This is a genomic window from Streptomyces sp. NPDC040405, from assembly GCF_055595765.1.
In genome coordinates, this window is record NZ_JBVIVI010000005.1 from 222,005 (window position 1) to 277,863 (window position 55,859).

The 55,859-nt window shown below is 72.2% G+C and carries 53 protein-coding genes and 1 riboswitch (1 of these 54 cut by a window edge); of the genes, 23 read left to right on the forward strand and 30 right to left on the reverse strand.

The window, feature by feature from the left end:
* Positions 1-544, forward strand: the 3' portion of a protein-coding gene (locus ACZ59A_RS22270) for an NAD(P)-dependent oxidoreductase (protein WP_470960935.1). The gene continues 359 nt to the left of window position 1, outside the view; only the last 544 of its 903 coding nucleotides appear in the window; the start codon falls outside the window, past its left edge; the stop codon is at positions 542-544.
* 17 nt (positions 545-561) lie between these two features.
* On the opposite strand, the gene ACZ59A_RS22275 is transcribed toward ACZ59A_RS22270, so the two are convergent.
* Positions 562-1,809 carry an acyltransferase family protein gene (locus ACZ59A_RS22275; RefSeq protein ID WP_470960937.1) on the reverse strand — a complete coding sequence of 416 codons (1,248 nt, stop codon included), beginning with the start codon at positions 1,807-1,809 and terminating at the stop codon, positions 562-564.
* A gap of 229 nt (positions 1,810-2,038) precedes the next feature.
* Here ACZ59A_RS22275 and ACZ59A_RS22280 point away from each other — a divergent pair, with 229 nt between their 5' ends.
* From ACZ59A_RS22280 to ACZ59A_RS22290, 3 genes are all read left to right on the forward strand, one after another.
* Positions 2,039-2,584 carry a GIY-YIG nuclease family protein gene (locus ACZ59A_RS22280; protein ID WP_470960939.1) on the forward strand — a complete coding sequence of 182 codons (546 nt, stop codon included), beginning with the start codon at positions 2,039-2,041 and terminating at the stop codon, positions 2,582-2,584.
* A 349-nt stretch (positions 2,585-2,933) separates the two neighbouring features.
* Entirely contained in the window at positions 2,934-3,296 is a 363-nt protein-coding gene (locus ACZ59A_RS22285) for a hypothetical protein (RefSeq protein WP_468049667.1), read from the forward strand.
* A gap of 255 nt (positions 3,297-3,551) precedes the next feature.
* Positions 3,552-4,193 (forward strand): DUF4142 domain-containing protein, encoded by a 642-nt coding sequence (locus ACZ59A_RS22290; protein WP_470960941.1) that lies wholly within the window; start codon positions 3,552-3,554, stop codon positions 4,191-4,193.
* Position 4,194: 1 nt separating this feature from the next.
* Here ACZ59A_RS22290 and ACZ59A_RS22295 read toward each other — a convergent pair whose 3' ends face one another.
* The 6 genes from ACZ59A_RS22295 to ACZ59A_RS22320 form a co-directional block, all read right to left on the reverse strand.
* Complete coding sequence (locus ACZ59A_RS22295) at positions 4,195-5,202, reverse strand: zinc-binding dehydrogenase (RefSeq protein WP_470960943.1); 1,008 nt, start codon at positions 5,200-5,202, stop codon at positions 4,195-4,197.
* A gap of 102 nt (positions 5,203-5,304) precedes the next feature.
* Positions 5,305-5,802, reverse strand: coding sequence for a hypothetical protein (locus tag ACZ59A_RS22300; protein ID WP_470960945.1), 498 nt, complete (start codon positions 5,800-5,802; stop codon positions 5,305-5,307).
* Positions 5,803-5,900: 98 nt separating this feature from the next.
* On the reverse strand, positions 5,901-6,539 hold the full coding sequence (locus tag ACZ59A_RS22305; RefSeq protein WP_470960947.1) for an MBL fold metallo-hydrolase: 639 nt from the start codon (positions 6,537-6,539) through the stop codon (positions 5,901-5,903).
* Between the two features lie 23 nt (positions 6,540-6,562).
* Positions 6,563-7,648: an S-(hydroxymethyl)mycothiol dehydrogenase gene (locus tag ACZ59A_RS22310; protein ID WP_470960949.1), complete on the reverse strand. Its 1,086-nt coding sequence runs from the start codon at positions 7,646-7,648 to the stop codon at positions 6,563-6,565.
* 115 nt (positions 7,649-7,763) lie between these two features.
* Positions 7,764-9,383 (reverse strand): M4 family metallopeptidase, encoded by a 1,620-nt coding sequence (locus ACZ59A_RS22315; protein ID WP_470960951.1) that lies wholly within the window; start codon positions 9,381-9,383, stop codon positions 7,764-7,766.
* A 479-nt stretch (positions 9,384-9,862) separates the two neighbouring features.
* Complete coding sequence (locus ACZ59A_RS22320) at positions 9,863-10,438, reverse strand: TerD family protein (protein ID WP_470960953.1); 576 nt, start codon at positions 10,436-10,438, stop codon at positions 9,863-9,865.
* A 218-nt stretch (positions 10,439-10,656) separates the two neighbouring features.
* On the opposite strand from ACZ59A_RS22320, the gene arfB reads away from it, so the two are divergent.
* The gene (arfB, locus tag ACZ59A_RS22325; RefSeq protein WP_470960955.1) at positions 10,657-11,085 is read left to right on the forward strand and encodes an alternative ribosome rescue aminoacyl-tRNA hydrolase ArfB; all 429 of its coding nucleotides are present in this window, start codon (positions 10,657-10,659) and stop codon (positions 11,083-11,085) included.
* Between the two features lie 25 nt (positions 11,086-11,110).
* Here the strand turns inward: arfB and ACZ59A_RS22330 are convergent, their stop codons facing one another.
* Entirely contained in the window at positions 11,111-11,611 is a 501-nt protein-coding gene (locus ACZ59A_RS22330) for a flavin reductase family protein (RefSeq protein ID WP_470960957.1), read from the reverse strand.
* Between the two features lie 368 nt (positions 11,612-11,979).
* Between ACZ59A_RS22330 and cdgB the strand changes: the two genes are divergently transcribed.
* Both cdgB and ACZ59A_RS22340 read left to right on the forward strand, forming a co-directional pair.
* Positions 11,980-13,671 carry a diguanylate cyclase CdgB gene (cdgB, locus tag ACZ59A_RS22335; RefSeq protein ID WP_470960959.1) on the forward strand — a complete coding sequence of 564 codons (1,692 nt, stop codon included), beginning with the start codon at positions 11,980-11,982 and terminating at the stop codon, positions 13,669-13,671.
* A 221-nt stretch (positions 13,672-13,892) separates the two neighbouring features.
* Positions 13,893-14,888 (forward strand): carbohydrate-binding protein, encoded by a 996-nt coding sequence (locus ACZ59A_RS22340; RefSeq protein WP_470960961.1) that lies wholly within the window; start codon positions 13,893-13,895, stop codon positions 14,886-14,888.
* A gap of 30 nt (positions 14,889-14,918) precedes the next feature.
* On the opposite strand, the gene ACZ59A_RS22345 is transcribed toward ACZ59A_RS22340, so the two are convergent.
* From ACZ59A_RS22345 to ACZ59A_RS22355, 3 genes are all read right to left on the reverse strand, one after another.
* Positions 14,919-15,890, reverse strand: a complete 972-nt coding sequence (locus ACZ59A_RS22345; protein ID WP_470960963.1) for a 1-phosphofructokinase family hexose kinase — start codon at positions 15,888-15,890, stop codon at positions 14,919-14,921.
* A gap of 225 nt (positions 15,891-16,115) precedes the next feature.
* Positions 16,116-17,300: an N-acetylglucosamine-6-phosphate deacetylase gene (gene nagA / locus ACZ59A_RS22350; protein WP_470960965.1), complete on the reverse strand. Its 1,185-nt coding sequence runs from the start codon at positions 17,298-17,300 to the stop codon at positions 16,116-16,118.
* Positions 17,300-18,334: an ROK family protein gene (locus ACZ59A_RS22355; RefSeq protein ID WP_470960967.1), complete on the reverse strand. Its 1,035-nt coding sequence runs from the start codon at positions 18,332-18,334 to the stop codon at positions 17,300-17,302. The genes nagA and ACZ59A_RS22355 overlap by 1 nt, the downstream gene beginning before the upstream one ends.
* Before the next feature lie 258 nt (positions 18,335-18,592).
* Between ACZ59A_RS22355 and ACZ59A_RS22360 the strand changes: the two genes are divergently transcribed.
* The 3 genes from ACZ59A_RS22360 (at position 18,593) to otsB (ending at position 21,012) form a co-directional block, all read left to right on the forward strand.
* Positions 18,593-19,873: an extracellular solute-binding protein gene (locus ACZ59A_RS22360; RefSeq protein WP_470961778.1), complete on the forward strand. Its 1,281-nt coding sequence runs from the start codon at positions 18,593-18,595 to the stop codon at positions 19,871-19,873.
* Positions 19,870-20,103, forward strand: a complete 234-nt coding sequence (locus tag ACZ59A_RS22365) for a DUF3263 domain-containing protein (protein ID WP_470960969.1) — start codon at positions 19,870-19,872, stop codon at positions 20,101-20,103. Before ACZ59A_RS22360 ends, ACZ59A_RS22365 begins: the two co-directional genes overlap by 4 nt.
* A gap of 69 nt (positions 20,104-20,172) precedes the next feature.
* On the forward strand, positions 20,173-21,012 hold the full coding sequence (gene otsB, locus ACZ59A_RS22370) for a trehalose-phosphatase (protein ID WP_470960971.1): 840 nt from the start codon (positions 20,173-20,175) through the stop codon (positions 21,010-21,012).
* Between the two features lie 275 nt (positions 21,013-21,287).
* On the opposite strand, the gene ACZ59A_RS22375 is transcribed toward otsB, so the two are convergent.
* On the reverse strand, positions 21,288-22,754 hold the full coding sequence (locus ACZ59A_RS22375) for an alpha,alpha-trehalose-phosphate synthase (UDP-forming) (protein WP_470960973.1): 1,467 nt from the start codon (positions 22,752-22,754) through the stop codon (positions 21,288-21,290).
* 136 nt (positions 22,755-22,890) lie between these two features.
* Positions 22,891-23,838, reverse strand: coding sequence for a glucosyl-3-phosphoglycerate synthase (locus tag ACZ59A_RS22380; protein WP_470960975.1), 948 nt, complete (start codon positions 23,836-23,838; stop codon positions 22,891-22,893).
* A 175-nt stretch (positions 23,839-24,013) separates the two neighbouring features.
* Positions 24,014-24,155, forward strand: a riboswitch (SAM riboswitch).
* Between the two features lie 17 nt (positions 24,156-24,172).
* Between ACZ59A_RS22380 and thrC the strand changes: the two genes are divergently transcribed.
* The 4 genes from thrC to groL all read left to right on the forward strand — a co-directional run bounded on the left by thrC (position 24,173) and on the right by groL (position 28,337).
* Complete coding sequence (gene thrC, locus ACZ59A_RS22385) at positions 24,173-25,459, forward strand: threonine synthase (RefSeq protein ID WP_470960977.1); 1,287 nt, start codon at positions 24,173-24,175, stop codon at positions 25,457-25,459.
* Complete coding sequence (locus ACZ59A_RS22390; RefSeq protein WP_468049631.1) at positions 25,456-25,731, forward strand: MoaD/ThiS family protein; 276 nt, start codon at positions 25,456-25,458, stop codon at positions 25,729-25,731. Before thrC ends, ACZ59A_RS22390 begins: the two co-directional genes overlap by 4 nt.
* Before the next feature lie 432 nt (positions 25,732-26,163).
* On the forward strand, positions 26,164-26,370 hold the full coding sequence (locus ACZ59A_RS22395) for a cold-shock protein (protein WP_009716982.1): 207 nt from the start codon (positions 26,164-26,166) through the stop codon (positions 26,368-26,370).
* A 341-nt stretch (positions 26,371-26,711) separates the two neighbouring features.
* Positions 26,712-28,337: a chaperonin GroEL gene (gene groL / locus ACZ59A_RS22400; protein ID WP_470960980.1), complete on the forward strand. Its 1,626-nt coding sequence runs from the start codon at positions 26,712-26,714 to the stop codon at positions 28,335-28,337.
* 131 nt (positions 28,338-28,468) lie between these two features.
* Here groL and murQ read toward each other — a convergent pair whose 3' ends face one another.
* Both murQ and ACZ59A_RS22410 read right to left on the reverse strand, forming a co-directional pair.
* Positions 28,469-29,425, reverse strand: coding sequence for an N-acetylmuramic acid 6-phosphate etherase (gene murQ / locus ACZ59A_RS22405; RefSeq protein WP_470960982.1), 957 nt, complete (start codon positions 29,423-29,425; stop codon positions 28,469-28,471).
* A gap of 76 nt (positions 29,426-29,501) precedes the next feature.
* Positions 29,502-30,434 carry a MurR/RpiR family transcriptional regulator gene (locus ACZ59A_RS22410; protein WP_468049627.1) on the reverse strand — a complete coding sequence of 311 codons (933 nt, stop codon included), beginning with the start codon at positions 30,432-30,434 and terminating at the stop codon, positions 29,502-29,504.
* A gap of 113 nt (positions 30,435-30,547) precedes the next feature.
* On the opposite strand from ACZ59A_RS22410, the gene ACZ59A_RS22415 reads away from it, so the two are divergent.
* Both ACZ59A_RS22415 and ACZ59A_RS22420 read left to right on the forward strand, forming a co-directional pair.
* A complete protein-coding gene (locus ACZ59A_RS22415) occupies positions 30,548-30,904 on the forward strand; it encodes a hypothetical protein (protein ID WP_468049625.1) in 357 nt (118 codons plus the stop codon).
* A complete protein-coding gene (locus ACZ59A_RS22420) occupies positions 30,904-31,176 on the forward strand; it encodes a DUF4031 domain-containing protein (RefSeq protein WP_468049624.1) in 273 nt (90 codons plus the stop codon). Before ACZ59A_RS22415 ends, ACZ59A_RS22420 begins: the two co-directional genes overlap by 1 nt.
* 32 nt (positions 31,177-31,208) lie before the next feature.
* Here ACZ59A_RS22420 and ACZ59A_RS22425 read toward each other — a convergent pair whose 3' ends face one another.
* Both ACZ59A_RS22425 and ACZ59A_RS22430 read right to left on the reverse strand, forming a co-directional pair.
* Positions 31,209-32,441, reverse strand: coding sequence for a Cmx/CmrA family chloramphenicol efflux MFS transporter (locus ACZ59A_RS22425; protein ID WP_470960985.1), 1,233 nt, complete (start codon positions 32,439-32,441; stop codon positions 31,209-31,211).
* 7 nt (positions 32,442-32,448) lie between these two features.
* A complete protein-coding gene (locus tag ACZ59A_RS22430) occupies positions 32,449-32,709 on the reverse strand; it encodes a hypothetical protein (RefSeq protein WP_470960987.1) in 261 nt (86 codons plus the stop codon).
* A gap of 277 nt (positions 32,710-32,986) precedes the next feature.
* Between ACZ59A_RS22430 and ACZ59A_RS22435 the strand changes: the two genes are divergently transcribed.
* Positions 32,987-33,643, forward strand: a complete 657-nt coding sequence (locus ACZ59A_RS22435) for a DUF5753 domain-containing protein (RefSeq protein WP_470960989.1) — start codon at positions 32,987-32,989, stop codon at positions 33,641-33,643.
* The gene (locus tag ACZ59A_RS22440; protein WP_470960991.1) at positions 33,640-33,864 is read left to right on the forward strand and encodes a DUF397 domain-containing protein; all 225 of its coding nucleotides are present in this window, start codon (positions 33,640-33,642) and stop codon (positions 33,862-33,864) included. The genes ACZ59A_RS22435 and ACZ59A_RS22440 overlap by 4 nt, the downstream gene beginning before the upstream one ends.
* An 8-nt stretch (positions 33,865-33,872) precedes the next feature.
* Here the strand turns inward: ACZ59A_RS22440 and ACZ59A_RS22445 are convergent, their stop codons facing one another.
* Together ACZ59A_RS22445 and ACZ59A_RS22450 are read right to left on the reverse strand one after the other, a co-directional pair.
* Positions 33,873-36,158, reverse strand: coding sequence for a protein kinase domain-containing protein (locus ACZ59A_RS22445; RefSeq protein ID WP_470960993.1), 2,286 nt, complete (start codon positions 36,156-36,158; stop codon positions 33,873-33,875).
* 97 nt (positions 36,159-36,255) lie between these two features.
* Positions 36,256-36,906 carry an HD domain-containing protein gene (locus ACZ59A_RS22450; RefSeq protein WP_470960995.1) on the reverse strand — a complete coding sequence of 217 codons (651 nt, stop codon included), beginning with the start codon at positions 36,904-36,906 and terminating at the stop codon, positions 36,256-36,258.
* 59 nt (positions 36,907-36,965) lie between these two features.
* Here ACZ59A_RS22450 and ACZ59A_RS22455 point away from each other — a divergent pair, with 59 nt between their 5' ends.
* Complete coding sequence (locus tag ACZ59A_RS22455) at positions 36,966-37,694, forward strand: copper homeostasis protein CutC (RefSeq protein WP_470960997.1); 729 nt, start codon at positions 36,966-36,968, stop codon at positions 37,692-37,694.
* Between the two features lie 308 nt (positions 37,695-38,002).
* Here the strand turns inward: ACZ59A_RS22455 and ACZ59A_RS22460 are convergent, their stop codons facing one another.
* Positions 38,003-40,120: a HelD family protein gene (locus ACZ59A_RS22460; protein WP_470961782.1), complete on the reverse strand. Its 2,118-nt coding sequence runs from the start codon at positions 40,118-40,120 to the stop codon at positions 38,003-38,005.
* A gap of 199 nt (positions 40,121-40,319) precedes the next feature.
* The gene (locus tag ACZ59A_RS22465) at positions 40,320-41,969 is read right to left on the reverse strand and encodes a DNA repair helicase XPB (protein ID WP_470960999.1); all 1,650 of its coding nucleotides are present in this window, start codon (positions 41,967-41,969) and stop codon (positions 40,320-40,322) included.
* A 351-nt stretch (positions 41,970-42,320) separates the two neighbouring features.
* On the opposite strand from ACZ59A_RS22465, the gene ACZ59A_RS22470 reads away from it, so the two are divergent.
* Positions 42,321-42,950, forward strand: coding sequence for a VanZ family protein (locus ACZ59A_RS22470; RefSeq protein ID WP_470961001.1), 630 nt, complete (start codon positions 42,321-42,323; stop codon positions 42,948-42,950).
* A gap of 9 nt (positions 42,951-42,959) precedes the next feature.
* On the opposite strand, the gene ACZ59A_RS22475 is transcribed toward ACZ59A_RS22470, so the two are convergent.
* Positions 42,960-45,962 carry a helicase C-terminal domain-containing protein gene (locus tag ACZ59A_RS22475; RefSeq protein ID WP_470961003.1) on the reverse strand — a complete coding sequence of 1,001 codons (3,003 nt, stop codon included), beginning with the start codon at positions 45,960-45,962 and terminating at the stop codon, positions 42,960-42,962.
* Between the two features lie 115 nt (positions 45,963-46,077).
* Between ACZ59A_RS22475 and ACZ59A_RS22480 the strand changes: the two genes are divergently transcribed.
* Complete coding sequence (locus tag ACZ59A_RS22480; protein ID WP_470961005.1) at positions 46,078-47,325, forward strand: hypothetical protein; 1,248 nt, start codon at positions 46,078-46,080, stop codon at positions 47,323-47,325.
* 1 nt (position 47,326) lies between these two features.
* Here ACZ59A_RS22480 and ACZ59A_RS22485 read toward each other — a convergent pair whose 3' ends face one another.
* From ACZ59A_RS22485 to ACZ59A_RS22495, 3 genes are read right to left on the reverse strand one after another with little or no spacing between them, the layout of a single operon-like run.
* Positions 47,327-48,256, reverse strand: a complete 930-nt coding sequence (locus ACZ59A_RS22485; RefSeq protein WP_470961007.1) for an ABC transporter ATP-binding protein — start codon at positions 48,254-48,256, stop codon at positions 47,327-47,329.
* A complete protein-coding gene (locus tag ACZ59A_RS22490; protein ID WP_470961009.1) occupies positions 48,253-49,371 on the reverse strand; it encodes a FecCD family ABC transporter permease in 1,119 nt (372 codons plus the stop codon). The genes ACZ59A_RS22485 and ACZ59A_RS22490 overlap by 4 nt, the downstream gene beginning before the upstream one ends.
* Entirely contained in the window at positions 49,368-50,402 is a 1,035-nt protein-coding gene (locus tag ACZ59A_RS22495) for a FecCD family ABC transporter permease (protein WP_468049590.1), read from the reverse strand. Before ACZ59A_RS22495 ends, ACZ59A_RS22490 begins: the two co-directional genes overlap by 4 nt.
* Positions 50,403-50,484: 82 nt before the next feature.
* Between ACZ59A_RS22495 and ACZ59A_RS22500 the strand changes: the two genes are divergently transcribed.
* The gene (locus tag ACZ59A_RS22500) at positions 50,485-51,120 is read left to right on the forward strand and encodes an HAD family hydrolase (protein WP_470961012.1); all 636 of its coding nucleotides are present in this window, start codon (positions 50,485-50,487) and stop codon (positions 51,118-51,120) included.
* A gap of 35 nt (positions 51,121-51,155) precedes the next feature.
* Here the strand turns inward: ACZ59A_RS22500 and ACZ59A_RS22505 are convergent, their stop codons facing one another.
* On the reverse strand, positions 51,156-51,458 hold the full coding sequence (locus tag ACZ59A_RS22505; protein WP_470961014.1) for a hypothetical protein: 303 nt from the start codon (positions 51,456-51,458) through the stop codon (positions 51,156-51,158).
* Positions 51,459-51,604: 146 nt separating this feature from the next.
* Between ACZ59A_RS22505 and ACZ59A_RS22510 the strand changes: the two genes are divergently transcribed.
* Complete coding sequence (locus tag ACZ59A_RS22510) at positions 51,605-51,988, forward strand: cold-shock protein (RefSeq protein ID WP_179935113.1); 384 nt, start codon at positions 51,605-51,607, stop codon at positions 51,986-51,988.
* Between the two features lie 73 nt (positions 51,989-52,061).
* On the opposite strand, the gene ACZ59A_RS22515 is transcribed toward ACZ59A_RS22510, so the two are convergent.
* The 4 genes from ACZ59A_RS22515 to ACZ59A_RS22530 form a co-directional block, all read right to left on the reverse strand.
* On the reverse strand, positions 52,062-52,916 hold the full coding sequence (locus ACZ59A_RS22515) for a 1,4-dihydroxy-6-naphthoate synthase (protein ID WP_470961016.1): 855 nt from the start codon (positions 52,914-52,916) through the stop codon (positions 52,062-52,064).
* Complete coding sequence (locus ACZ59A_RS22520) at positions 52,913-53,638, reverse strand: futalosine hydrolase (protein ID WP_470961018.1); 726 nt, start codon at positions 53,636-53,638, stop codon at positions 52,913-52,915. Before ACZ59A_RS22520 ends, ACZ59A_RS22515 begins: the two co-directional genes overlap by 4 nt.
* Positions 53,639-53,677: 39 nt before the next feature.
* Entirely contained in the window at positions 53,678-54,184 is a 507-nt protein-coding gene (locus tag ACZ59A_RS22525; protein ID WP_470961020.1) for a hypothetical protein, read from the reverse strand.
* A 62-nt stretch (positions 54,185-54,246) separates the two neighbouring features.
* Positions 54,247-55,737 carry an MFS transporter gene (locus ACZ59A_RS22530; protein WP_470961022.1) on the reverse strand — a complete coding sequence of 497 codons (1,491 nt, stop codon included), beginning with the start codon at positions 55,735-55,737 and terminating at the stop codon, positions 54,247-54,249.
* Between the last annotated feature and the right edge of the window lie 122 nt (positions 55,738-55,859).

The window sequence follows — 55,859 nt, forward strand, 5'->3', positions numbered from 1 at the left end:
GGCCGTTCCGCCGATGATCGGTTCGCCGGAGTCCGGGGCGTACGTCTTCTACAGCGGATCGCAGGAGCTGTTCGCGGCTCACCGTGAGGCGCTGGCCGTCCCGGCGGGCACCCGGTACGTCGGTGAGGACGCTGGGTCGGCTGCTTTGCATGACGCGGCGCTGCTGAGCGCCATGACCGGCATGTTCGCCGGGGTGTCGCACGCCTTCGCGCTGATGCGCGGGACGGCCATGCCCGGGACGCCCATGCGCGGGACGGAGGTCGCGCCGAAGGAGTTCGCGGCCCTGCTCATCGAGTGGCTCACCGCCATGGCCCCGTACGCGAACGGGGTCGCCACGCACCTGGAGACCGGCGACTACACCCTCGGTGTGACGTCGAACCTCGCCATGATGGTGGAGGGCAACGGGACGCTGCTGCGGACCGCCGAGGAGCAGGGCGTCAGTGCGGAGTTGCTCAGTCCGTTCATGAGGCTGATGGAACGGCGCCTCGCCGCGGGACACGGCGACGAGGGCACGACCGGGGTGATCGACCTGCTACGCCACTGAGCGGGAGCCGAGCCGGATTACGCCGCGCGGCCGAAGGTGCGGAGTCTGGTGAAGGAGGAGTCCAGCCCCCGCTTCAGCAGCCGCGCCGCCGGGCGTTCCACGAACCGGTGCACCAGCCAGCTCAGGACCAGGAAGCCGCCGATGACGAGGGCGATGAGCAGCCGGGGGTCCATGGTGTCGCGCAGGCGGCTGATCAGCGAGACACCGGCGACGTAGTGCATCAGGTAGAGCGGGTACGTCAGACAGCCCGCGGTGACCAGCCACTTCCAGCGGACGCGGTCGGTGAAGCCGAGCGCGACGGCCACCATGATGAGCAGGAACACCGTGAAGATCAGGACGGCGCCGCGCCAGCTGGAGACGTCTTCGTACGCGACCCGCAGCGCCAGCTCGCGCTGGCCCATCAGCCACGCCATGGCGAGGATCCCCCAGAGCAGCAGGTCCTGGCCGAAGCGGTGCATGAGGTAGAGGGCGAGGCCCGCGATGAAGTACCAGGCGCCGCTCGGGTCGGCGGCCAGGACCAGGAGCGGGAACTTGGACACGGGGGCGAGCATCGCGGCCGCGCCCCATACGCAGCAGAAGACGACGACTCTGCGGTAGGTCAGGCCCATGGCGACCACGACCATGAAGAGCAGGTAGAACCGCAGCTCCGACCAGAGGGTCCAGTAGACGAGGTCGACATCGGGCACGTTGGAACCCGACTGCAGCATGGTGAAGTTGAGCAGGATGTCCCGCCCCGGGGGCCGTTCCCATACGCCCGGCAGGGCGATCATGGAGACGGTGGTGAAGGCCACGCCGACCCAGTACGCGGGGTAGAGGCGGATCACGCGGGAGACGAAGAAGTCCTTCGGAGTGCGGCCCCAGCACGACATGCAGATGACGAAGCCGCTGATCACGAAGAAGATCTCCACGCCGATCCAGCCGAAGGAGGCGAAGTGGAACAGCGTGGGCATGATCTCGGAGGCGGGCCGGTCCCAGATCGCGTTGCCCGGCTGGTTGGCCCGGTTGGTGCCGGCGTAGTGGTGGAGGGCCACCATGAGCGCGGCGACCAGGCGGATGCCGTCGACGACGTACAGCCGGGGGCGGGACCGGCCGCCGCGGACGACCTTTCGCGGCGTACGCGTACGACGGGTCGGGTCCGGACCCGGACCCGGACCCGACTCCGGGTCCGCCCGCGGGCCGCGCGGTGGCGGTTCGGCCACGGCGACGCCACCGTGTCCGAGCGAGTCGACGGCTGGGGGAAGCGGCTGCTGAAACCTGCCCTGCATCAGACCTGCGTCATCCTCACGAGGGGGAAACGGCGGAACCTCCGGGCGCGAACGGCCACGGGCGATTCACGCTACGTCCCGCCGGGACCGCCCGGCCCGGACAGACGGGGGCGATTCGGATAGCGCGGAGGGGGCGTTCCGGAAACGCTCGTGGGTGCGCCGTGCAGTGTTCTCCGTCGCTTCACTCACCTCGCCCGGCTGTCGGTGGCTGCGGCTAGCGTGTTCTCCCATGGATGTTGCTGATCTTGCCAGGCCCGACCGGCTGTGGTCGGCGGGGGAGGTGCTGGCGCGGCCCAGCCCCGTGCCCGCGGAGGCCGGGGTCTACGGGTGGCATTTCGACGAGGCGCCCTCTCCGGAGCTGCACGCCGGGCGGCTCCTCTACGTGGGGATCGCGCCGCGGCGTATGGCGACCCGGGTCAGTACGCAGAACCTCCGCAAACGGGTGCGCTATCACTTCCGGGGAAACGCGGCGGGCTCCACGCTGCGGCTCACCCTGGGGTGCTTGCTGGGGCTGGAGCTGCGGAGGGTCGGCAGCGGCAAGCGCATGACGTTCGGGAAGGCCGGGGAGGCGGAGCTGAGCCAGTGGATGGCGGAGCACGCCCGGGTGTGCTGGGCGGCGTGTCCGGAACCGTGGGACGCGGAGTCCGACCTGATCAGTCGGCTGGATCTGCCGCTCAACCTCGACCAGAACCGGCACAACGGCTTTCACCCGCGACTCAAGGAGCTGCGGGCGCAGGCGCGACAGCGGGCGCGGGCGTTGCCGGTTTCGACGTGAGTGGGCGAAGGGGCGTCAGGGGTGGGCAGTTGTGATCCGCCGTGGTGCTTGATTGATCGATAGAAGTCAGGAGCGCATGGCGGGCAGGACGCGGGCGTAGGCTCGCGGCGGCTTCGCGTCGTCGCCTGCGTGGGAGGGGGTGTTTCGCGTTGACGGCTCAGCGGGCGCGAGCGTGCCAGGAGTGTTCATCCACCGGCGAGGCGGCCCGGCACCGCGGGTCCGGCCGGTCCGGCCGATCCGTGAAGCAGGAACCCGCGATGCCGGGCGACCGGCCGAAACCCCTGGAAAACGCGGAATCCCCGCCCTTCGCGGCGGGGAGGACGTCAAGGTGTGTCAGGAGCGTAGAGAGATGACCGAGCAGTCCTTCGCCCAGGACGGACCCCTGATCCCGATGCCGCTCCTCACCCCGTCGGCGCTGCGCGCGGCGGTCGCTCAGATCGCGCCCGGGGAGTTGCCGTCCTTCGTCGAGCATCTGGACCGGGCGGTCGAGCAGGCCGCGCGGAACGGCACGATCGCTCCGTTGCGCACGTTCCTCCAGTGGTGGGGCGAGTTCGTCGCCATCCAGCGGTACCCGCAGCGGGCCGCGCGGCTGCGGGAGTTGGAGGTCGTGGCGGAGGAGGCCACGGACCGGGAGGCCCTGGGCTCGGCACTGGCCGAGATGCGCCAGATCATGGACGCGGCGCACCGGGAGACGCCTGCGGTAGGGCGATAGCCGTCGCACATCTCGCCGGCGGCCAAGGGGTGTTGGCCGTGGTGTGTTCGCGCGGAGTCCGGCCGCCGAAATGCCTTGCGGGTGGGGGAGTGTAGGGGGAATCCCGGGGCGGGGTGGGTGCTTTTGTGCACTCCTGACGAACGCAGTTTTTTGCAGCAGGCAAAGTTTAGTGTTTCGCGTACTCCAGCACCCCCACCAGGAGGCACGATGACAACGCATGGGCGCAATAGTCGCGCAGCATCAAACCGCAGCCGCATGATGGCCGGCGGGGTCGCCCTGGCGGCGGTGGTCGCGGGGGCGGGGATATGGGTCTCCCAGGCGGATGACGGGGGGAGCCAGTCGGTGGCGGACAGCGGGATGCCGTCCGCGCAGGGCGGGGCCGGGGCCGCGGCCGCGTCCGGGGCGGATGCCGCCAACTCCGGGCCGTTGAGCGAACTGGACAAGACGTTCCTGGTCAAGGTCCGGCAGGCCGGGCTGTGGGAGATCCCGGCCGGGCGGATGGCGCAGAGCCAGGCGGCGAGCGAGGCCATCAAGCGGGCCGGGATGCATCTGCTCGAGGGGCACAGCAAGCTCGACCAGCTGGTGCGCGAGGACGCGAAGGCGCTGTCGTCCCCCATACCGGACGAGGCCACGGCGGAACAGCAGGGCTGGGTCAAGGAGTTGAAGGCCGCCGACGGCCAGAAGTTCGACCAGCTCTTCGTGGATCTGCTGCGCGCCTCGCACGGGAAGATCTTCATCACCATCGGCGAGGTCCGCGCCGCCACCAAGAACCATATGGTCCGGCGGCTGGCCCAGGTGACCAACGAGACCGTGATGGACCACATGACGGTTCTGGAGGACACCGGGCTGGTGACGGACGCGGTGCTGGACGACGTCGGGGCCAGCGTGCCGAAGTAGGTCAGGGGATGAGTACGACCTTCCCCATAGTCGCCCGCGTCTCCAGCGCCCGATGCGCCGCGGCCGCCTCGGCGAGGGGGAAGCGGTGGACGGAGGGTACGAGGCGGCCGGATGCCGCCTCCGCCATCGAGCGCTCCTCCAGGGTGCGCATCGGGTCCGGGCCGCCCGCCTTCTGCAGCATCGGCGGGCCGAGGACGGACCGCGAGGTGATGCCGCGTGCCGCGAGCGCCGCTTCGGTGAACTCCAGCGGTCCGCCGCTGTGCAGACCGCCCGACGACCAGCCGAAGACGAGATGGCGGCCGCCGGGGCCGAGCAGGTCCACGGCCGCGCGGCCCGGCCTCCCGCCCACCCCGTCGAACAGGACGGTGGCGGGACGGTCCGTTCCGAGTGCCGTGCGGACCCGCTGCGGCCAGGCCGGGTCGTCGTAGTCGACGGCGAGATCCGCCCCCAGTTCGCTGACGCGCGCCAGTTTCGCCGGGCCGCCCGCGAGCCCCACGACGGTGGCGCCCGTGTGCTTCGCGTACTGGACCAGGAGCTGGCCGATGCCGCCCGCGGCCGAGGTCACCAGGGCCACGTCGGCGGGCGTCAGGTCCGCGAACTGCAGGATGCCCAGGGCCGTACGCCCCGTACCGATCATGGCGACCGCCCGCGCCGCGTCCAGCGCCTCCGGCAGCTCGTGCAGCCTGGCGGCGGGGGCCACGGCCAGTTCGGCGTAGCCGCCGGGGACCATGCCGAGGTGGGCGACGACGCGTCTGCCGAGCCACGCCGGGTCGGTGCCCTCGCCCACGGCGTCCACGGTGCCCGCCACCTCGCGGCCGGGAATGGTGGGCAGTTCGGGTGCGGCGTGCACGGCGCTGGTCAGGCCCTCGCGCAGGGCCGTGTCCAGCAGGTGTACCCCGGCGGCGGCGACCGCGACGCGTACCTGGCCGGGGCCGGGCTCGGGGTCGTCGGTGTGCTCGTACGTCAGGTTTCCGGCGGGGCCGAAGGCGTGCAGGCGTACGGCGTGCATGGCGTCTCCCAGGGACTTGAGGCGCACCCGTGCGGTGGTGGTGCGCGACCATGCGGTCAGCCTCCGACTTCAACCATGGTTGAAGTCAAGGGAAGCGGGGCGTCAGACGCGCGGGTAGCGGGCCTGGAGGTCCCAGATCGCCGGGTTGTCGCCCAGCCCCTCGTGCATATCGACCAGGTCGGCGATCAGGTCCTGGAGGAAGTCGCGGGCCTCGCGGCGCAGGGCGCGGTGCTGGAAGGTCAGCGGCGCCTCTTCGAGCGGCACCCAGTCGGCGGTGATGTCGACCCAGCCGAAGCGGCGCTCGAAGAGCATGCGGTCGGCGGATTCGGTGAAGTCCAGCTCCTCGTGGATGCGCCGATGGGACCGGCTGCCGCGCGGGTCCCGGTCCAGCCGCTCGACGATGTCGCACAGCGCCCAGGCGAAGTCGAGCACCGGAACCCATCCCCAGGCTGTGGACAGTTCGCGGTCGGCCACGGTGTCGGCGAGATAGACGTCGCCGCAGAAGAGATCGTGGCGCAGCGCGCGGGTGTCCGCGCTCCGGTAGTCCGTCTGCGGCGGGTCCGGGAAGCGGCGGGAGAGGGAGTAGCCCAGGTCGATCACGGGGTTGATGGTGTCATGGGGGGCTTGGGGGACGAGGGGGCAGGGCGCCCGGGGCGGAACCCCGGGGGGCCCTCAGCACGAGGCACGAGGCACGAGCCTCAGTGGCCGCGTGCGATCCACTCCTCCAGCCGCGGCGCCTCGTCCGCGATCAGCGTCGGGTCGCCGTGCCCGGTGCGCACGACGGTCTGCGGCGGCAGCGCGAACAGCCGCTCCCGGATCGACTCGATGATCGTCTCGAACGAGGAGTACGAGCGCCCGGTGGCGCCCGGTCCGCCCTGGAAGAGGGTGTCCCCGGAGAACACGGTGGTCAGGGCGGGGGCGTGCAGACAGACCGCGCCCGGGGAGTGGCCGGGGGTGTGCAGGACGCGCAGCTGCGTGCCGCCGACGGTGAGCACGTCGCCGTCGGCCAGCGGCTTGTCCGGCGCGCGGTCGGGGTGGCGCATCCGCCACAGCACCTCGTCGTCCGGGTGCAGCAGGATCGGGGCGCCGGTGCGGTCGGCGACCTCGGGGGCCGCGTCGATGTGGTCGTCGTGGCCGTGCGTACAGATGACGCCGAGCAGTCGGCGGTCGCCGATGGCCTCGACGATCGCGTCCGCGTCGTGGGCGGCGTCGATGACGTACACCTCGTGGTCGTCGCCGACGAGCCAGACGTTGTTGTCGACGTCCCAGGTGCCGCCGTCCAGCGAGAAGGTGCCGGAGGTGACCAGATGGTCGATGCGTACGGGCGGAGAGGGCATTGCGGGGGCACCACCAAGGGTCATCAGAGCATCACCACCGAGCGAAGGACGTCGCCGCGGTGCATCTTGTCGAACGCCGCCTCGATGTCGTCGAGCCCGATGGTCTCGCTGACGAAGGCGTCGAGGTCCAGCCGTCCCTGCTGGTAGAGGTCGATCAGCAGGGGGAAGTCGCGGGACGGCAGGCAGTCCCCGTACCAGGAGGACTTGAGGGCGCCGCCGCGTCCGAAGACGTCGATCAGCGGCAGTTCCAGCTTCATCTCCGGGGTGGGCACGCCGACCAGGACGACGGTCCCGGCCAGGTCGCGGGCGTAGAACGCCTGCTGGTACGTCTCGGGGCGGCCGACCGCCTCGATCACCACGTCCGCGCCGTTGCCCTCGGTCAGTTCGCGGATGGCCTCGACCACGTCGGCGGTCTTGCCGTTGACGGTGTGGGTGGCGCCGAGGGAGCGGGCCTGCTCCAGCTTCCGGTCGTCCACGTCCACCGCGATGATCTTCGCGGCCCCGGCGAGCCGGGATCCGGCGATGGCGGCGCCGCCGACTCCGCCGCAGCCGATGACCGCGACCGCGTCGCCGCGCCCGACGTCGCCGGTGTTGATGGCGGCGCCGATGCCCGCCATCACGCCGCAGCCGAGCAGCCCGGCGGCGGCCGGGGAGGCGGCCGGGTCGACCTTGGTGCACTGGCCCGCCGCGACGAGCGTCTTCTCGGCGAACGCGCCGATGCCGAGGGCGGGGGTCAGGACGGTGCCGTCGGTCAGCGTCATGGGCTGGGACGCGTTGTGGGTGGCGAAGCAGTACCAGGGGCGGCCGCGGCGGCAGGCCCGGCACTGGCCGCACACCGCGCGCCAGTTGAGGATGACGTAGTCGCCGGGGGCCACCTCGGTGACGCCGTCGCCCACGGACTCCACGACGCCCGCGGCCTCGTGCCCGAGGAGGAAGGGGAAGTCGTCGTTGATGCCGCCTTCCCGGTAGTGCAGATCGGTGTGGCAGACGCCGCACGCCTGGACCTTCACCACCGCCTCGCCGGGTCCGGGGTCCGGCACCACGATCGTCTCGATCCGGACCTGTTCCCCTTTGCCGGGGGCGACCACGCCGCGTACGTGTTGAGTCATGGGAGCAGCGTAAGGGCCGATCAGCGGCTACGACAGGAACTCCGGGCGACGGGCACCGGGCCGCACCGGCATCGCCGGTGCGGCCCGTTCCGCTTCTACTTCTCCCCCGAGGGGGTTACTTCACGTTGATCGCGGTCCAGGCGGCGGCGACCGTGTTGTACTCGGTGCTGCTCGCCCCGTACAGGTCGCGCGCCGCGTTGAGGGTGGCGGTGCGGGCCTGGGCGTACTTGCTGGTGGAGGTCAGGTACGTGGTCAGGGCCTTGTACCAGATCTTGGTGGCCTTGTCCCGGCCGATGCCGGTGATCTTCGAGCCGTCGTACGTCGGGCTGTTGTAGCTCACGCCGTTGATGGTCTTCGCGCCGCTGCCCTCGGACAGCAGGTAGAAGAAGTGGTTGGCGGGCCCGGACGAGTAGTGGACGTCGATGTTGCCGAGCGTCGAGGACCAGTAGTCCTTGGACGCGCCGTCCTTGCTCGGCTTGTCCTGGTAGCGCAGCGGGGTGCCGTCGCCGTTGATGTTGATCTTCTCGCCGATGAGGTAGTCACCGGCGTCGGAGGAGTTGCCCGAGTAGAACTCCACCGCGGTGGCCATGATGTCCGAGGTGGCCTCGTTGAGACCGCCGGACTCGCCGCTGTAGTTGAGGTTGGCCGTCGCGGCGGTGACGCCGTGGGACATCTCGTGGCCGGCCACGTCCATCGAGGTGAGCGCGTTGCTGTTGCCGGAGCCGTCGCCGTAGGTCATGCAGAAGCAGGAGTCCTGCCAGAAGGCGTTGACGTAGCTGTTGCCGTAGTGGACGCGGGAGTACGAGCCCACGCCGTTGTTCTTGATGCCGTTGCGGCCCAGGACCTCCTTGTAGAAGTCCCAGGTCTCGGCCGCGCCGTAGTGCGCGTCGACGCCCGCGGTCTGGCGGCCGCCGCCCCAGACGTCGTCGGCGTCGGTGAAGAGGGTGCCGGTGCCCGACGACCCCTGGTTCAGGTCGTACGTCTTGTGGTTGCCGCGGGTGCCGTCGGTGAGGCTGTACGTGGAACCGCTCTTGGTGGTGCCGAGCGTCACCGTGCCGCTGTACTTGCTGGTGCCGGTGCCGGTCTCGACGGCCTCGTTCTCGGCCAGCTTCTTGCCGGTGGCGGCGTCGGTGATGACGTGCAGCTCGCTGGGCGTGCCGTCCTTCTGGGTGCCGGTGACGACGGTCTCCCAGGCCAGCACGGGCTTGCCGCTCTCGGCCCAGACCACCTTGCGCGGCGACTTGGCCTTCTCGCCGGAGTCGGACGCGGTCGCGGCCTTCAGCGCCGCCTTGGAGGCGGCGGAGGCGGACACCGCGGCGTCCGTGCTGGAGACGGCTATCTTCGCGCTGGTCGCCTTGGTGACGGTGCGGGCGCCGCTGGTCTTCTCGTGGACGACCAGGTCGCCGCCGAGGACGGGCAGCCCGTCGTAGGTGCGCTCGTAGCGGGTGTGCACGGTTCCGTCGGCGTCCTTGACGACGTCGCGGACGATGAGCTTCTCCTTGGCCCCGAGCCCCAGGTGGTCGGCCTGGGCGGAGGCATCGGCCTGCGCCGCCTTGATGGAGGCGGTGCGCTCCGCGGGGGTCAGCTGGAGCGCGGTCGCGCCCGCCTCACGGGAGCTGTCCGGCTGGGCGCTGGCCGAGCCGGTCTGTACGCCGATGACGACCATGGCGGCAGAGGCGACGAACGCCGCCGCGCGGATGGCCTTGGTGCGGGGAGAGGAAGCGTGAGGTCTCACTCGGTCTCCTTGCTGAGGGGTCGCGGGGTCGCGGCCCTGTGTAGGGGGTGCGGACAGCCGTGGGTGGACTGTCCGGTAGAGCAGGAGTGGTGCGTGAGGTGCCAGTGACGCGCTTCGGTTCCGCCGCGGAGGTGCGTGCCGGGCCCTGGGCCGGGCTGTGTGCAGGCGGAACCAGGGCTTACCGCGGAGTCAGGTGAGCCGCGCGGCGAGCCGACCAGAGATTGTCATCGAACGACCCGTTCTGACAGGTGCGTAACAAGAATTTGACAGTTCGTTGTTCAAGTAGGGCAAATTTCAGTCAGTCAGGCATGGCGGCAAAACGTCTGGTTGATACGGACTTATCCGCTTGACCCGGGTGGATCCGGAGGGACCCGGGCGTCCCCGGGCGACCTCGGGCGACCTCGGGGACGAAAAAACGGCGAGGGCCGCCCCCTGGGATGGGGGCGGCCCTCGCCGCGAACCGCGCGCTGGAGAGAACGTCAGACGTTGACGCCGAAGTCCTGCGCGATGCCGACCAGGCCCGAGGCGTAGCCCTGGCCGACGGCGCGGAACTTCCACTCGGCGCCGTTGCGGTACAGCTCACCGAAGACCATGGCGGTCTCGGTGGCGGCGTCCTCGCTCAGGTCGTAGCGGGCGATCTCGGTGCCACCGGTCTGGTTGATGATGCGGATGAACGCGTTCCGCACCTGACCGAAGTTCTGGCTGCGCGACTCGGCGTCGTAGATCGAGACCGGGAAGACGATCTTCTCGATGTCGGCGGGCAGGCCCGCCAGGTTGATGTTGATCTGCTCGTCGTCGCCCTCGCCCTGACCGGTCACGTTGTCACCGGTGTGGACGATGGTCTGGTCCGGGGTGGCCTTGTTGTTGAAGAACACGAAGTGCTGGTCGGAGTAGACCTTGCCGTTGGTGTTCACGGCGATGGCGCTCGCGTCCAGGTCGAAGTCGGTGCCCGTGGTGGTGCGGACGTCCCAGCCGAGGCCGACCGTGACGGCGGTCAGGCCCGGTGCCTCCTTGGTGAGGGAGACGTTGCCGCCCTTGGACAGGCTTACAGCCATGGGGAGTCCCTTTCGTGGTCTCGATGGTTCGCGTCGGCGGGCTTCGTCCTCATGCTCCGGGCGAAGTCGCCGTCATCCTCCACAACGCCGTCAGGGCACCGACAGGTTCCAGATACCTTTACTTTCTTTGCCAAACCCTGATGGGGGTCCCCGGGGCCCGCCCCGCTCCCGGCCAAAACAGGATGACGCGGCCGGGGTCGGCAGGTGACCATGGAGCCATGTCCGGGCCCTATGTCATCCGTGGATCGGTCTCCCTGCCGGAGGCCGAGCTGATGTGGCGTTTCTCCCGGTCGTCCGGGCCCGGCGGACAGCACGTCAACACGAGTGACACCTCCGTCGAGCTGCGCTTCGACCTGGCCGCCACCGACGCGCTGCCGTCCGTATGGAAGGAGCGCGCGCTGGAGCGGCTGGCCGGTCGGCTGGCCGACGGGGTGCTGACCGTACGGGCGTCCGAGCACCGTTCCCAGTGGCGCAACCGCGAGACGGCCGCCGTCCGGCTCGCCTCGCTGCTCGCCCAGTCGACCGCGCCGCCGCCCAAGCCGCGCCGCGCGACCCGGATCCCGCGCGGGATCAACGAGCGGCGGCTGCGGGAGAAGAAGAAGCGGGGCGACACCAAGCGCGGCCGTTCGGGACGCGGCTGGGACTGACGGGCGGGCCGGGAAATAGGCGCGCTTATTCGAGCGTGCGGTAGCGCCCCCGGTAGTACATCAGCGGTCCGCCCTCCGCGCTCGGCGTCGTCGCCGACAGCACCCGGCCGACCACCAGGGTGTGGTCCCCGGCCGTCACCCGCTGCTCGGTGTGGCACTCAAGGGTCGCCAGCGCGTCGGCGACCAGCGGGGCGCCCGACTCCGCGCCGCGCGTCACCGCCATCTCCGCGAACAGCAGCCGGTCGCTGATGCGCCCCTTCATGGCGAATCGTCCCGCTGTGGTCCGTTGACTCTCCGACAGCACCGACACCGCCCAGAGCGGCTGTCGTTCGAGCAGCTCGTCCAGTCGGGAGCCGTTGCGAACGCTCACCATCACGAGCGGCGGGTCAAGTGACACCGACATGAAAGCGGTGGCCGTCATACCGACGTCCTCACCGCTCGGCCCCTCTTCCGGGTCGTGCGCGGTCACCAGCACCACGCCGGCCGCGAGTCGCGACAGGGCGGCGCGGAAGTCGTCCTCACTCACCCCACCAGCATGCGGGACGGCGGGCCCGACGGGGGCGGGGGGAGGGGCGGGAGTGTAAGGCGTCGTCTGAAACACGTTCTACACGCTAACCATGTCGCGCCGCCCCGCGCATCGGGCCGCCGGACCACCCCGGACGTAGGTCCGGGGCCGTAGGCGGCACGCTTGCGGAATTTGCTTTCACAAAAAGTAGGAGCGCTCCCACGCGGTCCTGGTGGGCCGCGAACACTGTCTGTGACATGAGTCACAGCAGCCAGTAATTGTTGACCCTGTGTACCGAGTGGGCAGCGCGCTGTGATTCAGTGGCCGTTGGCAATCGGACGACAAAGGAAGCCAGGAGTTGCTGTCGAGGTCTCGGGGGAGTGCGAGCGATGGAGGCCGAGTCGGAGCCCTATATCCGCCTTGCGACCCTGCGACAGCTGCATCAGGTGGTCGCCGACCTGAACACCGCCCGCAGCCTCGCCGACACTCTGCAGACCGTCGCCGACGGAGTCATAGCCGGGCTCGGCTACGAGCTGTCGGCCGTCAATCTGGTCCGTCCGGACGGTGACCTCGTCGTCGCCGCCGTGGGCGGCTGCGCGGGCGCCGAGGCGCTGATGGCCGGGCGGGTCGGCTCCCGCACCTCCTGGGACCGTCGGCTGTCGATGGGCGACCGCTGGGGCGATCTGCGCTTCATCCCGCACACCGAGGGCTGGGTCCTCGACGATGACGACGTGCCGCAGTGGCACACCCCCGGCCCCGCGCCCCGCTTCGCCGACGAGTGGCACCCCATGGACCGCCTGCTGGCCCCCCTGTACGCGGCGGGCGGCTCCGGCGGCGAGCTGATCGGGGTCCTGGCCGTCGACAAACCGCGCAACGGGCGCCGCCCCGGCGCGTGGGGGCGCGAGGCGCTGCAGATGTACGCCTTCCACGCCGCTATCGCGATCGGAAACGCCCGGCTGCGCGGCAACATGCAGCGCGCCCTGCTGCGCCTGGAGCGCGAGCAGCAGGCCCTCCGGGCCAGTGAGGAATCCTTCCGCCAGGCGTTCGAATACGCCCCCAGCGGCATGGCCATCGCCGAGATGGGCGGCGATCAGCGCGGCCATCTGCTGCGCACCAACGACGCCCTGTGCCGGCTGCTGGGCCGCCCCGCCTCGGCGATGCGCCGCTACTCGTTCGCCGACCTCGTCCACCCCGAGGACACCGGCACCCTGCTGCGCACCTCCCACGAGGGCGGCCGCTCCGAGCTGCGGCTGGCCCGCCGCGACGGCATGTACGTCTGGGTGTCGCTCCGCAACTCGGTGGTCGCCGACGCCGCCGACGGTCCGCGCTTCCTGCTCACCCATGTCGAGGACATCGAGGAGCGCAAGCGCCATGAGCTGGCCCTCGCCCACCGCGCCAGCCATGACTCGCTGACCGGCCTGCCCAACAGCGCCGAGCTGCGCACCCGCCTCGGCAGCAGGCTGTGCGCCCATCCGCCGCAAGGGGGCCGGGCGGAGTTCGCCGACGGGCCGCCGGGGGCGGACGGCGGGGAGGGGCCGCTGCCGGGCGCGGACGGCTTCCCGCACGGCTTCGACGAGTTCGAGAGCTTCGGCTCGCCGCCCCCCTTCAGCACGGGCGGCGTCCCGTTCGACCACCATGTGCACACCTTCGCGCCCAACGAGGACGACGCCGTCGACGACGGCCACAAGGGGCTCGCGGTCCTCTTCTGCGACCTCGACGGCTTCAAGTCGATCAACGACCGGTTCGGTCACCACGCGGGTGACGCGGTCCTCATCGAGGTCGCCCGCAGGCTCGCCAGCGGAGTGCGGGACGGCGACACCGTCGCCCGGCTCGGCGGTGACGAGTTCGTCGTCCTCGCCGACGGCCTCGGCCGGGCGGACGCCCAGGACCTGGCCGTCCGGCTGCGCAACGCGATCCTGCCGCCCATCCGGGTCGACGGTCGCGCGGTGCGGGTGGGGGCCAGTTTCGGCATCGGCTGGGCGGGCTGCGGCATGTCGGCCGAGGAGGTTCTGCACTCCGCCGACCAGCGCATGTACGTCGAGAAGCGGTCCCGCTCGAAGGAGCGCAGACGAGCCGGGTGAGGGCCGGGCGGGCCGCGGCCGGGACGGGCGGCAGCCCACCCCGCTCCGATCGGGGTACGCTGCGTCGATGCGGCCCTGCCGCCGACAGTGAACCGATCATGAATATTGGCCATCCGGACAGCCCACGCCCTTCTTAGGCCCTGTCGGCCCTGATATGAGCTGTCGTGGCGCGTACGCACACCTGAGCGCCGATGGCCATATGCATAGGGGAGTGACCAGGGATGACGGCCGGCAACAACGGCTCGGACACACCGGAGAACGACGACCCGTTCGCCTATCTGTACCGCTCGGAGGGCGACGAGGGCGGGCAGGGCGGCCAGGGTGGTCAGTCGGGTGCCCCCCGTACCGGTGGGTACGGCTACCCCGGTCCGGCCGCCCGGCAGCAGCAGCCGGGGGTGCCCCGCACCTCGTACAACCACGTCCGCGCGGTCGGTGAGCGCAACTACGGGCAGCAGATCCCGAACCAGCAGCCGCAGGGTTACGGGCAGCAGGGCCAGCCGGGCCAGCAGGGCTACGGCCAGCAGAACGCCCACTACGCCGCCCCCGAGACGCTGCCCGGCGGCAACGGCCCCCGCCAGCCCGCCGCCGCCCCGCGCGGTGGTGGCCGCGGCCCCAACAACCGGGGGCTGCTGATCGGCGCCGTCGCGGTGGTCGCGGTGGTCGTCATCGGCATCGGCGTCGCGATGCTCACCAACGGGGACGACAAGAAGGACCAGGGCGACCAAGCGGGCGGCAAGCCCACCTCGGCGTCCAGCGTCGAGCCCAGCGACAAGCCGGGGCCTTCGAAGAAGCCCGCCGGGAAGCTGCCCAAGGAGGACGCGGCCAACATGTCGCTCGGCGGCAGCGCGGCCGCGGCGAGCGACGTCAAGGGCGCCAAGGGCGAGGGCGGCCGTTACGTCGGCGGCCTCAACAGCCCGGGTTCCTCGGCGACCTGGGACGTGGACGTCGACCGGGCCAAGTCGTACAAGCTGTACGTGCGCTACGGCGTGCCCGGCGAGGACCAGTCCCTGTCGCTGAAGATCAACGGCAAGAAGTCGGCCCGGCCGATCAGCCTGAAGAACTTCTCGAACGCGCCCAAGGGCGACTACGAGAAGGGCTGGACGTACTCGTGGTCCATCGTCCAGCTCAGCCAGGGCAGCAACACGATCACCCTGTCCTGCGACGACGGCGACAAGTGTGACGTCAACCTCGACCAGATGTGGCTGAAGAGGGGCTGATGACGGTATGCGCGGGGCGGCGGCGCTCCCTCAGGCCGCCGCCGGGTGCTCGGTGACCTCGATCCGGTCCCGTAGCTCCGCGTAGACCGCCCGGTCGAACTCGCCCGCGGCCGGTGCCCGTACGGCCGCCGCCGACAGGGCCACCGCGCGCGCCAGCCGCTCGGGCCAGGGCGCCTCGTCCACAAGACCGGACAGCAGCCCTGCCACGGCCGCGTCCCCGGCGCCCGTCGGATTGCCCGCCAGGCGCTCTGGCGGGGCCGCGCGCCAGGCGCCCTGGGCGGTGATCGCGAGCAGTCCGTCCGCGCCGAGCGAGGCGGCCACCGCGCGCGCCCCGCGCCGCCGGGCGTCGCGCGCGGCGCGCAGCGGTTCGGTGGAGCCGGTGAGCCCGGCCAGCTCCTCGGCGTTGGGCTTGACGATGTCGGGGCGGGCTGCGACGCCGCGGCGCAGCGGTTCGCCGCTGGTGTCCAGCAGGGTGGGGACGCCCGCGGCCCGGGCCTCACGGATGAGCTGGGCGTACGTACCCACGGGGACGCCGGGCGGCAGGCTGCCGCACAGCGCGACGGCCGCGGCCTCGCGCAGCAGCCGGACGTAGGCGTCCGTGAAGGCGGCCCACTCGGCGGCGGTGACGGCCGGTCCGGCCTCGTTGAGCTGGGTGGTGTCGCCCGACGCGGTGTCGACGACGCCGAGGGTGCGCCGGGTGGTACCGGCGATCGGCACCAGCGCGTCGGTGACGCGTCCTTGTGGCCCCGTGGCCGGATCCATGTCCTCAGGGGGTCGCGCGTGCGCGGCCAGCAGCTCGCGGACCACCGTGCCCGTCACTCCGCCGGCGAAGCCGGTGACGGTGGTGTGGTGGCCGAGTGCGGCGAGGATGCGCGCGACGTTGATGCCCTTGCCGCCGGGCCGTTCGGTGACCTCAGTCACGCGGTGGCTGGCGTGCGGGCGCAGTCTGGGCACCCGGTAGGTGATGTCGAGGGCGGTGTTGAGCGTGACCGTCAGGATCACCCGGCATCTCCTCTCCCGTCCCCCCGCCGGACGGAGATTCCTGTGCTGAAGCGTGTGGCTGGGTACCGAGCGGCGCCCGCGCGTGAGCGATCATGCCAAACGCTCGGCGCCCGGCCCACCCCTTTGAGGTGACCGGGACGCCCAATCATGGTGCGGAATCGGCCAATTCAGGGTCGAGGGGACGAGGGGAGCGTTCGGGTCAGGGGAGCGGCCGGGGCCGCGGCTCTAGTGGGGGTCGACCACCCAGCCGCCGCGCCGCATCACGCCCCGCAGCCGGAAGTCGGCGTCGAGTACGACGAGATCCGCGTCCTTGCCCGCCTCCAGCGACCCCACCCGGTCGGCCAGCCCCAGCACCTTCGCGGGGGTCGCGGACAGCGCCCGGACCGCCTGGTCCACGCCCAGCCCGTCGACCGTGACGGCCCGCCGGAACGCGTGGTCGAGGGTGAGGGTGGAGCCCGCGATCGACCCGGCCGTGGGCCCGTCGCTGATCCGCGCCACCCCGTCCTTGACCTCGACCTCCATCGGGCCGAGCGGGTAGCGCCCGTCGCTCATGCCCGCCGCGCCCATCGCGTCGGTGATGAAGGCGACCCGGTCCGCGCCCGCGCGCCGGAAGGCCAGTTGCAGCACGGCGGGGTGCAGATGCGTCCCGTCGTTGATCAGCTCGACGGTGACCCGCTCGTCTTCCAGCAGCGCGGCCACCGGGCCGGGCTCGCGGTGCAGCAGCGACGGCATCGCGTTGAACAGGTGGGTCGCCACGGTCGCGCCCGCCTCCACGGCGTCCCGGGTCGCCTCGTACGTCGAGTCGGTGTGGCCGACCGCCGCCAGCACGCCGCTGTCGGCCAGCAGCCGTACGGACTCCAGCCCGCCCGGCAGCTCCGGCGCGAGCGTCATCATGCGCGCCGTGCCGCGCGCCGCGTCGATCAGCTTGCGCACGTCCGCGGGGTCGGGGTCGCGCAGCAGCGACGGCTGGTGGGCGCCGCAGCGGTGCGGGGAGATGAACGGCCCCTCGAAGTGGACGCCCGCCACCTCGCCCTCCTCGGCCAGCTCGGAGAGGACCGCCGCCTGCCGGGCGAGGTCGTCCAGATCGCCGGTGACGGTGGAGGCCAGCATCGTCGTGGTGCCGTGCGCGCGGTGGGTGCGGATGACGGTCAGCGCCTCCTCGGCGGTGCCGGTGGAGAACGAGGCACCGCCGCCGCCGTGGAGGTGCAGATCGACGAAGCCGGGGACGATCCAGCAGCCGGACAGATCCCGTACGGCATCGCCCGCGCCCCCGGGTGCGCCGTCCCCGGGCGTGCCGTCCCCGGCGGCCGTTCCGGCGATGCGGGTGCCCTCGACCGTCAGCGTCGCGTCCGTGATCACGCCGGACGGCAGCACCACCCGGGCGCCTGTGAGAACCGTTCGCTGGATCATCAGCCGGATACCTCCGTGGACTGCGCGGGCTGCGCGGGGGGTGAGGGGGACGTGGATGGCTGGGCGGACTGAGACGAGTGGGCGGACTGTGACGACTGGGCGGATCGCGGCGACTGCGCGGCGACGAGATCCCAGGCGAGCAGTCCCGCGCCCAGGCAGCCCGCGGCGTCCCCGAGGGCCGCGGGGACGATGCGGGGAAGGCTCTGGAAGGTGATCCGCTCCTCGATCGCCGCGCGCAGCGGGGTGAGCAGCGTCTCCCCGGCCTCGGCGAGCCCGCCGCCGACGATCAGCAGCTCGGGGTCCAGCAGGGTGAGGGCGGTCACCAGGCCGTCGGCGAGCGCGCCGATGGCCTCCCGCCACACCGCCGCGGCCCGCGGGTCGCCGGACTCGACGGCCTTGGCGCAGTCGGCCGCGTCCGCGCCGGGCCCGCCCCCGGCCGCCGCCCAGGCGCGGCCCACCGCGGCGGCCGAGGCCAGCGTCTCCAGACAGCCGGACTGGCCGCAGCCGCACCGGGCGCCGCCGGGCCGTACGACGATGTGGCCGATCTCGCCGGAGTCGCCGTGGGCCCCCGGTTCGAGACGGCCCTCGATGCCGATGGCGCCCGCGATCCCGGTGCCCACCGACACGAACAGGAACCGGTCGGCGTCCCGGCCCGCCCCCAGCCGCCCCTCGGCCAGCCCGCCGGTCCGTACGTCGTGGCCGAGGGCTACGGGGACGCCGCCCAGCCGCTCGGACAGCAGCGCGCGCAGCGGTACGTCGCGCCAGCCCAGGTTGGCGGCGAAGACGGCGACGCCGCGGTCCTGGTCCAGCACGCCGGGCACGCCGACCCCGGCGGCCGCGGCCGGTTCGCCGAACCGCCGCTCGCCGAGGGCGCGCAGCTCGGCGGCGAAGTCGAGGATCGCGGCGACCACGGCCTCGGGTCCGTGCTCCCGCCCGGTGGGCCGCCTGGCCTCGTGCAGGAGTGTCCGGTCCGCCCCGACCAGGGCGGCCTTCATGCCTGTGCCGCCCACATCGAGGGCGATGACGTGTTTCACAGGGGACAGTCTCCCGCGATCCACCACGAGAGGTCTAGTCCACTCGCCGGGCCGATCGTCGTCGCAGGTAAGCGAGTTGTGACGACGTGACACATCCCACGTAGGGGTGTGCGATACGTCTGACCTGGTAAGGAGAGGTCCGATACCGAAGCGATACGCCCATGGTGTAGACCTTGTGGAGGTTTGCAAGGCAGACTCGCTCGACCTTCGCGAGAAGCATCGCGGAGGATGAATACAGCCATGGGGTGGGAAAACGCAGTGCAGCGGCGACGGTTCTTGAGTCTGACGACGGCTGGGGCCGCGACGGCGGTGGCGATGCCCGCGCTGTCCGCGTGCGGCAGCGAAAGCTCCGCATCGGACGGGAACGCCCTGAAGGTGATCGCGGCGGACTACGGCGACAGCGCCGAGAACACCTCCCAGAAGTACTGGGACAAGCTGGCCCGGGCCTTCGAGGCCAAGAACAGCGGCATGAAGGTCGACGTCAAGGTCTACAGCTGGACCGAAGTCGACAAAAAGGTCGCCGACATGGTCAAGGACGGCGACAGCCCGGACATCGCGCAGATCGGCGCGTACGCCGACTACGCCGCCGCGGGCAAGCTCTACCGCGCCGACCAGATGCTCTCCATCCCCACCCAGGCGTCGTTCATCCCCTCGATCGCCCAGGCGGGCGAGGTGAGCCGGGTGCTGTACGGGCTGCCCTTCGTCTCCAGCGCCCGGCTGCTCTTCTACAACAAGAAGCTGTTCGACGAGGCCGGGATATCCTCCGCCCCCACGAGCTGGGCGGAGCTGAAGGACGCCGCGCGGCAGCTGAAGTCGGCCGGGGTGAAGATCCCGTACGGGCTTCCGCTCGGGCCCGAGGAGTCGCAGGCCGAGGCCATGATCTGGATGCTCAGCGGCGGGGGCGGCTACACCGACTCCAACGGCAGCTACACCATCGACTCCACCGCCAACATCGAGACATTCGAATGGCTGCGGGACGAGCTGGTCGGCGCGGACCTCACCGGACCGAGCTCCCCGGCCCGCACCAACCGCCAGGACGTCTTCGACGCGTTCACCCGCGGCGAGGTCGGCATGCTCAACGGCCACCCCACCCTGATGCAGCAGGCGTCCGGCCACGACATCGAGTACGCCACCGCCCCGCTGCCCGGCCGCCGCGGCAAGTCCACCTCGACGATGGGCGTCGCCGACTGGCTCATGGCGTTCAACGCGAACGGCAAGCGGAAGCAGATCGGCACGTTCCTCAACTTCGTCTACCAGGAGAAGAACGTGCTGGACTTCGCCGACCAGTACGACCTGCTGCCGGTCACCACGGCCGTCTCCGCGACGATGCGCCACGAGAAGGACCACAAGGCGCTGTGGCGCTTCCTCGACCAGATGGAGAGAGCCCAGTTCTACCCGGCCGACAAGACCTCGTGGGCGAGCATCAGCAAGCTGATCAAGGAGAAGATCGGCTCGACGGTGACCAAGGGCGGCGACCCGGCGAGCGTCCTCGGCGAGATCCAGCGGGCGGCGGATGCCATGGAGACGGCCAACTCGTGACCGACGAAGAACTCTCCGAACAGGATCTGGCCGTGCTCGCCGTGGAGCGCGACGGCTGGCCCGGGCCGGGCGCCAAGGAGCGGGCCATACGGGAGCGGCTCGGCATCACCCCGACCCGCTATTACCAGCTGCTCAACGCCCTGCTGGACGATCCTCGCGCGCTGGAGCACGACCCGGTGACGGTCAACCGGCTGCGCCGCGTGCGCGACGAGCGGCGCGAACGCCGCTGAGGTCTCGGGCTGGCCGATGTCGGCCGGCGGTACGGGTGCCGGCGGGCGGGGCCGGGTAGGGTCGCCCGCATGGGCAGCCACCCCCTCCCCGAACCCGTCACCGCCGCCGGACGCGAGGGCCTCGCCGCCCTCCTGGGCCGGCCCGACCGGGCCGTCGTCGGGGTCGACTTCGACGGCACCCTCGCCGACATCGTCCCCGACCCCGACCAGGCCCGCGCCCACCCCGGCGCCGTCGCGGCCCTCTCGGCCCTGGGCCCCCGGCTGCGCTCCCTGGCGGTGATCACCGGCCGCCCGGCCGAAGTCGCCGTCCGCTACGGCGGCTTCGGGGACGGCGGCGCCCCCGCCAACCTCGTCGTCCTCGGCCTCTACGGCGCCGAGCGCTGGGACGCGTCCAGCCGCGCCGTCCAGACCCCCGAACCCCATCCGGGCATCGCCGCCGTCCGGTCCGAACTGCCGGGTGTCCTGGCGGCCAACGGCGCCTGGCACGGCACCTGGACCGAGGACAAGGGCCGTGCCATCGCGGTCCACACCCGCCGCACCGAGGACCCCCAGGCCGCCTTCGACCAGCTGCGCGCCCCGCTGCACGCGCTGGCCGAGCGCCACGGCCTGATCGTCGAACCGGGCCGACTGGTCCTGGAACTGCGCCCGCCCGGCATGGACAAGGGCGTCGCGCTGCTGGAGTACGTCCGCGAGACCTCCGCGGGCGCGGTGCTCTACGCGGGCGACGACCTCGGCGACCTGGCCGCGTTCGCGGCCGTGGAGCGGCTGCGGAAGGAAGGCGTGCCGGGGCTGCTGGTGTGCAGCGGCAGCACGGAGGTGACGGCCCTGGCGGAGCGCGCGGACCTCGTGGTCGACGGCCCGGCCGGGGTGGTGTCCCTGCTGCGCTCCCTGGCGGAGGCCCTGCGCTGAGTCCCCAGGGGGCAAGCCCCCTGGACCCCCGGTCGCCGGTGGCGATGCGCCGAGCGTCGCGGCGCCAGGGGACAAGTCCCCTGGGCCCGGGGTGTTGCGACGCGCGGCGGGCGCGGACACGGGTGCTCAGCCCGGCGACGGGGTCCGGGGCGGAGCCCCGGATTCGGGAAGGGGCGGGGTGGGGGCAGACCAACGACGGCGGAGCCCGGGGCGGAGCCTCGGGGCGGTCGGGGTTCGGGGCGGAGCCCCGGATTCGGGAAGAGGCGGGGTGGGGGTCAGTCCTCGGCTTGAAGGGCCCGCAGCTGGGTCAGGAACCAGTCGCGGGGTGGGAGGGCCGTCGCCGCGGCGGACAGACGCTTCGTGCGGTCCGCGCGCTCGCCGTCCGGGGTGCGCAGGGCCTCGTCGAGGGCGCGGGCGGTGCCCTCGACGTCGTACGGGTTCACCGTCACCGCGTCCGCGCCCAGCTCCTCGTACGCCCCGGCCTCCCGCGACAGCACCAGCGTGCAGCCCCGCTCGGAGACGACCGGCACCTCCTTGGCGACCAGGTTCATCCCGTCCCGGATCGGGTTGACGAGCGCCACGTCGGCCAGGCGGTAGGCGGCCAGGGAGCGCGCGAAGTCGTCCTTTACATGGAGCGCGACCGGCTGCCAGCCCTCCGTCCCGTACTCCGCGTTGATCTCCTCGGCGAGCACCCGCACCCGCTCGGTGTAGTCGCGGTAGACGGCGAGGTCCTGGCGCGACGGGTAGGCGAAGGCCACGTGCACGACGCGCTCGCGCCACTCGGGGCGGGTCTCCAGCAGACGGCGGTAGGCCAGCAGCCCGCGCACGATGTTCTTGGACAGCTCGGTGCGATCCACCCGGACGATCGTCTTCCGGCCGGGTCCGATCTGCTCGCGCAGCGCCGTCAGCCGCTCCTCCACATCGGCGGCCCGCGACCGCTCCCGCAGGAAGTCGGCATCGGCGCCGAGGCCGTGCACCCCGAGCCGGGTCTCCCGGCCCTCGAAGCGCACGGCGGCCGCGGAGCCGTCCGCCTCCCGGACGACCTCCGCGCCCAGCACCGCCGCGCAGCAGTCGGCGAAGGCGGCGGCCCAGCGCCCGGTGAGGAAGGCGGCGCGGTCGCCGCCGAGGATGCCGCGCAGCACGCCCGCCGCGACATCGTCCGGCAGCAGCCGGTAGTAATCCGGGGGCGCCCAGGGTGTGTGCGAGAAGTGGCCGATCCGCAGGTCGGGGCGGAGCGCCCGCAACAGCCCGGGGACCAGCGCCAGGTGGTAGTCCTGCACCAGCACGACCGCGCCCTCGGCCGCCTCCTGGGCGAGCGCGTCGGCGAAGGCCGCGTTGTACGTCTCGTACGCCGCCCACTGGGCGCGGAACTCCGCGTCGAAGACCGGCTCGACCGGGGTCTGGTAGAGCAGGTGGTGGACGAACCACAGCACCGAGTTCGCGACGCCGTTGTACGCCGCGGCGAAGACGTCCGGCGCGATGTCCAGCATCCGCACCTGCTGCCCGCCGGTGTCGGCCGCGGCCAGATGCCCGGCCCCGGCGCGGCGCGCCGCCTCCCGGTCGCCGTCGCCGAGCGCGGCGCACACCCATACCGCGCCCGCGTCGGGCCCGATCGCGCTCAGCCCGGAGACCAGCCCGCCGCCCCCGCGCTTGGGGGTGAGCGAACCGTCCTCACCCAGCGCGTACGAGACCGGGCCGCGGTTGGACGCGACGAGGATCGGTGCGCTGCGCTCAACGGCCATGTCGCGAGCCTAGCCATCGGGCACCCCGCGCAAACGTACGTACGGTTTCTTGTGCCCGCGAGGGTTACGCGCCCGTGCCGTTCTGCGTACCCCGAGAAGGTGCACGTACGGTTTCTTGCCCCGGAAGAGGCGGCCCTCAGGCCGCGCGCCGCTCCGCGTACTCCGGGATCTCGATCATCGGCGGCCGCTCCTCCGTGTCCACGGCCGTCGTCCGCGGCTCGAAGCCGTTCTCGCCGCGCTCGAACTGGGTCAGCCGCGGCCGCACCAGATGGCCGCGGGCCAGCCGCAGCTGGGCGGTGCGGTAGATCGCCGCGGCCATCCGGCCGAGCGCCTTGCCGTCCTGGTGGCGGTGCTTGCGCACGCCGATGTCGACCTGGGCGAGGGCGTCGAGCCCGACCGTGTGCAGCGCGTCGACCAGCAGGCCCAGCTCGACCCCGTACCCGACGGGGAACGGCAGCCGCTCCAGCAGCGAGCGCCGGGCCGCGTACTCGCCGCCCAGCGGCTGGACGAAACCGGCGAGCTGCGGCCAGTGCAGGTTCAGCAGCGGCCGGGCGACCAGCTCGGTGACCCGTCCGCCCTGGCCCGCGGTGTCCCGCAGCGGCCGGTCGTACATGCCCTTGACCAGCTGAATCCCGGGATCGGTGAGCAGCGGCCCGATGATCCCGGAGACGAAGCGCGCGTCGAATTCGCGCAGGTCGGCGTCGATGAAGCAGACGATGTCGCCGCTGGTCGCCAGCAGCGACCGCCACAGCACCTCGCCCTTGCCGGGCAGCGCGGGCAGCCGCGGCAGCAGCGCGTCGCGGTGCACCACTCGCGCCCCGGCCGCCGCGGCGACCTCGGCGGTGCGGTCCGTGGAACCGGAGTCCAGCACCACCAGCTCGTCGACGAGCGGCATGGCCTCGGTCATCAGCTCGCGGCGGATCGCGGCGGCGATCTCGCCGACGGTCGCCTCCTCGTTCAGCGCGGGCAGCACCACGCTGACGCTGGTCGCCGGGTCCCGCTTCGCGGCCAGCAGGCGGTCCAGCGGACGGTCGTCGGCCGACCAGGAGCGGCGCTCCAGCCAGCGCTCCACCTCATCCAGCACCTGTCTTGTCTCCCTGCTGTGATCGCTCGGAGTGATCGTTGTGATCCATCTCGCGGTTCGGACGGCTGGCTCAACCCTCCGGGCCGTCGGTTACAGTCTTGAACAGCGCACATGACCTTCGTATGTCGGGGGCACCGTGCGGACAAATGCCCCGGGTCCGGCCCGGTGGCCATACCGCTCATCCAGAGGGGCAGAGGGAACGGCCCGTTGAAGCCCCGGCAACCCTCCAGCTGGTCTCGCGTCCTGTAGCGAGGCTCCCAGCTCGGGAAGGTGCCAATTCCGTCTCGTGGCGAAATGCGTCCCGAGGAAGATGAGGAGAAAGGGCCTCGCCTCCATGGCTGTGCAATCTGTCGAAAGCTCAACCACTTCCGCTGCCGCTTTCGGCCCCGCCGTCGCCCTGTCCTGCCGCGAGTGCGGTGAGCGCTTCGACCTCGGTCCCATCTTCGCGTGCGGGTCGTGTTTCGGGCCGCTCGAGGTCGCGTACGACCTGCCGAGCGGCGATCCGGAAGGGCTGCGCAAGCAGATCGAGGCCGGTCCGGACAACATCTGGCGCTATGCGCCGCTGCTGCCCGTCCCCGCCGACGTGGCCACACTCCCCAGCCTGAGCCCGGGCTTCACCCAGCTCGTCAAGGCCGACCGGCTCGCCCGTGAGCTGGGCATCACCGGCGAGCTGCACGTCAAGGACGACTCCGGCAACCCGACCCACTCCTTCAAGGACCGGGTCGTCGCCATCGCCGTCCAGGCGGCCCGCACGTTCGGCTTCACCACGCTGTCCTGCTCCTCCACCGGCAACCTGGCCGGTGCGGTGGGCGCCGCGGCCGCCCGTTCCGGCTTCCGCTCGTGCGTCTTCATCCCGCACGACCTGGAGGCGGGCAAGGTCGTCATGGCCGCCGTCTACGGCGGTGAGCTGGTCGGCATCGAGGGCACGTACGACGACGTCAACCGCTTCTGCAGCGAGCTGATCGGCGACCCCGTGGGCGAGGGCTGGGGCTTCGTCAACGTCAACCTGCGGCCGTACTACGGCGAGGGCTCCAAGACCCTGGCGTACGAGATCTGCGAGCAGCTCGGCTGGCGGCTGCCGGACCAGATCGTCATCCCGATCGCCTCCGGCTCCCAGCTCACCAAGATCGACAAGGGGCTCAAGGAGCTGATCGCGCTCGGTCTGGTCGAGGACAAGCCGTACAAGATCTTCGGCGCCCAGGCCGAGGGCTGCTCCCCGGTCTCCGCCGCCTTCAAGGCGGGCCACGACGTGGTGCGCCCGCAGAAGCCGAACACCATCGCCAAGTCGCTGGCCATCGGCAACCCGGCGGACGGCCCGTACGTCCTCGACATCGCGCGCCGCACCGGCGGCGCGGTGGAGGACGTCACCGACGAGCAGGTGGTCGACGCGATCAAGCTGCTCGCCCGCACCGAGGGGATCTTCGCGGAGACCGCGGGCGGCGTGACCGTCGGCGTGACCAAGAAGCTGATCGAGGACGGGCTTCTCGACCCGTCCCTGACGACCGTCGTTCTGAACACCGGCGACGGCCTCAAGACCCTCGACGCGGTGGCCCCCACTACGGGCCCCTCCGCCATCATCCGCCCCACCCTTGACTCGTTCCGAGAGGCAGGCCTCGCATGAGCGTCAACGTCCGAATCCCGACCATCCTGCGTACCTACACCGGCGGCCAGGCCGAGGTCAGTGCCGAGGGCGCGACCCTCACCGAGGTCCTGGCGGACCTGGAGAAGAACCACACGGGCATCGCGGCCCGCATCCTGGACGACACCGGCAAGCTGCGCCGCTTCGTGAACGTCTACGTCAACGACGACGACGTGCGGTTCGCCGAGGGCCTGGCCACGGCCACGCCGGACGGCGCCGGGGTGTCGATCATCCCCGCGGTCGCGGGTGGCTGACCCCACAGCCGAGGGTGGTTGCTGACGCCCCATCACCCCCCTCACCTCTGGAAATCGCCCCGTCCGGGAGAAACGGACGGGGCGATTCCGTGTGTGGAATCGCGATACAGTTGCCCCGCTTCCCCATCGGCCCCGGCGCCACCGCATATGAGAACTCGTCAACTTGTGCGCAAAGTGTGTGCGCGATTTGTCGGGTTGATACCCTATGCCCCGCCAGGTTTGCCCGAACTTCACAGGAATTCTCCACTTATTCCCGATCGGCCGTGCCCAGAATTCTCGTCCAATTGACCTGTTGCAGAGGGCGTTGGGACGGATACATTCAGCGGCGGTCGACGCGTTCCGGCGCACACCCCCCTCGACTCGGGGGGTGAGGTCTGACCCGGGTCCGCGGAGTGCGGTCCTGCGCAAGGGCCAGCAATAGGGGAGTTAGGAATGGCTCAGGGCACCGTCAAGTGGTTCAACGCGGAGAAGGGGTACGGCTTCATCGCGGTCGACGGTGGTGCGGACGTGTTCGTCCACTACAGTGCGATCCAGATGGACGGTTACCGCACCCTCGAGGAAGGCCAGCGGGTCGAGTTCGAGATCTCGCAGGGCCAGAAGGGCCCGCAGGCGGACATGGTCCGCGTGGCCGTAGGCTGACGCGCCGAACGCGAGGCAGCTGACAAGAAGTGCCGGAGGGCTCGTACCCCGCGAGGGGGCGGGCCCTCTGGCATGCCCGCGCGTCTCCGGGTTCCCCGCGCGGCCACCATCCCCCACGCCGTCCCCATGCCTCTCTTGACGCCCGTCGGGCGCTTGCACTCTCATGGGGCGAGTGCTAATTATTGCGTTAGCACTCTGAAGGTGAGAGTGACAGAAGGATCGGGTCGGTGAGGCAAGCCGACGCCGCGCGGGGCAAGGAACCGCACGGCAGGCAGGCCGTCCGTCGCGGGCGCCAGGCGCGGTCCGGAGCAATCCACCCCGTCTTGGGAGGACCACTTCACATGGCCAAGATCATCGCGTTCGACGAGGAGGCGCGGCGCGGCCTCGAGCGCGGGATGAACCAGCTCGCCGACGCCGTCAAGGTCACCCTCGGCCCCAAGGGCCGTAACGTCGTCCTCGAGAAGAAGTGGGGCGCCCCCACGATCACCAACGATGGTGTTTCCATCGCCAAGGAGATCGAACTCGAGGACCCGTACGAGAAGATCGGCGCCGAGCTGGTCAAGGAGGTCGCGAAGAAGACGGACGACGTCGCCGGTGACGGCACGACGACCGCGACCGTCCTCGCCCAGGCGCTGGTCAAGGAGGGTCTGCGGAACGTAGCCGCGGGCGCCAACCCGATGGCCCTCAAGCGCGGCATCGAGAAGGCCGTCGAGGCCGTCTCCGCCCAGCTGCTCGAGCAGGCCAAGGACGTGGAGACCAAGGAGCAGATCGCCTCCACCGCCTCCATCTCCGCCGCCGACACCCAGATCGGCGAGCTCATCGCCGAGGCGATGGACAAGGTCGGCAAGGAAGGCGTCATCACCGTCGAGGAGTCGCAGACCTTCGGGCTGGAGCTTGAGCTCACCGAGGGCATGCGCTTCGACAAGGGCTACATCTCCCCGTACTTCGCGACGGACATGGAGCGCATGGAGTCGTCGCTCGACGACCCGTACATCCTGATCGTCAACTCGAAGATCACCAGCGTGAAGGACCTCCTCCCGCTGCTCGAGAAGGTCATGCAGTCCGGCAAGCCGCTGCTGATCATCGCCGAGGACATCGAGGGCGAGGCGCTGGCGACCCTGGTCGTCAACAAGATCCGTGGCACCTTCAAGTCCGTCGCCGTCAAGGCTCCGGGCTTCGGTGACCGCCGCAAGGCCATGCTCGGCGACATCGCCATCCTCACCGGTGGCACGGTCATCTCCGAGGAGGTCGGCCTCAAGCTGGAGAACGCGGGTCTGGACCTGCTCGGCCGCGCCCGCAAGGTCACGGTCACCAAGGACGAGACCACGATCGTGGACGGCGCGGGCGACACCGACCAGGTGCAGGGCCGCGTCAACCAGATCCGTGCCGAGATCGAGAACTCGGACTCGGACTACGACCGCGAGAAGCTCCAGGAGCGCCTGGCGAAGCTGGCCGGCGGCGTGGCCGTCATCAAGGCCGGTGCCGCGACCGAGGTCGAGCTGAAGGAGCGCAAGCACCGCATCGAGGACGCGGTGCGCAACGCCAAGGCCGCCGTCGAGGAGGGCATCGTCGCCGGTGGTGGCGTGGCCCTGCTCCAGACCGTCTCGGTCTTCGAGAAGCTGGAGCTCGACGGTGACGAGGCCACCGGTGCCCAGGCTGTGCGCCTGGCCCTGGAGGCCCCGCTGAAGCAGATCGCCGTCAACGCCGGCCTTGAGGGCGGCGTCGTGGTGGAGAAGGTCCGCAACCTCACCCCGGGTCACGGCCTCAACGCCGCGACCGGTGAGTACATCGACCTGATCGCCGAGGGCATCATCGACCCGGCCAAGGTCACGCGCTCCGCGCTGCAGAACGCCGCGTCGATCGCCGCGCTGTTCCTCACCACCGAGGCCGTCATCGCCGACAAGCCCGAGAAGGCCGCTCCGGCGGGCGCCCCGGGTGGCATGCCGGGCGGTGACATGGACTTCTGATCGGCTTCGGCGCCCCCGCGCGCCGGTCGGTCACACCGTCCACTGACGACGGCGGGGCGGCACCCTTTCTCCCAGGGGTGCCGCCCCGCCGCCGTTTCTTTTTACGCCTTGGCCGCTTTTGCCTTGGCCGCTTATGTCCTGGCCGCTTCGAGGGCGGCGCGCAGATGACCGCCTCCCTCGGCGAGCAGCTTCTCGGCGGTGGGCGCGTCCACGCCGCCGAGGATCGTGAGGATGGCGTTCTTGGCCTCCCAGCCGGTGGCCGTCAGCGCGCTCTCGATCTGCTCGTCCGTGGCGCCGGTCGCCAGCGAGACGATTCGGCGCGTGCGCGCCCGCAGCTTCTCGTTCGAGGCGCGCACGTCGACCATCAGATTCCCGAAGGTCTTGCCCAGCCGGATCATGGTGATGGTCGAGATCATGTTGAGCACGAGCTTCTGCGCGGTACCCGCCTTGAGCCGGGTGGACCCGGTGAGCAGCTCAGGTCCGACGACGACCTCGATGCCGTGGTCGGCGGCCGCGGCGAGCGCCGAGCCCGCGTTGCACGACAGCCCGACGGTGAGCGCCCCCCGGCGGCGGGCGTGCTCGACGGCGCCCACGGCGTACGGGGTGCGGCCGGAGGCCGAGACGCCCACGACCGCGTCCTTCGGGCCGACCCCGAGCCGGTCCAGGTCTTCGGCGGCCAGCTCCGCGCTGTCCTCCGCCCCCTCCACGGACGACACCACGGCGCTCGGCCCGCCCGCGATCACCCCGACCACCCGGTCCGGCGGGGTGTTGAACGTGGGCGGGCACTCGCTCGCGTCGAGCACCCCGAGCCGCCCGGCGGTGCCCGCGCCCGCGTACAGCAGCCGTCCGCCGTCCGCCATGCGCGCGGCGATGCCGTCGATGGCGGCGGAGATCCGGGGGAGCTGGGCGGCGACGGCGGCGGGGACTCCGGCGTCCTCGGCGTTCATGATGCGGGCGATCTCGACGGTGTCGAGCCGGTCGATCTCGGCGAGTTCGGGGCGGAACGCCTCGGTGGTGAGGGTCTCCAGCTGGGCGCGGAGCTGTCGCTCTTGCTGGTGCTGCTGGTGCTGATCGGCGGCGGAAGTCATGGCGAAGCGGCTCTTCCCTACGTAAGCGGGACGGTGGGGGATGGCGTTGCGCGTTGCCCGTGGCCAGGGCTCGGTCTCAGCGGTGGCTGGGGCGGGGGTCGTGCCGGTGTGCGAGCGCCTCGTACGAGGCGGACAGGGCGGGGGCCGCGCTCTCGTACGTGCGCTGCGCCACGCCTATGAACAGGCAGTCCACCACCAGCAGCTGGCTGGTGCGGCTGGACATGGCCGCCGGGCGCAGCTCGCTCTCGCGCGCGGTGGAGGTGGTGAGGACGAGGTCCGCGTACTGTGCGACCTCGCCGTCCGGGCGGCCGGTGATCGCGATGGTGGTCGCCCCGCGTTCGAAGGCGACGCGCAGCGGCTCGATGACGTCCGTCGTCCGCCCCGAATGGGTGATCGCGAGCGCGACGTCGCGGGAGTGCAGTTGTACGGCGTTGGTGACGGCCAGATGGGGATCCGCGTGCGCGTGCGCGATCAGGCCGATCCGCAGCAGCTTCTGGACCAGGTCCTGGGCGACCAGGTTCGACGCGCCGATGCCGTACACATCGATCCGGCGGGCGGCGGCGACCGCGGCGACCGCGGCCTCGACCTGGCCGGGGTCGAGCCCCGCGGCGGTGTCGGCCAGACACTGCTGCTCCTCCTGCGCGAGCTTGGCGATCACGTCGCCGATCGGGTCGTCGACCGCGATGTCCGCCGTGACGGCCGGTGCCCGGCCCGCCGCCTGCTGCGCGGCGAGCGCGGCGAGCGCGAGGCGCAGATCGCGGTATCCGGGGTAGCCGAGGAGCCGGGAGGTGCGGACGACGGTGGCCTCGCTGGTACCGGTGCGCTCGGCGAGCCCGGTGACGGTGAGCGCCGCGCAGCCCGCCGGATCGCCCGCGACGGCCTCGGCGACGCGCTGCATCGAGCGCGTCATGGACGGGCCCAGGGTGCGTACCTTCGCCGCGAGGGCGGAAGGGGCGGGCACGGCGGGGTCGGTGAGGGGAGTGAAAGTTTCCTTCAACTTGCTGCTCACATCTGAAAACTATTTCCAGCCACGAGGCCCGTCAAGACTGCGCGCGGAGGCGGTTTCGAGGCCGTTTCGACGTGGGAAGGCGGGGCGACGAAGCAAAGGTGACAATGGGACCCATGAAGCTCGAACACGCACTGCACGCGGCACGCGCGCTCGTCCTGGCCGACCTCGCGGCGGGAGACGTCGCCCACGCCGACATCGTCTCGCTCGTCGAGGACGCCATCGCGCATCGCCGCTGGTGGGTCGAGCAATGGCCGGAAGGCGTGGCGTTCGTCAGCGGTCTGGTCGCCCAGGACGTCCAGGACGCCCTGCTGGAGCGCTACGGCCGCTGGCCCCTGTGCCCGGTCTGCACCACGGGCGGCGACCTCCACGCCCTCGACGTGCAACCCGAACTGGGCCCCGATCCGCACTGGGTCTGCGGCAAGACGGCGGTCGCGGTGGCCCCTGTGGGCCGACTCGGGACCACCCTCTGATGGCCGTACTGATCGACCCGCCCTCGTGGCCGGGCCACGGCCGCATGTGGTCCCACCTGGTGAGCGACGTCTCGTACGACGAACTCCACGCCTTCGCCATCCGCATCGGCGCCCCGCGCCGCGGCTTCGACCGCGACCACTACGACGTCCCGAGCGACCTCTACGCGCGGGCGGTGCGCGAGGGCGCGGAGGAGGTCGGCTGCAAGGAGCTGCTGCGCAGGCTCACGGCGGCGGGCCTGCGCCGCCGCCGGGTGCCCGCGGCGCGCGGCTGAGGACATACCGCTGAGGGCTTACCGGACCCGGCTCACGACGCCTCCGAAGCGACCTCCGCCTCGCGGGCGGGCGAGGCCGCCGCCGACGACTTGGCGATGATGTGGGACGAGGCATCCGCGCGGTGCAGCCGCCCCGCGATCGCCGTCGTCACGATGCCCGTACCGGCCAGGGCCGCGCCCGTCCAGGCGACCGCCGGGTAGCCCCAGCCCGCGTCGATGACCAGGCCGCCGAGCCAGGGGCCCACCGTGTTGCCGATGTTGAAGGCGGAGGTCGTGGTCGCGCCCGCGAGCGTCGGGGCGGCGTTCGCGACGTTGAACATGCGGGCGTTGAGCGCGGGCGCGGTGAAGAAGGCGGTGAAGCCGAGCAGCAGCGACAGGCCCACGGCCGCGACCGGGCTGTGCGCGGTCAGCGCGAGGACGCCCAGCACGACGGTCGAGGCGGTGATGCCGCCGTACATCGTCCCGAACAGGTGCGCGTCCGCGATCCGCCCGCCGATCGCCGTACCGATCAGCGCGCCGACCCCGAACAGCGCCAGGACCGTGGGCACCCAGCCCTCGTCCAGCCCGGCCACGTCCGTGAGCAGGGGCCCGAGGTACGAGAACAGGCAGAAGACCGCGCCCCCGCTCAGCGCGGTGCTGACCAGCGCGAGCCAGACCTGACGGTCGCGGTAGATCCGCAACTCGGCCTTCAGCCGCGGTCGGTCGTCCCCGGTCGGCACCTCCGTACGCGGTACGAGCGCGATCACCCCGATCAGCCCCAGCACCGACAGCCCGGCCACCGCCCAGAAGGCCGACCGCCACCCCGCGGTCTGCCCCAGGAATGCCCCGGCCGGAACCCCCGCGATGTTCGCGACGCTGAGCCCGCCGACCATCACCGACATGGCCCGCGCCCGTGCGTTCACCGGCACCAGCGACACGGCCACCGCCGCCCCCACGGCCCAGAACCCGGCACACGCGAGCGCGCTCACCACCCGCGACGCGAACAACACCCCATACGACGGCGCCACCGCCCCCGCGACCTGCCCGAGCCCGAACACGGCGAGCAGCGCGATCAACGTCGTCCGCCGAGGCAACCGGAGCGTGGCCGCCGCCAGCACCGGCGCCCCGACCACCATCCCGATGGCGAACGCCGATATGAGCAGCCCGGCCGTGGGGATCGTCACCCCCATGTCCCGGGCAACGGGTTGCAGCAGCCCGGACAGCATGAATTCGGAGGTCCCGAGGGCGAAAACGGACAGGCCAAGTACATAAACGGCGATGGGCATGCCGACGTCAACGCCCCGGCGGGGTTCGCCATTCCTCGCCGTCCTCGTCCGGCTCGTCGGTGGAGACCTCGGCATAGGAGAGGAGCCGTCCACCCCTGCTCTCGGCGACGCGCAACGCGTCCGTCAATGCCTCCGTCAGTCGGCAGGCCAGGAAGCGAAGCTCTACGACGCCAGCCTTCTCGTTCGTAAGCAACGTCTTGGCGTGCCCCAGCAGTTGGGTGCCCATGCCGAGTTGGAGTGCCTCGATCTGGTCTGCCTTCCGGCTCAACCGACTGTTGTCATCGTCCGTCGACAAGTAGCAGGGCTTGCCCTCTGGGCCGGTCCACGGAAGAAGGCGTAGGTCGTTCATGACATCAGCTCCGCTCAGCTGTTCCCCGGACACCCCGAACGGGCACCGTGTGTAGTCAATTGGTGACCAGGGCAACGCGGTAGCCAATAGAATGAGACGCCTTGAACGGCAGCTCGCAAGTCTGCGACCTGCTGCGATGCTGGTCGTGATCACATAGCGAGAGGTCACAGGTTATTCGGAGGCGTACGTCAGCAGGGTGGAGGCCGGGAAGCTCCTGCCGAGGCCGAGCGAGAAGTTCGCGAAGGGCTGCGACACCGCCTTCGGTACGGGGCAGTTGTTCGCGGACATGCTCCGGAGGATCGACGAGGGTGACCACCCCTCGTGGTTCACCCCGTACCTCAACCTGGAGCGCAAAGCATCGCGGGTGCTGGACTACTCGGCGAACCTCGTGATCGGCATCCTGCAGACGGAGGACTATGCAGAGGCCGTCTTCCGCTCCTACTTCTCGAAGGAGGAAGCCGAGGCGATCGAGGGCAAAGTCGCCACGCGGCTGAGTCGGCGTGAGGTGTTCGAGGCGGAGGCTCCGCCGTACCTCTGGGCCATCCTGAACGAGGCGTGCCTGCGAACGGTGGTCGGCGGTGCCGAGGTCATGAGTGGGCAGCTTGAGTACCTGCTGACGGCTGCCGCGTCACCCCACTTCACGCTTCAGGTCCTGCCGTTCTCGGCAGGCGTGCGCTTCCCGGACGCTCCCACGGTGCTGTACACCGAGACCCGGGTAGGAGGGAGGATGCACGACGCTCCTCAGACGGTCGCCGCCGCCCTGGATGACTATGATCTGCTCAGGGCAAATGCGCTGTCCCCGGATCGATCAACGGCCCTGATCAAGACTCTGGTGAAGGAGTACCGCACATGAGTGCTGACTTGGATCTCACCGCTGCCGAGTGGATCAAGTCCTCGTACAGCGACGCCAATGGCGGCCAGTGCGTGGAATTTTCCCGCACCTTCGCCCAGACCCACGGCGCCGTGCCGGTTCGCGACTCCAAGACCCCGCACGGGCCGACGCTGAGCTTCCCGGCGGAGGGCTGGTCGTCGTTCGTCTCCGCCCTCATACGAAGCGAGTTCCCTGAGGCATAACCCTGGGGTCACACGCGTATCGCCCATAGCGTGCCGCTGCCGTCGAGGAGCGCGATCGAGCCGCCGCTCGCGGCAGGCTCGCTCATGGCCGTGCTGTCGAACTGGCCCGTCCAGAGCGTGCGGCCGTGCTCCACTCCGACGATCCGCGCGCTGGTCCAGCGCTGGAACACCCGCGCCTGCTCTGTCCCGGAGAGCAGGGCGTATTTTCCTGTAGCCGCCACTCTCTGAGCATCGGCGTGCCATCGTTTCGTACCGTCGTCGGCGGCCAGGCACACCGGTCCCGATCCCGTTTGCAGGACGAACCCGCCCGCCACGCTCGTCGTCGACTGTTCTTCCAGGTCAGCCTCTTGGTACGTACTGCCGTAGGTCCAGGTCTTCTCGCCGGTGTGTCCGTTCAGTGCGGTCGGTTTCCGGCGCGGCCCCGCGGCCAGCGGAAGGAACACCGTGGTGCCCGACACCAGCTCGTCGAGCGGCTGGAAGGCCCCGCTGACGAAGGTGTCCGGTTTGGTCTTCTGGAACGGGCTCCGCCACATCACCTCACCTGTGTCCGCCTTGCGGCAGACGAGGTCGACGGGGACCGTCTTGCCGTCCTCGTAGCAGAGCAGGCCCTCGCCCAAGGGCTGCGCCAGGTCGCCCTGCGGCTGGAAGTTGGAGTGTGTCCACAGCTTCTTGCCCGTCTTGCCGACTACGGCGGTCCCACCGCACAGGATCAGGTCGCCGGCCAGCATCCACGTGGCGTCGTAGGGGGAGGACACGTCGATCGCCCAGCGCTCGTCGCCGGTGCGCGGATCCATTCCGCTCACCCGACCGCCCTCTTCGGTGATCAGCAGGCCGCTGGGCCGGTGCACATCCAGCCCCATGGCGCTGATGGAGACCGGATGCTGCCACCGGCGCTCGCCGGTGGCGGCGTCGAAGGCGTGCACCAGTCCGCCTTTGCTGTCGGAGTCCTGGGTCAGGGCGAGCAGCGTGCCGCCGACGACCGTGAAGCGTGTCTCCCGGGACCAGGCCACGTTCAGGGACACCTTCCACAGACGCTTGCCGGTGGCAAGGTCGAAGGTGTGGAGCGCGGCGGTGTCCTTGTAGTAGTGGCCGGCGGCCACATGACACCGGCCGTCGGCCAGGACGACGTCCGGACCGTCGGAGTTGATCACGTCGACGTCTGCGATCTTCTGCGACCAGGCGACCGGGTCCCGCTCGGGGTCGCCGGTCAGGTACATCGCCGCCGCCCCTCCGGCGACCGCGACCGCGGCGACGCCCGCGCCGCGCCGGAGCAGGCTGCGCCGGCTCATGCCTGTTCCACCGGACGGCCCGGCAGGCGCATGAACCGTGGACGCCGCCGCGAGATCGTCGGATACGGAGGCAGCCGAAGGTGGTGCGCTCGCCCCGTGCTCCTCCCGGTCGGCGATGGTGGGGGTGTAGCGACGGGCCGCGGGTACGGCCTGTCGCCCACCACCGAAGCGCCGCAGCTCGTCGGCGAGCACGGCCGCCGATTCGTATCGCTCCCGCGGGTCCTTGGCGAGCAGCCGACCGACCAGGCGGTCCCACGGAGCGGAGACGCCGGGGGCGAGGCTGCTCGGTGCGGGGGGCGGATCGTGAAGGTGCGCCGTGACATACGCGAGGGTGTCCGGGGCGTCGAACGGCAGCCGCCCGGTGAGCAGTTCGAACAGCACACACCCGAGGGAGTACAGGTCGCTGCGCTGCTCGGGGCGCCCGCGTGCCTGCTCCGGTGCCATGTACGCGGCCGTGCCCACCATGAACCCGGTGTGGGTCAGCCGGTCACCGGTAGCCGAGGGGTCGGCGGCGCGGGCAATACCGAAGTCGAGCACCTTCAGGCTGCCCGAGGCCGCTACGAACAGATTCGCGGGCTTGATGTCGCGGTGGAGGATGCCTGCAGCATGCGCCTCACTCAGCGCGTCGCATACCTGCGCCCCCCACTGCGCCACCTCCTCCTCACCGACGGGTCCGCGCTGGACAACGGCGTCCAGGCCCTCGCCCCGGAGCAGTTCCATCACGAGGAACGGCGTCGTGCCCTGGCCGGTGGCTGCCTCACCGAGGTCGTGGACGGTCACGATGTGGGGATGCTGAAGCGCGGCGGTGATCCGCGCCTCCCGCAGAAACCGGGCGCGCGCCTCGTCGGCCCGACTGCCGCCACCCGCAAGGGCCGAGATCACCTTGACCGCGACCGGCCGCCGCAGACTGGCGTCCCGTGCCTCCCACACCTCCCCCATCCCGCCGCGCCCCAGCGGGCGGACCAGGCGGTAGCGGTCAGCGAGTATCAGATCCCGGTCGTCCACAGCCCCACGTCCCCCGGTGGTAAGCAGTTTTCACTCGGCAGCGTTGATCGTAGACCGTGCCCCCGGTGACACAGGATCCGGGCAACAGCGGATATCGCTAACGCGACTGCAGAAGCTCCAGCTCCGTGGCCATGTTGTGGCGGGCCGCCTGCTCCCAGCGGTCGTGGGCGAACGGGGTGCGGAACAGGCACGGGAGGCCCAGGAGGTGGCGGAGGACGTTCGCGCGGCCTTCGCGGAAGGTGTCGTCGGGGACGAAGGCGTACTCCTCGCGGACCAACGCCGCGTAGGCGCTGTAGTTGTCGGGGGAGCCCGCCAGCACCGCGAGGTCGGCGTCGCAGAGGACTTCGCCGTTGGTGTCGCCCTCGGCGGGGTCGTGGTCGGTGGTGAGGCGGACCAGGCGGGCGGTCTCGGTGGCGCGGGCCTCCGGGACGCCCGCTTCCGGGAGGGCGCGTTCGGCGAGGCGGGCGCTGCGGTCCTCGTTGTTCGAGCGATCGGGGAGGTAGACCGCGTCGTGGAACCAGGCGGCGAGGCTGATCGCGGCGGGGTCGGGGGCGTGGGTGTGTTCCAGCAGCTCGTCGATGCGGTCCAGGACCGCGATCAGGTGGTCGGTGGTGTGATAGCGGCGCTGGGGTTCGGCCCAGCGGGAGAGGAGGTCGCGGCCGTACGGGGCCGGGTCGGGGGTGGTGGTGTCGCGGGCGCTGTCGAGGAGGAGCGCCCAGCGGGTGAGGAGCGCGGGGTGGTCGGACATGGGCCCCATTCTCTGGGGTGCGGGTTGCGGGGGAAGTGGGGTATGGCAAGCTATGCAGCATGTCTAGACCAATTCTCGAGGTTATCGCCCTCCATTCGGAGGACGCGATCGCGGCAGAGGCCGGAGGGGCGGACCGTCTTGAGCTGGTCACCGACATGGCCGCCGATGGGCTGACGCCCTCCCGGGAGACCTTCGCCGCCGTCCGTTCGGCGGTGGATCTGCCGGTGCGGGTGATGCTCCGGGCCTGCGACGGGTTCTCGGCGGGGGACGCCGTGGCCGTCGACGCGCTGTGCCGCAAGGCCGCCGCGCTGCAGGCGGAGGGCGCGGACGAGTTCGTGCTCGGCTTCCTCGCCGCCGACGGTCTGGCCGACCTGACCGCCGTCGCCGCGCTGATCGAGGTCATCGGCGCCGGGCCGGGCGTGGACGAGAGCCGCTGGACCTTCCACCGGGCCATCGACCGCGCCGCCGACCGCGACGTCCTCCGTCGGCAACTGGCCGGGCTCCCGGGCCTGGACACCTATCTCACCGCCGGTTCGGCCCACGGCGTCGACCAGGGGCTGCCGACCCTCCGGGCCGAGGTCGCGCGTGGCGGGGCGCCGGGGTACGAGGCGCGGGTCATGGTCGGCGGCGGCCTTCGCCTCGACCACCTGCCTGAGCTGCGCGCCGCGGGCGTCACCGCCTTCCACATCGGCAGCGCCGCCCGCCCCGGCGGCTGGCACGGTCCGGTGGACGCGGCTGCCGTGGAGCAGTGGCGTCTCGCGCTCGACGCCGCGGTTCCGGTGGGGTGAGCGGGTCGTTCGGGGTGGGCTGAGCCTTGCCTTGGAGCTGCCGGTTGCTGAGGGCTGAGGCCCTTGGAGCATGGGGGGCGGTGGGGCGCGCCGACCACGGTCGGTGACGGTGAGGAGGGGGCGGGGTCGTAGCCCCGCCCCAGGCCGCACCCGGAAACCGCACCCGGAAACCGCACCCGGAAACCGCGGACGGGGCCACGATGTGGGCGCGGGCGGGCCCGCCCCCCGGCCCGGCCCGTCGCCCGTCGCCAGCCGCCGGGTTGTGGTGGCGGGGAGAGGGACGCATCCCCCGCACGCCGCTCGCTGGGTTACGTCAGCCGCTCCGGCAGCGGGGCCGCGTGTACCACCGTCAGGCCCGAGACGGCTCGGGTCAGGGCTACGTACAGGCGGCGCAGGCCCGTGCGTTCGTCGGGTTCGCCGTCGACCACGGCGGCCGGTTCGTCCAGGACCACGTAGTCGTACTCCAGACCCTTCGCCAGCGTCGCCGGTACGAGGGTCAGTCGGGCCTCGGGGCTGGTCTCCTCGCCGGGGGAGAGGTGGGGCAGGCCCGCCTCGGCGAGGGCGGAGGCCAGGGTGGGGATGCGGGCGTCGGCCGCGATGAGGCCGATGGAGCCCTCGTGGGCCAGGGCCTCGCGGCAGGCGGTGACGACCGCCGTGTCGAGGTCGGACGGGTTCACGGCCCGTACGGCGAAGTCGCCCGCCGCCTCGCGGATCGAGGTGGCCTCCGACAGGCCGGGCGCGATGGCGGGCAGCAGGCGCGACGCGTACGCGATCACCTCGCGCGGCACGCGGAAGCCCTGGGTCAGTTCCTCGACCGTGGAGCCGGGTTTGCCCAGGTGGGTGAGGGCCTCGTCCCAACTGGACGTCGCCCAGGGGGTGGTGCCCTGGGCGAGGTCGCCGAGGATGGTGGCGGAGCCGGTGGTGCAGCGGCGGCCCACGGCGCGGTACTGCATGGGGGACAGGTCCTGCGCCTCGTCGAGGACCACATGGCCCAGGGAGTGCGTGCGCTCGATGAGGTCGGTGGCCTCGTCGATGAGCACCGCGTCCGGCGGGGACCACTTCGCGGACTTCACGCTGCGCGGCGGCTTGGCCCACAGGATGGTCTTCTGCTCGTCGGCGGTGAGGATGCCGTCGCCGTGAGCGGCCAGGAAGTCGGCGTCGGAGAGCAGCCGCAGCACGAGCTTGGCGGGCTCGACGGGCGGCCAGATGGCCTTGACCGCCGCCTTCACGGCGGGGTTACGGGCCACCGCGTCCTGGACGCGGTCGTCCGGGGCCTCGCCCGCCTGCTCCATGCGGACGAGCACGGCGTGCGCGATGCGCTGCGGCAGGGCGTCGCGGGCCGCGCCGTAACGGATGTCGCGGGCCAGTAGTTCCGCCACGGTCTCCTCGATCTCGTACGCCGGTACCCGCCAGCGGCGCGAGCCGCGGACCACGACGCACGGTTCGGTGGGCGGGGTGACGTGCGAGCGCAGGGCCCGGCGCAGCACCTCGGCCATGCGGGCGTCGCCCTTGATACGGGCCACGTCGGCGGAGTCGGCGCCGCGCACCTCGACGCCCGTGGCGGGGCGCGCCACCAGGTCCTCGACGGTCGCCTGGGCGACCTGCAACTCGCCCAGCGCGGGCAGGACTTGCTCGATGTAGTGGAGGAAGGACCGGTTCGGGCCGATGACGAGGGTGCCGGAGCGGGCCAGCCGCTCGCGGTGGGCGTAGAGCAGATAGGCGACCCGGTGCAGGCCGACCGCCGTCTTCCCGGTGCCCGGCGCCCCCTGGACGCAGACGGTGCCGCCGATTCCGGCGCGGACGATCTCGTCCTGTTCGGGCTGGATCGTCGCGACGATGTCCCGCATGGGGCCGACGCGGGGCCGCTCGATCTCGGACTGGAGGAGTTTGCTGGACTTCTCCGCCTCGGCGGGGTCGCTGAGCTTCTCGTCCTCGTACGCGGTCAGCTCGCCGCCGGTGTAGCCGAAGCGGCGGCGCAGCCCGACGTCCATGGGCGCCTTCTTGGACGCCTGGTAGAAGGGCTGTGAGACGGGGGCGCGCCAGTCGATGACCATGGGGTCGCCGTCGGCGTCGTGCACATGGCGGCGGCCGATGTAGAACGATTCGCCCTCGGCTCCCTCCGCCTCCTCCGCGCTCGGCGCGTGCAGATAGTCGAGGCGGCCGAAGAAGAGCGGGGTGTGGGAGAGGTCGGCGAGGGCCTTGATGCGCTCGCTGACCTGGTGGTGCAGGGCCTCGGCGTTGACCCAGTTCGCGGCGACGTCCCGGAGGTCGAGGGCCTCCACGTCGGCGCGCATGGCACGCAGGGCGGCGCGGGAGGCGGCGAGATGGGCGCGTTCCCGCGCGAGCGGGTCGGGCAGGGGCTCGGGCAGGAGGTCCGTCAAGGGATCGGTCAGGGATCCTGGCTGGTCAGGGGCGTGCGAGGGCACGGCGTAGCCTCCGGGCGGATACACGAAGCAGGGTTGCGGCAGGTCGCTACGTACGTCGGTACGTACGACGAGATGCCGACCGGTTTCCGTCCGGGCGGCGGCTCTCCCCAGCGGGAGGCGGCAAGACCGGGGATTGTAGCCAGGGCATGGACGGGCCGCGAACGATTTATCACGGCCGTGCGGAGGGAGGGGTGAAGCGTCAGACGTCCTCGTCCGTGAGCAGCGCGCTCGCGTCCACGATCCGGTACGCGTATCCCTGCTCGGCCAGGAACCGCTGGCGGTGCGCCGCGAAGTCCTGGTCGATGGTGTCGCGCGCGACGACCGAGTAGAAGACGGCGGGGTGGCCGTCGGCCTTCGGCCGCAGCACCCGGCCGAGCCGCTGGGCCTCCTCCTGCCGCGACCCGAACGTGCCGGAGACCTGGATGGCGACGGTGGCCTCGGGGAGGTCGATGGAGAAGTTGGCGACCTTCGAGACGACGAGGACGGACAGCTCGCCCTCCCGGAAGGCGTTGAACAGCTTCTCGCGCTGCGCGTTGGACGTCTCGCCCTTGATGACGGGCGCGTCCAGATGATCGCCCAGCTCGTCCAGCTGGTCGATGTACTGGCCGATGACCAGCGTCTGCTGCCCCTTGTGCTTGGCCACCAGCGCCTCGGTGATCCGCTGCTTGGAGGCGGTCGTGGCGCAGTAGCGGTACTTCTCCTCGGTCTCGGCGGTCGCGTACGCAAGCCGCTCGGTCTCGGTGAGATTGACGCGGACCTCGACGCAGTCGGCGGGCGCGATGTAGCCCTGCGCCTCGATCTCCTTCCAGGGCGCGTCGAAGCGCTTGGGGCCGATGAGCGAGAAGACGTCGGACTCGCGGCCGTCCTCCCGTACGAGCGTGGCGGTCAGGCCGAGGCGGCGGCGGGCCTGGAGGTCCGCCGTGAACTTGAAGACCGGCGCGGGCAGCAGATGCACCTCGTCGTAGATGATCAGCCCCCAGTCGCGGGAGTCGAACAGCTCCAGATGCGGATAGATGCCCTTCCGCTTGGTGGTGAGCACCTGGTACGTGGCGATGGTGATCGGGCGGATCTCCTTGCGCGTACCGCTGTACTCGCCGATCTCCTCCTCGGTGAGCGAGGTGCGGCGCACCAGCTCGTGCTTCCACTGGCGGGCCGAGACGGTGTTGGTGACCAGGATCAGCGTGGTCGACTTCGCGGTGGCCATCGCACCCGCCCCGACCAGCGTCTTCCCGGCCCCGCAGGGCAGGACGACGACGCCCGAGCCGCCGTGCCAGAACCCCTCGACGGCCTGCTTCTGGTACGGGCGCAGCGCCCAGCCGTCCTCGTGCAGGTCGATGGCGTGCGCCTCGCCGTCCACGTAACCGGCCAGGTCCTCGGCGGGCCAGCCCAGCTTGAGCAGCGTCTGCTTGATCTGACCGCGCTCGGAGGGGTGGACGACGACCGTGTCCGGGTCGATACGGGACCCGACCAGCGGCTGGACCCGCTTCGACCGCAGGATCTCCTCCAGCACGGGTCGGTCGCTGGTCTCCAGGACCAGCCCGTGCGTGGGGTGCTTGAGGAGGCGCAGCCGCCCGTAGCGGGCCATCGTCTCGGCGACGTCGACGAGCAGGGCGTGCGGTACGGGGTAGCGCGAGAACTCCACGAGCGCGTTCACGACCTGCTCGGCGTCGTGCCCGGCGGCGCGCGCGTTCCACAGGCCGAGCGGGGTCAGCCGATAGGTGTGGATGTGCTCGGGGGCGCGCTCCAGTTCGGCGAAGGGAGCGATGGCGCGGCGGCACGCCTCCGACTGCTCGTGGTCGACCTCGAGCAGGAGCGTCTTGTCGCTCTGGACGATGAGCGGTCCGTTCACGCGCCTGAGTCCCTTCTGAGCCGTCGGCTGGGTCAAAGACCCAGTGTCCCTCATCGGCCGGGCTGGGCGGAGGGCCACAGGGATACTCCGCGCGGCTAGGGGCAACCGGGAGCACAGGAGGGCCGGAACGAGAGCGGGAGGTAGGTCCCTGTGGTCAGCGTCGCTTGGTGGGAGAGCTGGCGGAGTGCGACGAGTGTGAAGCCGAAGCCGAAGGGTGGAGCGGCGAAGGGTGGAGCGAAGGCTGCGCCCAAGGCTGCCGCGAAGGGTGGGGCGAAGAGCGCGCCCACGGCTGGCCCGAAGGCTGGGGTGAAGGGCGGCACGAAGGTTGGCACGAAGGGTGCGGCCAAGAGCGTGCCCAAGGCTGGCCCGAAGGGCGGGGCGAAGGCCGGAGCGAAGGGCGCGCCGAAGGCCGGGGCCAAGAGCGGGGCCAAGGGGACGTCCCAGCGCGCGCCTCGCAAGAAGGCGCCGCAGGCGCCCCGGGCGCCGCTGCAGCGCGACTCCTTCGGCTCCCGCGCGGCCCGCGCCCTGGTGCTGTTGCTGGCGTTCGTCTGCATGGTCGGGTTCGCGGCGGCGCTCGCCAAGGCCACCCTCGTGCCGTCGCCGGGGTCCAGCGATCTCGTGCACACCAATCTGCGCCCGGGCGATTCGCTGCGGGCCTACCTCGACCAGCCCGCCATCCGGGACTCGGTGAAGCAGATCGGCGGCAACGTGCTGCTCGGCGCGCCCTTCGGGGTGCTGCTGCCGATGCTCGTGCCGAAGGCGCGGGGCGCGGTGCGGGTGGTGCTCGTGACGTCGCTGGTGATGGTGCTGGTCGAGATCGCACAGGGCGCGATCGTCGAGGGCCGGGCCTTCGACGTGGACGACGTCATCCTGAACACGTCGGGCGCACTGCTCGGCTACGTACTGATCGGCCGCCGCCTCGGGCATGCCCTCCACCCGCGCCGCGAGCACTGGTGGCAGCGGCGGCGCAAGTCCGCCTGAGCGGGTCCTCTAGCCCGGTTCCTCGGCCAGTTCCGCGACGCCCGTGATGCGGTGGAGGGGGTACGTGCGGACCTCGTCGGCGGTGTGGTCGTACGCGGTGACGTAGCCGCCCTCGACGCGGACCGGGGCGATGACGCGCTGGCTCGCGGCGCCGTCCGCGTTGACGTAGCCGATCCAGACGGCGGAGCCGGTCAGGGCCGCGGCCTGCATGGTGGCGAGGGTGTCGGCGGAGGTGGTGCGGGGCAGCCGGTCGCCGGTCGGGGCGGGCGAGGCGGCGGCGCCGTCGGTGGTGGCGGCGGTGGCCGGGGGCTTGTGGGGCGCCGTCGCGGCGAGGTCCCCGGCGCGGATGGCGCGTACCGCCGCGCCCAGCAGGGTGGCGTCCGGAACGGGCGGGCCGTCCGGGACCGGGGCGGGAGGCGTACGGGGCGGCGTGCGCTGGCACTCGGCGCGGGTGACCAGGACGTCGCCCTCGGCGGATTCGGCGGCCGGTGCGTACCCCATGGCGCGCAAGCCCTCCAGCAGCGTGTCCGGCGGCGCCTGGGCGGCCAGCACGGTGGGGGCGAGACGGCGCAGGCGCAGGCCCGTGGAGCGGCGGTCGGCGAGGATCTCGGCGAGCAGGGTTTCGTCGTCGCAGCGCAGATAGGCGGAGGCCGCGCCGATGCGGAGGTGGCCGTGCTTACGGGCGATGTCGTCGATCAGGTACGAGAGGGGCTGCGGCACCGGGGTGCGGGAGTGCGCGGCGAGGAAGGTGTGCAGGTCGTCGGCGGCCTGCCCGGCGTCGAGCGCGCGGCGTACGGAGGCGGGGGTGAAGCGGTAGACGGTCGCGCCGCCCTTGGACTCGACCTCGGCGAGGATCCCGAGCGCGTCGGCGAGCGGCCGTTCCAGCGGGCCGGGGGCGACGGCGGTCAGGTCGGCCTGGAGGAGTACATGGTCGAGGGGTTCGGGGAGGAGCGGGGCGAGGAGCCGCGCCGCCTTGGCGGCGAGCGCGGCGGCCTCGGCCGGGGTGGTGGCGGGTGGCTCGGTGGGCGCGGCCGGGCCGGTGGGCGGTGTGCCGGGAGGCGTGGCGGTGGCTCGGGCCGGCCCGGCGCCGAGGGCCTCGGCGCGCCGTGTGCCGGTGGCCCCGGCTGCCGCCGCGTCGGCGGTTCCGGCCGCCGGGCCCAGGAGCGCGCGGCCGTGGGCCGAGAGCGCGGCGCGGCCCGTGACGCCCAGCATTTCGGCCTCGCTGAGGGTCCAGCGGGCCAGCCGTGAGCGTAGATCGTCCCGGGGGGCGGCAGAGGGGGCGGCCAGCCCGGCGGCTCCGGCTCCGGCGGACCCCGTACTACCGGCGGGTCCCGTGCCCCTGGCGGCTCCGGTCCCGATGGCTCCCGTAGCCCCGCCGGTCCCGGTTCCGGTGGACGCCGTCACGCCGCCCGGCCCTGTGACTCCGGTGGCCCAGGTCCCGGTGGCCCCGGTTCCGGCGGACGCCGTGAGCCCGCCCGGTGCCGTGCCCCCGGTGGCCCTGGTGCCCGAGGAGCCCGCTCCCCTGGCCCCCGCAGGGGGCCCGGCTCCCATCGGGCCTCGGTGGGCCGGGCGTTCCCACCGGAGGCGGGTCAGCAGCGCGTCGGGGGCGGGCGCGGCGCCCGGCGGGAGGGCGGCGAGGAGTTCGAGGACGCGGCGGCGGACCTCGGGGGCCGGGGAGCGGTCCAGGTCGGCGCCGAGGACGGAGAGCGTGCGGCCCCGGTTGTCACGGCTGCCGACCAGGCCGGACGTACGGGTCGCGGCGAGCCAGGCGGTGGCGAGCGCGGCCCAGCGTTCCTCGGCGGGCAGCCGCAGCCAGTCGTCGTAGGCGGGGGTGGGCGCGTACCGCTCGTCGGTCTCACCGTCGGAGGCCACCAGCCCGGCCGCGTACGCCAGCTCGATCCAGAAGGAGGCGATCGGCTCGGAGACGTCGAGCGCGACGGCGGTCCGCTTGAGGTCGCGCACGCTCAGCCCGCCCGCGCGCAGCACGGGCGGCCCGCCGCTCTCCCATTCCCCCAGCAGCTCCTCGACGGTGGCCAGGGCGGTGTACGCCTGCCCGGCCGCCGCTTTGTCCACAGCCTGTGGATCGTGCTGCGCGGCGGACGCCAGCGGCGGGGCCACCGGCTCGGGCACGCGGTGGGCGTGGCCGCCGCGCAGACGCAGGGCGACCTCGCGGGGGAGGACGACGTTGCGCGGTCCGGACGGCAGCAGCAGACCGCGGTCCAGCAGCCAGGCGACGGGCCGGGTGGGGGAGGCGACGGACACTTCCCCGTACGGCGGCCCCCAGGCCAGCTTGGCGAGCACGGCGGTCGCGCCCTCGGGCGCCCCGGCGAGCAGCGCCGCCATCCGGTCGCGGTCGTCGAACAGCTCGGTCAACGCGGCGACGGCCGTCACCGGATCGTGGGTGGCCGCCAGCCCGGCCGCCGCCAGCAGCTCCTGCAGCCGCCCCGGCGACATCCCCGCCGTGGCCTCGTGCACGGTGGGCCCGAGCCCGGTCGGGGAGGGGGAGGTGGGCGAGGGGGCGAGCAGTTCGCGGGCGGTGCGGACGAGCCGCAGCCGGTCGTCCCCGCCCCAGATCAGTGCCTGCGCGCGCAGCGTGGCGACGGCGCGCGGCAGCTCGGCGGCGACCTGGTCGCGAAGCGACGCGGTGGGGTCGGCGGCGGGATCGGCGGTGCCCCCGGCGGCGGGGGTGTCCCCCGTCATCAGGGCGCTCAACGTCTCGTACGGGCACGGGTCCGGCGCGACCGCCAGGGCCTCGGCGGTCTGGAGGGCGAAGCGGTCGAGCCGTTCCACCGCCCGTACGACCGAGGCGCGGGTGCCCGCGCGGGTGGCGAGCTGGGTGAGGTCGCCCGGGACGGGGGACAGCAGGTCGGGGCGGGCGCGCAGCAGGGCGGCGAGGGCCTCGTCGGGGCGCGTGCGCAGCTCCTCGGCCAGCGTGCGGGGCGCCGCGCGACCGCTGGCGTCTGGGCCGGTCCCTGCGGTCACGCATGCCTCCCGATTACGCGAACTGCTCATTCGATCCACAGTACCCGGGGGTGCCGGGCGCCCGGGGGTGCGGCGGAATCCAGCCTCCGCACGGTACCGTCGGTGCCGTCTGGCACGCCGACCATGCGCATTCTCAGGGGTCTTGGTGGGGATCGAGAGCGAAAAGCTCGTCTACGACTATCTGAGCCGCGTCGGGGACCTGGCTCAGCAGCAGGGTCTGCCGTCCGGTGAACGGATGCGGCTGGTGTCCGGGCTGCGGGCCGACATCGACCACCGGCGGTCGACGGGCGGCGCGGACAGCGCGGCCGGGGTGAAACGGATTCTGGCCAAGCTGGGCACGCCCGCCGAGGTGGTCGCCGCGGCGGGCGGCGGAGGCGGCACCCCAGGCGGGTCCGGTGGGTCCGGTGGGTCCGGTGCGTCCGGCGTCGCCGGAAGCGAACAGGCCGGGGAGAGCACGCGGACGTCGGGCGCGGCGCGGGCGGCCCGCGACAAGCTGGCCGGGCTCGCCGAGCGCACCGGGCTCAGCAACAAGGTGCCCTCCCCGCGCGAGCCCAACGGCGCGGGCGGCGGCACCCCGACCTCCCTCGCCAAGCACACCCCCGTCCCTGAGGCGCCCGAAGCCCCCCGGGAGAAGCCCCCCGGCCGTTCGTCCGCCGCCGCGACCCCGCCGCATCTGGCGAGCGCGGACGAGCTGGGCCCGCGCGAGTCCAATCCCGACTGGTGGCACGTGGAGCCGGGTCCGTTCGCCCAGCCCGAGCACCAGGACGGTCAGCTCGGCTTCGTCGAGGGGTTCGTCGGCGGCATCGAGCTGCCCGAACTGCTCGGCGACGGCAAGACGGTCGAGCAGGAGCGGCAGGAGAAGCGGGAGGCCGAGAAGCGGGCGGCGGAGGAGGCGGCCGAGGCGGAGGCCGTCGAGGACGCCGGAGCGGACGACGCGGACACCGGCGGGAAGGGGCCGCGCCGGCGCGGCCTGCTGCGCCGGGCCCTGCTCGGCCCCGGCAAGTCCGCCGACGCGGAGGGCGGCACCGGCAAGGCGGGCGCCCGGGCCGGTTGGGCGGCGGGGCTCAGCCCGGTGCTGCTGCTCGCCATCGCGCTGCTCGTCGCGGGCGCCGTGATGGGCAACGTCGTCCTGCTCGGCTTCGGCTGGGTGCTCACGTACAGCACCGGCAAGCTGTCCCGCGCCGAGGCGAAGTGGGCGGTGATGGGCATGCCCGGCCTGGTGGCGGCCGGGGCGATGGTCTGGCTGTGGGGCCGGACCAGCGGCAAGTGGGGCGACCCGATCCCGGAGAACGGGATGAAGGACGTGCTCACCGAGACCTGGCCGGTGGTGGTGCGCGGCGCGGCCGTCGCCACGGTGCTCTTCCTGGTCTGGCGGGCGCGCCGCCGGGGCTGAACTAGTCGCGCTCCGCCGCCGCCGGCGCGTCCGGCGCGGCATCGGCCCCCGCGTCGTCCGCCGCGTCGTCCGCCGCGCGCCCCGCCTGCCCCGGCGCCCGCCATGGCGCGCCCGGGACGACGAGGGGGCTGCCCGTCACCGGGTCCGGTACGACGACCGACTCCAGCCCGAACACCTCCCGCACCAGCTCCGCCGTGACCACCTCCGACGGGCGCCCGCGCGCCACGATCCGGCCCGCCTTCATCGCGATCAGGTGGTCCGCGTACCGCGCCGCCTGGTTGAGGTCGTGCAGGACGGCCACCACGGTACGGCCGCGCTCGTGGTTGAGCTGGCGCACCAGGTCCAGCACCTCCACCTGGTGGGAGATGTCCAGGTACGTCGTCGGCTCGTCCAGCAGCAGCAGGCCGGTCTCCTGCGCGAGCGCCATCGCGATCCAGACGCGCTGCCGCTGGCCGCCGGACAGCTCGTCCACCAGCCGGTCGGCGAGCGCATGGACGTCCGTACGCTCCATCGCGTCGCCGACCGCGCGCTCGTCCTCGTCGGACCACTGCTGCCACCAGTGCTGATGCGGCTGGCGGCCGCGGGAGACGAGGTCGGCGACGGTGATCGCGTCGGGGGCGACCGGGGTCTGCGGGAGGAGCCCCACGGACTGGGCGATCTTCTTGGTGGGGATGCGGGCGAGGTCCGTCCCGTCGAGGAGGACGGCGCCGCCGCGCGGCTTGAGGAGGCGGCCGAGGGCGCGCAGCAGGGTGGACTTGCCGCAGGCGTTGGGGCCGACGATCACCGTGACCTCGCCGTCGGGTATCACCAGGTCGAGGCCGTCCACGACGGTCCGGTCGTCGTAGGCGAGGGTCAGCGCGCGGGCGGCGAGCCTGCCGGACTCGGCCTCGGCCCCGGACGTGGACGTAGCGGTGGACGCGGGTGCGGTCATGCCGTGGTGCCTCCGTTGCGGCCGCTGCGGCCGCGTCCGCCGGACGTCAGCAGCAGGTAGATCAGATACGGGGCGCCGACCGCGGCGGTCAGCACCCCCACCGGCAGTTCGGTCGGCGCGAAAGCCTTGCGCGCCAGCAGATCCGCGGCGACGACGATGAACGCGCCGGTCAGCGCCGAGCACAGGAGCGGGATCTGCGCGGTACGGGTCATGCGGCGGGCGACCTGCGGGGCGAGCAGCGCCACGAAGTCGACCGGGCCCGCCGCGCCCGTCGCCATCGCGGCGAGGACGATGCCGAGGGTGGCGAGCCCGAGCCGTACCCGTCCGAGCCGTACGCCCAGCGCGGTCGCCGTGTCGTCGTCCATCGAGACGGTGCGCTGCGCCCGCGCCGCCCACAGCACGGCGGGCAGCAGGAACAGCAGCGCCCAGCCGAGCGGGGTGGCCTCCTCCCAGCCGCGCCCGTTGAGGGAGCCGGTCATCCACACCTTGGCCTGCTGGGCGACGAGATAGTCGCCCTTGGTGAGGAAGAGCTGTGTGATGGAGCGGAGCGCGACGGCGACCCCGATGCCGATGAGGACGAAGCGGGTGGCCTGGAGGCCGCCGCGCCAGGCGAAGACGTAGACGAGCGCGGCGGCGGCCAGGCCGCCCGCGACGGAGACGTACGGCAGCACGCCGTAGGCCGTCACGCCGTACGTCATCGCCCCGACGGTGACCGCGCTCGCGCCCTGGGAGACGCCGATGATGTCGGGGCTGGCCAGCGGGTTGCGGGCCACGGTCTGGATGAGCGCGCCCGCGATGCCGAAGGCGGCGCCGACCAGCAGGCCGAGGGTCATGCGGGGGAGGCGGAGGGTGCCGACGACGAGGTCGTTCGGGGTGGGCTGCCCGATGCCGTACTGGGTGTGCAGGACGGCCCGTACGGCGTCGGCGGGCGCGATGAGGCTTTCGCCGAGGCAGAGGTACGCGACGCAGACGGCCGCCGTGGCGGCGGTCAGCGCGACGGCGACGACGGCCGCGCGGCGGTGCAGCAGGAACGAGGCGCGGCGGCCGGTGCGGAGGAGGCCGTAGCCGGGCGGCCGTGCGGTCGGGCGCCGCACGGCGGTGGTGGCCGGGGTCATGCCGTCACCGTCCTGCGTCGCACCAGCGTGACCAGGAACGGGACGCCGATCAGGGCCGTCATCACGCCCGCGGGGACCTCGCTCGGCGGGAAGACGAGACGGCCCACCACGTCCGATATCAGCAGCATCACCGGGCCGATCAGCGCGGCCATCGGCAGGACCCAGCGGTGGTCCGTCCCCACCGCCGCGCGCGCGAGGTGCGGGACCGCGAGGCCGACGAAGGCGATCGGGCCCGCGGCGGCGACACCGACGCCGGTGAGGACCGTCGCGCCCAGGCCCGCGAGGACGCGGACGACCGCGATGTTCTGGCCGAGCCCCTTCGCGACGTCCTCGCCGAGCGCCAGCGCGTCGAGGCCGCGGGCGACCGCGGCCACCAGCACCGTGCCCACCAGCAGGAACGGCCAGATCTGGCCGACGATCTCGGCGTCGCGCCCGGCGAGCGAGCCGATCTGCCAGAACCGGAACTCGTCCAGCGCCGCGGCCTTCGTCGTCAGCACGCCCGAGGTGACGGACACCAGCAGGGCGTTGACGGCGGCCCCGGCGAGCGCGAGCTTGACCGGGCTCGCGCCACCCCGCCCGCCGGAGGCGATGGCGTAGACGGCGACCGAGGCGAGGCCCGCGCCCGCGAAGGCGAACCACACGTACCCGGTGAGCGTGTGCACCCCGGCGAAGGCGATCGCGAGGACGACCCCCACCGAGGCGCCCTGGCTGATGCCGAGCACGCCGGGGTCGGCGATCGGGTTGCGGGTGACGCCCTGCATCACGGTGCCCGCCATGGCGAGCGCCGCGCCGACCATCAGGCCGACGACGGTACGCGGCAGCCGCAGCGACCGCACGATGTCGGCGGCGTCGCTCGTGCCCCCGTGCAGCAGCGCGTCCAGGACCTGGCTCGGCGCGATCTGGCGGCTGCCGAGGGCGAGGCTGAGCAGCACCGCGAAGAGGAGGGCGACGACGGCCGCGGCCGTCCAGCCGACGCGGCGCCGGACCAGTGCGGCTCTGGGACTTCGGCTGCTGGGCCGGTCGGCAGACATCGCTTCCGTTCAATCGTTCGGTACTCGCGCGTGAGATCGGAGCAGGTAAGGCGACGCTTAGTGTATGCAAGGGCCAGGCACAATGACGGGCATGGCTGCACCGAACACTCCCGCCCTGACCGTCGGCTTCGACCTCGACATGACCCTCATCGACTCGCGCCCCGGCATCAAGGCCGCCTACGTGGAGCTGTCCGCCCGGACCGGAACCCCCATCGACGCCGAACTCGCCATCACCCGGCTCGGCCCGCCGCTGGAGCAGGAGCTGGCGCACTGGTTCCCGGACGAGCGGATCGGGGAGATGGGCGATCTGTACCGGTCGCTGTATCCGGAGTTCGCGATCCCCCCGACCCTCGCCATGCGCGGCGCCCGGGAGGCGATAGCGGCCGTGCGGCGGGCCGGTGGGCGCGCCATCGTCGTCACGGCGAAGCACGAGCCGAACGCGAAGCTGCACCTGAGCCACCTGGGCATCGAGGCGGACGCGGTCATCGGCTGGCTGTGGGCGGAGGCCAAGGCGGAGGCGCTGCGCGAGTACGGGGCGTCGGTGTACGTCGGGGACCACACCGGCGACGTACGGGGCGCGCGGACGGCTGAGGCGGTGTCGGTGGCGGTCGCCACGGGGCCGTGCGCCGCGGAGGAGCTGCGCGAGGCGGGGGCGGACATCGTGCTCGACGACCTCACCGCGTTCCCGGCGTGGCTGGAGAGCCACACCGCGGCGTAACCCCTCGTCGGGGGCTCTCTCCCGCCGGACAGGGCCTAGGACTCGTGATGCGCGGCCCGCGCGGTCCGTGCCGCCTCGCGCCGCTGCGCCGCGATCGACCGCAGCATCCCGGCCGCCGCGAGCGCGAAGCCGACGCCCATCAGCATGCAGACGAAGTACGCGACCGACGGCAGCGGGTCGGCGCCCAGGAACAGGGGCGCGACGGTCGCGAGGGTGGCGATCGCGCCGACGGCGAAGACGATCACGCCGATACGTACGAGGCGGTCGCCGGGAGGGGGTCCGCCGTGCGGGGTTTCGTTGCTCACCGCACCAGGGTAGATCGGTGCCAGAGCGCGCATACCAACCACCCGGAACCACCCGGGTACGTCTTGTCACCAGGCTCGGGACCATTAGCCTTGGTGGTGGCGGGTCTTACGACCCGCTGTAGTGCTATCCAGAGCTGTTTTTCCGTGTTTTCCGACGAGCGACGAGGACGAGGACAGACGTGCCTACCGGCAAGGTCAAGTGGTTCAACAGTGAGAAGGGCTTTGGCTTTCTCTCCCGCGATGACGGCGGTGACGTCTTCGTGCACTCGTCGGTGCTCCCGGAAGGCGTGGATTCGCTGAAGCCGGGGCAGCGCGTTGAATTCGGTGTCGTCGCGGGAAACCGCGGTGACCAGGCGCTTTCGGTGACGCTTCTCGACCCCGCGCCGTCCGTTGCGGCCGCGCAGCGGCGTAAGCCGGACGAGTTGGCGTCGATCGTCCAAGATCTGACCACTCTGCTGGAGAACGTGACGCAGCAGTTGGAGCGGGGCCGTTATCCCGACAAGGCGCATGGCCACAAGATCGCGGGGATGCTGCGGGCCGTGGCCGACCAGCTCGATGTATGAGGCGCCACCCCGCGCCGGTAAACGCCGGTAAACGCCGGTAAACGCCGGTGAGCGAACGTAAAAGCGAACGGAATTAGGCGAATTCCAGTGCGTCCGGGCCGAGGGGCGGTACCAGTCCCTCGGCCGCGGCACGTGTGAGCAGTCCGCGCACCGCCGCGTAGCCGTCCTCGCCCAGATCCGCGGTGAACTCGTTCACGTACAGCCCGATGTGCTGGTCCGCGACGCGCGGGTCCATCTCCTGGGCGTGCTCCAGGACATACGGACGCGACGCCTCCGGGTCGTCCCAGGCCATCCGGACCGACGTACGGATCGCCTCGGCCAGTTCGCGCAGTCGCTCCGCGCCCAGCGAGCGCTTGGCGATGATCGCGCCGAGCGGGATGGGCAGCCCGGTGGTCAGCTCCCAGTGCTCGCCCATGTCGGCGAGGGAGTGCAGGCCGTAATTCTGATAGGTGAACCGGGCTTCGTGGATGACGAGTCCGGCGTCGACCAGGCCGTCCCGTACCGCGGGCATGATCTCGTGGAACGGCAGCACCCGGATCTCCCCGACCCCGCCCGGCACCTCGGCGGCGGCCCACAGCCGGAAGAGCAGATACGCCGTCGAACGCTCGCTCGGCACCGCGACCGTCTTCCCCGCGAGGTCCTTCGCCGCGCCCGGCTCCCTGGTGAGCACCAGCGGGCCGCAGCCGCGCCCGAGCGCCCCGCCGCACGGCAGCAGCGCGTACTCGTCCAGCACCCAGGGCAGCACCGCGTACGACACCTTGAGCAGGTCGGACTCGCCGCGCTCGGCCATCCCGTTGGTGATGTCGATGTCCGCGAACGTGACGTCCGGCGCGGCCGCGCCGGGGATCCGGCCGTGGGCCCAGGCGTCGAAGACGAAGGTGTCGTTCGGGCAGGGCGAGTAGGCGATCGTGAGCGGCTGTGCGGTCACTGCTGGCTTCCTTCCAGGTCCAAGTCCGGGGCGAGGGCGGGTACGGCCCGCCCGAACGCGTCCGCCAGGGCGTCCAGCGCATCCCCGATGCGCCAGGCCGCCCGGTCGCGCGGGCCGACCGCGTTGGAGACGGCCCGCACCTCCAGTACGGGCACGGACTGGGCGGCGGCCGCCTCGGCCACTCCGAAGCCTTCCATCGCCTCGGCGACGGCGCCCGGATGGCGCCGCAGCAGCGCGGCGGCCCGCTCGGCGCTGCCGGTCACGGTCGAGACGGTGAGCACGGTGCCGCGTACGGCCCCGGTCGCCTCGGTGACGGCGTCGACGAGCGCGGGCGGTGGCCGGTGTTCGACGGTGCCGAAGCCGAGGTCGGTGACGGCGGCGAAGCCGTCGGGGGTCTCGGCGCCCAGGTCGGCGGCGACGACGGCGTCGGCGACCACGACCGAGCCCAGCGGGGCGCGGGGCGCGAAGCCGCCGCCGATACCGGCCGATACGGCGAGGTCGTACGGGGTCCCCTGGGCGGCGGCGACGGTCAGCGCGACGGCGGTCCCGGCCGCCGCTGCCGCCGGGCCGACCCCGGCGGCCAGCACATCGACGGTGCCGCCCCTCCGCAGCCGGTGCAGCACGCCGCCGGGCACGGCGACTTCAGCGACGTCGGCCGCCGCGCAGCCGCGGACCACGGCGTCCCGCTCCGCGGGGACGGCGGTGACGATCAGTACGCGCATCAGCGCCTCCCGGCTGTCGTGCCGAGGTGAGCGGCGACCTCAGCTGTCCCGTTCCAGCTTGAAGCGCCAGATGCCCTTCACGCCCTGGGAGCCGTCGCCGAGCTCGGCGACCGTGATGGTGACGCTCTTCGACATGGTGGTCTGCCCGGTCTGCGGGTTCTGCTGCGCGAAGAGGGTGTCGCTGTCGAAGCTGCGGTAGGTCTCCTTGCTCGCCTCGGCCATGACCGGGTTGTTGGCGATCAGACCCCAGCTGGACTCGGCGATCTCCGGGTCCACCCCGATCCGCACCTTGTCCCCGGCACCCACCTTGACGGTGTGGGCGGGCTTGGCGCTCAGGCACTTCTTGAACGTGCCCGAGCCGAGGTTCTTTCCGTCGCCGAAGCAGCCCTTGCCCGCCTCCGCCGTTACGGTGCTCGAACCGACCGTCACCGTCGCGAGCGGAGTCGGCTTGTCGCAGGCGGAGAGGGCGATGAGCCCGAGGGCAACGGCGCAGGCGGCGGTGGTGGCCCTGCGGCCCTTGCCCCTGGAAAACAGCGCAGCGGTCATGCGGGCAGGCTATCGGGCGCTCTCGGCCGCGCGGCGCCGGGGTGGTGGAACGCGACGCCGGTTCACGCCACCCGGGGGTGCGCGGTGGTGTGCCGGGCCGCGGACAGCAGCCCCCGTACGCTCACGGCCACCCCCAGGGCGATCATCGTCGCGGCGGCGGCCATGCCCACCACCCCGCTCAGGGGCAGCGAGATGCCCACCGCGCCGCCGACCACCCACGCCATCTGCAGGGTGGTCTCGGAGCGGGAGAACGCCGACGTACGGACCTCCTCCGGCACGTCCCGCTGGATCAGCGCGTCCAGCGACAGCTTGCCCAGCGCCAGCGAGATGCCCGCGGTGGCGGCCACCGCGGCGACCGTGATCGCGCCGTACAGCACCGCCGAGAAGACGATCACACCGAGGGCCGAGGTCAGCACCACGGCGATGATCCGCTCCGGGCCGCGCGCCTTCAGCCAGGCGCCGATCGCCGTGCCCAGCGCGTTGCCGCCGCCCGCCGCGACCGCGACCAGGCCGAGCGAGAACTCGGGGGACAGCCCGCCCACCGGATGCTCGCGGAGCAGGAAGGCGAGGTAGAGGGTGAGGAATCCGGACAGCGCCTTGAGCGAGGCGCACGCCTGGAGGGCGTGCAGGACGGACGGGCCGACCGTCCGCAGCCCGGGCTTCTTGCCGCGCCCGGTGAACCACCGGCCGAACCGCCCGCCGCCCGGGCCCGGGTTCGGGGTGCCGCCCCCCGGTTTCGGGTCGGCGACCGTCACCACCTCGGGTGCCGTCGCGGGCACGGCCTTCGGCCCCGCCGCGCGGTGCCCGAAGTGGTGCTCGCCCGAGGTCAGCCGGGCCTTGGCCTCGCCCTTCGCCGAATCCACCTTGTGCGGCAGGGTGAAGGACAGGAACGCCCCGGCCATGAAGATCACGAACGCCCCGTACAGCGGCCAGCTCGGCCCCAGCTGATGCAGCCCGGCGCCGACCGGGGCCGCCGCCCCGGTCGCCAGCAGCCCGGCCAGGGTCACCCGGGAGTTCGCCTTGACCAGCGAGAAGCGGGGCGGCAGCAGCCGCGGTACGACGGCCGATCTGACGACCCCGTACGCCTTGGACGCCACCAGCACGCCCAGCGCCGCCGGATACAGCTCCAGGCCGCCGCCCACCACCGCGCCCGCCATGGTCAGCGCGAGCAGCGCGCGAGTCAGCATCGAGCCCGCCATCGCCGCGCGGCGGCCGTGCGGGATGCGGTCCAGCAGCGGGCCGACCACGGGCGCGAGAACGGCAAACGGAGCCAGCGTGATCGCCAGATAGAGGGCGACCCGGCCGCGTGCCTCGTCCGTCGGCACCGAGAAGAAGACCGTGGAGGCGAGCGCGACCGTGATCAGCATGTCACCGGCCGAGTTGACCGCGTGCAGCTCGATCAGCTTGCCGAGCCCGGACTCGCCCGCCCCATGGGCGTGGGTGGCCCGCCGGATGCCGCGGCCGGTCGCGGTGAACGGCAAATGGAGGGCGCGGCCGAGTAGGCGGCCCGATCTTCTGATCGGGCCGTCGTCGTGGAACCGCGTCGCTGCCACCCGACCATGGTGCCGCCAAGCCGCCCGCAACGTGAGACCTACGACGGCTTTCCGGTCATGACTCCTTGTTCTCCTACCCGCCCAACACCCGTCTGGCCAGCGAAAACGACCATCCGGCGGGT

Coding starts and splice junctions, on each gene's coding strand:
- ACZ59A_RS22525 (WP_470961020.1), bottom strand. CDS start 54,184: ATGACCGCTGCGCTGTTTTCCAGGGGCAAGGGCCGCAGGGCCACCACC.
- nagA (WP_470960965.1), bottom strand. CDS start 17,300: ATGATCCAGCGAACGGTTCTCACAGGCGCCCGGGTGGTGCTGCCGTCC.
- ACZ59A_RS22390 (WP_468049631.1), top strand. CDS start 25,456: ATGAGCGTCAACGTCCGAATCCCGACCATCCTGCGTACCTACACCGGC.
- ACZ59A_RS22485 (WP_470961007.1), bottom strand. CDS start 48,256: ATGACCGCACCCGCGTCCACCGCTACGTCCACGTCCGGGGCCGAGGCC.
- ACZ59A_RS22420 (WP_468049624.1), top strand. CDS start 30,904: ATGGCCGTACTGATCGACCCGCCCTCGTGGCCGGGCCACGGCCGCATG.
- ACZ59A_RS22490 (WP_470961009.1), bottom strand. CDS start 49,371: ATGACCCCGGCCACCACCGCCGTGCGGCGCCCGACCGCACGGCCGCCC.
- ACZ59A_RS22520 (WP_470961018.1), bottom strand. CDS start 53,638: ATGCGCGTACTGATCGTCACCGCCGTCCCCGCGGAGCGGGACGCCGTG.
- ACZ59A_RS22320 (WP_470960953.1), bottom strand. CDS start 10,438: ATGGCTGTAAGCCTGTCCAAGGGCGGCAACGTCTCCCTCACCAAGGAG.
- ACZ59A_RS22505 (WP_470961014.1), bottom strand. CDS start 51,458: ATGCGCGCTCTGGCACCGATCTACCCTGGTGCGGTGAGCAACGAAACC.
- ACZ59A_RS22500 (WP_470961012.1), top strand. CDS start 50,485: ATGACGGGCATGGCTGCACCGAACACTCCCGCCCTGACCGTCGGCTTC.
- groL (WP_470960980.1), top strand. CDS start 26,712: ATGGCCAAGATCATCGCGTTCGACGAGGAGGCGCGGCGCGGCCTCGAG.
- ACZ59A_RS22310 (WP_470960949.1), bottom strand. CDS start 7,648: ATGACTCAACACGTACGCGGCGTGGTCGCCCCCGGCAAAGGGGAACAG.
- arfB (WP_470960955.1), top strand. CDS start 10,657: ATGTCCGGGCCCTATGTCATCCGTGGATCGGTCTCCCTGCCGGAGGCC.
- ACZ59A_RS22395 (WP_009716982.1), top strand. CDS start 26,164: ATGGCTCAGGGCACCGTCAAGTGGTTCAACGCGGAGAAGGGGTACGGC.
- ACZ59A_RS22425 (WP_470960985.1), bottom strand. CDS start 32,441: ATGCCCATCGCCGTTTATGTACTTGGCCTGTCCGTTTTCGCCCTCGGG.
- otsB (WP_470960971.1), top strand. CDS start 20,173: ATGGGCAGCCACCCCCTCCCCGAACCCGTCACCGCCGCCGGACGCGAG.
- ACZ59A_RS22440 (WP_470960991.1), top strand. CDS start 33,640: ATGAGTGCTGACTTGGATCTCACCGCTGCCGAGTGGATCAAGTCCTCG.
- ACZ59A_RS22455 (WP_470960997.1), top strand. CDS start 36,966: ATGTCTAGACCAATTCTCGAGGTTATCGCCCTCCATTCGGAGGACGCG.
- ACZ59A_RS22375 (WP_470960973.1), bottom strand. CDS start 22,754: ATGGCCGTTGAGCGCAGCGCACCGATCCTCGTCGCGTCCAACCGCGGC.
- ACZ59A_RS22275 (WP_470960937.1), bottom strand. CDS start 1,809: ATGCAGGGCAGGTTTCAGCAGCCGCTTCCCCCAGCCGTCGACTCGCTC.
- ACZ59A_RS22475 (WP_470961003.1), bottom strand. CDS start 45,962: ATGAGCAGTTCGCGTAATCGGGAGGCATGCGTGACCGCAGGGACCGGC.
- ACZ59A_RS22450 (WP_470960995.1), bottom strand. CDS start 36,906: ATGTCCGACCACCCCGCGCTCCTCACCCGCTGGGCGCTCCTCCTCGAC.
- ACZ59A_RS22285 (WP_468049667.1), top strand. CDS start 2,934: ATGACCGAGCAGTCCTTCGCCCAGGACGGACCCCTGATCCCGATGCCG.
- ACZ59A_RS22340 (WP_470960961.1), top strand. CDS start 13,893: ATGACGGCCGGCAACAACGGCTCGGACACACCGGAGAACGACGACCCG.
- cdgB (WP_470960959.1), top strand. CDS start 11,980: ATGGAGGCCGAGTCGGAGCCCTATATCCGCCTTGCGACCCTGCGACAG.
- ACZ59A_RS22415 (WP_468049625.1), top strand. CDS start 30,548: ATGAAGCTCGAACACGCACTGCACGCGGCACGCGCGCTCGTCCTGGCC.
- ACZ59A_RS22280 (WP_470960939.1), top strand. CDS start 2,039: ATGGATGTTGCTGATCTTGCCAGGCCCGACCGGCTGTGGTCGGCGGGG.
- thrC (WP_470960977.1), top strand. CDS start 24,173: ATGGCTGTGCAATCTGTCGAAAGCTCAACCACTTCCGCTGCCGCTTTC.
- ACZ59A_RS22290 (WP_470960941.1), top strand. CDS start 3,552: ATGATGGCCGGCGGGGTCGCCCTGGCGGCGGTGGTCGCGGGGGCGGGG.
- ACZ59A_RS22495 (WP_468049590.1), bottom strand. CDS start 50,402: ATGTCTGCCGACCGGCCCAGCAGCCGAAGTCCCAGAGCCGCACTGGTC.
- ACZ59A_RS22295 (WP_470960943.1), bottom strand. CDS start 5,202: ATGCACGCCGTACGCCTGCACGCCTTCGGCCCCGCCGGAAACCTGACG.
- murQ (WP_470960982.1), bottom strand. CDS start 29,425: ATGACTTCCGCCGCCGATCAGCACCAGCAGCACCAGCAAGAGCGACAG.
- ACZ59A_RS22305 (WP_470960947.1), bottom strand. CDS start 6,539: ATGCCCTCTCCGCCCGTACGCATCGACCATCTGGTCACCTCCGGCACC.